This is a genomic window from Pseudomonas sp. IT-347P (assembly GCF_949768005.1).
Taxonomy (GTDB): Bacteria; Pseudomonadota; Gammaproteobacteria; order Pseudomonadales; family Pseudomonadaceae; genus Aquipseudomonas.
The window spans coordinates 345,616-403,286 of sequence record NZ_CATKPQ010000055.1 but is presented as its reverse complement, the minus strand read 5'-3'; the positions used below and the strand labels follow the sequence as shown (position 1 = coordinate 403,286).

Here is a 57,671-nt window from a genome sequence, read left to right as displayed (position 1 = left end):
CTCCAACTGACCGATGGCTTCACGCGGGTGGTGATGCAGGGCTGGCACACGCAGTTGCTCGCTCAAACCCAGCCGCTCCATCACCGCGACCAGCTGACTGGCTTTTTTCGAGGCCGGGGCGCTGTTGAAACCGTGGATATAGAGGATCGAACCGGACATTGGAGCTCCCTGGGTGTCGGTTTGGGTTTGCGGAGTTTACAGGGAGAGAAGAGCGGATTGGGGGTGGTTTCGAGAAATTGGTCATTCAGCAGGGGCGGCCCTCACCCTAGCCCTCTCCCAAAGGGAGAGGGGACTGATTGGGAGATATTAAAGAGATACACCGACCTGAAAGTGATTGGGCGAATCCATAATCGACTCGGTATTTCAGGTCGGCGTATGACGCCAGACACCTCGGTCAGCCCCCTCTCCCTCCGGGAGAGGGCTGGGGTGAGGGGCTTGTGATTGGCAATCAGTAACCGTCAGAGCCGTAATCAACGGTAAAAGCAAAATCGGTGACGCGCTCCACGTCGGTTTCCAACCGTCCATCCGGCAACAACCGCAACCAGCGATACCCCGGCGCCTGTTCGCCGACCTTGAAATCTTCACTGCCGGGCTCGAACTGAATGCAGGTCGACGGCGATGCCATCAGGCGCACGCCATTGCGTTCGCGATCAAACGCCTGATGCACATGCCCCCACAAGACTGCACGGGCCTGCGGGAAACGATCCAGCACCTCGAAAAACGCTTCGGGATTGCGCAAGCCGATCGGCTCCGCCCACGCACAACCGATCGGCACCGGATGATGATGGAAGCACACCAGATGATGGCGTTCTGGCGCTTCGCTCAGCGAGCGCGCCAGCAACTGCAATTGATCGTCCTGCAGATAACCGGGAACCGACCCCGGCACAGCCGAATCCAGCAGCGTCACCCGCCAGTTGCCGATATCGACCACGGGCTCCAGCAACGTGCTCTGCACCGCAGCCTGGGCCATGATCACAGGCTCGTCATGATTACCGGGAATCCAGCGCGCCGGCGCGTCGATCTGCGTGCTCATCTGCCGGAAGGCCTGATACGACTCCAGCGTGCCGTCCTGGGAAATATCACCAGTGGCCAGAATCAGGTCGATCTGCGGCTGCTGCCCCAGCACCAGCTCAATGACTTTTTGCAAGCTCTCGCGGGTGTTCATGCCCAGCAGCGTGCCACTCGCCTCGGCGAACAGGTGGCTGTCGGACAACTGCACAAGCAGCGCCGCATCGGCGGTGGTCAACGTGGATACGCTCGGCAAGGCGTTCTCCCAAGGCAAATGCACGGAATCGATCAAGTGCCGCAATTATGCTGGGGGATCAGTAAAAGAGGAAACCGGCGAAGCGGACGCAGTTCACAACTAGCGAACGACTTCGTACTCGTGGCCCAACGCCAGGCAATGACTCAGCCACTCCCCCAGGAACAGATTGAGCTGAGCCTTTTCATCCGGCTGGTGCATCGCCGCATTCGGATAAGGATAGATGCCGCGAAAGCGTCGTGCATGCTCGGCGCTGACCACTTCGGCCATGCGCGCGTCGTGATAGACCTGCACTTCCAGTTGCGGCACCGGCAGCCATGGCAGACTGTGTTCCTGACGCACCTGCAAGGTGGTGGTGTACGGGCAGGTCTGCAGCACTTCAAGGGCCAGCACGCCGAGCATCTGCTCGCCCTGGGTCACGGCAATGCGCCGCGCTTCGGGCTCGTTACGCATGTCCGGCAGCAGTCGCATCAGGCGCGCATAGTTGGCCTCGCAGGCGGCTTGCAGCCCTGCGAGGTCGACTCGATAGCGATCGCGCAACTTGTTTACGACCATAACCCCCTCACTTCGGCGCGGTTCAGCGCCAGCCACTGCAAAGCGATGATGCTCGCCGCGTTGGCAATGCGTCCGTCACGGACGGCCTGCAAGGCATCTTCAAAGGCCCAGACCGTGACGCGGATATCTTCTGCCTCTTCTTCCAGGCCATGCAGGCCGCCAACGCCCTCGGTGCTGCAACGCCCCAGATACAAATGCACGAATTCGTTGCTGCCGCCCGGCGACGGGAAATATTTGGTCATCGGCCACAACGCCTTGATGTCCAGCCCAGCTTCCTCCTGCGCCTCGCGGTGAGCAACTTCTTCCGGTTGTTCATCCTTGTCGATCAGACCGGCGACCAGTTCGACCAGCCACGGGTTATCGGTCTTGCCCATGGCGCCGATGCGAAACTGCTCAATCAGCACCACTTCGTCGCGCTGCGGATCGTACGGCAGCATGCACACGGCGTCGTGGCGGACAAAGATTTCACGGTTGATTTCACGGCTCATGCCACCGGCGAACAATTCATGGCGCAGATGCACACGGTCGAGCTTGTAAAAGCCCTCGTAGCATTTTTCGCGCCGCACGATATCGACGGCGGTCGGCGTGGCGTTGGCAAAATCAGTCATGAGCATCCTCTTTACTGCAGATCCATTACGAGCGGCCTTTGTGTGACTGGCAGGCTCGGCTTCGCGCCATCCTAACGCGCCCGCACCGTTTGATGCAGCCCCTTTACCGTCAGCGGGATGGACGGTGACGGCGAAACCCACTCTAATTAGCTTAGTGGCGAACTGACTGCTTCTGCGAGAGTCGAAGCGGATATCTTTTTGCCTTCCCCTGCTTTCGAAAGGACGCCCATGTCGCTTTTCAAAATTGCCTCCGTGGCCGCCATCGCCCTGACCCTCGGCGCGTGCGCAAGCCTGTTCCAGCCCAACTACCGCACGCCGCTGGAAACCACCCGCGATGCGTCGGAACAACTGAAACCGGGCTGTTCCAACCCTGATTGCCCGCTGGTGAACATCGATACCCTGCGCTTCCCGGCCGAGCCTGCACTGGACGGCATCATCGAAAAACGTCTGCTGCAAATGACCCGCACCGAGCCAAACGCACCGGTAGCGCCGACCCTGGCCGCCTACCGCGAGCAGTTCCTGGCCAGCGCCGGCCCGCGCAACAGCAGCTATCTGCAAGCGAAAGTACGCGAGCAGCATGACGGCTTGGTGATCATCGAGTTGTCGAGCTACCTCGACACCGGCGGCGCCCATGGCACACCGGGTCGCGGGTTCATCAACTATTCGCGCCAGCAGCACAAAGTGTTGAACCTGTCCGACATGCTGGTCCCGGGGCAGGAAGAGGCGTTCTGGAAAGCCGCACAAGTGGCGCACAACAGTTGGCTGATCAGCACCAAGCTCGATCAGGAAGCGGACTTCGTGAAGAGCTGGCCGTTCGTGAAAACCCCGAACGTGGCGCTGACCTATGGCGGCGTGATCCTCAAGTACGACGTGAGTACCCTTGCACCTTACGCGCTGGGCCACGTCGAATTGAAGATTCCTTACCCGCGCCTGAACGGCATTCTCAAGCCCGAGCTGTTTCCCGGCCGTAACTGAAGGCCCGGCCAAGCACCAGTTGCAACAGCCCTGCCAGCACCAGCGCCGGCAGGGTTGCGCCGACATCCGGATACAGATTCGCCAGCACGTGGTAAGTGCTCACGCCACCCAGCCACGCCAACAACGCCGGCCAGCGCAACGCGGCTGATGCGACCTGAGCGCTGCGCTTGCGCAGGATGAAGTGATCGACCAGCACCACGCCGAACAGCGGTGCAAACACCGAGCCGATCAGCAGCAGGAAATTCTGGTACTGCGCCAACGGCGCCAGCAGGGCAATCAGCGTACAGATCACGCCGATGGCCAACGCCAGATGCTCGACTTTCAGGCGCAACAGAATCCCGCTCGATACCGCTGCCGAATGAATATCGGCGAAGGCATTTTCCGACTCATCGAGCAGAATCAGCAGCAACGGAATACCCAATCCGGCACCGGCCAGCGCCAACAGCAGCGCATTGACTTCACCGCTCGGCGCGAACGCCAGGGTGTAGGCGACGCCAAGGCTCATCAGCCAGAAGTTGCCGATAAAGAAGCCGACGGCGGTGCCACCGAAAACGTTCCTGGCGCGCTTGCCGAAACGCGAATAATCGGCAATCAGCGGCAGCCACGACAGCGGCATGGCGATGGCAATGTCGAAGCCCACCGCGAACGGCATCGAACCGTCACCGGCGCGCGACCAGAGACCCGCCAGATCGGCTTTGGCGAACAGGTTCCAGGTCAGCCACAGGCACGCGGCCAATAACAGCCAGATCCCCCATTTGCGCAGGATCTGCCGCACAAACGTCAGCGGCCCGCTGACCGCGAGCAAGGTTGCCAGCGCGCCGAAAAACACTGTCCACAACAGCGGGTTCGACCACAGCGAACCGTCGCTGAACGCACGTGTGCCGAGCAGGCTCGCGGCGTCGCGCATGACGATGATTTCGAACGAGCCCCAACCGATCAGTTGCAAAAGATTGAGCAGCGCCGGCAGGCTCGCGCCTCTGCGACCGAGGCTCAGTTTCAGCGCAGCCATCGACGACAGGCCGGTGTCGCTGCCAATCACGCCGACGGCGGCCAGCAACAACACGCCGACCAGCGTGCCAAGGAAAATCGCCAGCAGCGAACCGGACAGGCCCAGACCCGGAGCAAGCAATGCACCGGTCTGCAAAACCATCAGGCCGATGCCGAGGGAAAACCACAGGGAAAACAGATCGCGACCGCCGAATACACGCTTGTCGGCGGGTACGGCGAGGTCGGGGGAATAAGTGCCGGGTTGAATGCTCAAGGGTGTTATCTCGGAGGAGTATTTTTTGTCATTGAGATCTCTGGTACCTGTGATGGTCCCTTCGCGAGCAAGCCCGCTCCCACATTTGAAATGCATTCCAATGTGGGAGCGGGCTTGCTCGCGAAGAGGCCGGTACAGGCACCGAACTTCAGGTCAGGTCAAACCTTCTTGTACAGCTGACTGCCTTCCTTTTTGAATCGCTCGGCCTGTTCCGCCAGGCCTTGGGCGACGTCCACGTCGACCGCGTCGATCCGTTGGTTGGCCGCGTATTCACGGACTTCCTGAGTGATCTTCATCGAGCAGAATTTCGGCCCGCACATCGAACAGAAGTGCGCGACCTTGGCCGAATCCTTCGGCAGGGTTTCATCGTGATAGGAACGCGCGGTGTCCGGATCCAGGCCGAGGTTGAACTGGTCTTCCCAGCGGAATTCGAAGCGCGCCTTGCTCAGTGCGTTGTCGCGAATCTGCGCGCCCGGATGCCCTTTGGCCAGGTCCGCTGCGTGCGCGGCGATCTTGTAGGTGATGATCCCGGTCTTCACGTCATCCTTGTTCGGCAGGCCCAAGTGTTCCTTAGGCGTCACGTAGCAGAGCATCGCGCAACCGAACCAGCCGATCATCGCCGCACCGATACCCGAAGTGATGTGGTCGTAGCCCGGCGCAATGTCAGTGGTCAGCGGACCGAGGGTGTAGAACGGCGCCTCGTCGCAGCACTCCAGCTGCTTGTCCATGTTTTCTTTGATCAACTGCATCGGCACATGGCCCGGGCCTTCGATCATGCATTGCACGTCGTGCTTCCAGGCGATCTTGGTCAGCTCGCCAAGGGTTTCCAGTTCGCCGAATTGTGCTTCATCGTTAGCGTCGGCAATCGAACCCGGACGCAGGCCATCGCCCAGCGAGAAGCTGACATCGTAGGCCTTCATGATTTCGCAGATTTCGTCGAAATGGGTGTAGAGGAAGTTCTCTTTGTGGTGCGCCAGGCACCACTTGGCCATGATCGAACCGCCACGGGACACGATGCCGGTCACGCGTTTGGCGGTCAGCGGCACATAGCGCAGCAGTACGCCGGCGTGGATGGTGAAGTAGTCGACGCCTTGCTCGGCCTGTTCGATCAGCGTGTCGCGGAACAGCTCCCAGGTCAGGTCTTCAGCGACGCCGTTGACCTTTTCCAGCGCCTGATAGATCGGCACGGTACCGATCGGCACCGGCGAGTTGCGGATGATCCACTCGCGGGTTTCGTGAATGTGTTTGCCGGTGGACAAGTCCATCACGGTGTCCGAACCCCAGCGAATGCCCCAGGTCAGTTTCGCCACTTCTTCTTCGATCGAAGAACCCAGGGCGCTGTTGCCGATGTTGCCGTTGATCTTCACCAGGAAGTTACGGCCGATGATCATCGGCTCCAGTTCAACGTGGTTGATGTTGGCCGGAATGATCGCGCGGCCACGGGCGATTTCTTCGCGGACGAACTCAGGGGTGATTTCTTTCGGAATGCTCGCGCCGAAGCTGTGGCCGGCGTGTTGTTGCTGCAACAGGCCGGCAGCGCGGGCCTCTTGCAGTTTCATGTTTTCGCGGATGGCGACGTATTCCATCTCGGCGGTGATGATGCCTTTGCGCGCGTAGTGCATCTGACTGACGTTAGCCCCGGCCTTGGCGCGGCGCGGGTTGTTGACGTGGGCGAAGCGCAGCTTGGTCAGCTCGGCATCGGCCAGACGCTGCTGACCGAAGTTCGAACTCAGACCCGACAGACGCTCGGTGTCGCCACGGTCGTCGATCCATGCCGAACGCACATCGCCGAGACCTTTGCGCACATCGATCACCACGTTCGGATCAGTGTACGGGCCCGAGGTGTCGTAGACGGTGACCGGCGCGTTGATTTCGCCGCCGAAGTCGGTCGGCGTCACATCAAGGGTAATTTCGCGCATCGGCACGCGGATGTCCGGGCGCGAGCCCTGAACGTAGACTTTTTGCGAACGGGTGAACGGCTTGACCGATTGCTCGTCGACCTTGGCCGAGTCACTCAGGTTGATCGCGTTTTTTGATTTTGTAGTCATCACGGGCTCTCCAGACAGCATCCAGGCAGTGGATTGTCGGAGCAGAACCTGAAAGGCACGGACGCACCAGAACCGGTGCTGTGCATCGTCGTCGAGCGTTCGATTGTCGAACAATTTCCCGGACGAAGCACAAGAGGACTCGCCGGGTGACGAGAAATCTTGTTCCCTACGCAGGCGCTAACCTGATCAGGTTCAACGGGATCCGAAATTATTCGATCTCAGCCTCATAGCAAGGCACCCCGACAAGAACCCGGCCAGTCTAGACACAACGGGCAAAGAACGCCAACACCGCAGCAAACACCATGATGAATGGCGCAAATACACAGGTTGGGCCGATTGTTGTGATCCGATTGCGCAACTACACTCGCTTTGCCCCGCCACGCCTTGACGCTGCTGGGCTTGCGCCTTACCTTTGGCGCCCGGATTACTTCCATAATATTAATGCTAGGGATCGCCTCATGCTGCGCAAACTCTCACTGGCTGTTGCCGTGTCTTGTGCGTCCAACGCAATGGCCTGGGCAGCAGAAGCGCCCTTGTCGACCAAAACCGACCTGGTCAGCGTCTATCAGGAAGCGGTCGACAACAACGCCGATCTGGCCGCCGCCCGTGCGCAGTACGGCGCACAGAAAGAAGTGGTGCCACAGGCCCGCGCCGGGTTGCTGCCAAACCTGTCGGGCGGTGCCGAAGTGGCCAATGTGCGCACCTCGATCGATCAGCCTTCGGCCATTGCCAATCGCAGCGCTCACTCTTATCAAGCCACTCTGGCGCAGCCGTTGTTCCGCGCCGATCGCTGGTTCCAGTACCAGGCCGCGAAAGACGTCAACGAGCAAGCCGCGCTGCAACTGTCAGCCACCGAACAGAACCTGATCCTGCAATCGGCCGAGAGCTATTTCAACGTGCTGCGCAGCCAGGACAACCTGGCCTCGACCAAGGCCGAAGAAGCCGCGTTCAAGCGCCAGCTCGACCAGTCCAACGAACGCTTCGATGTCGGCCTGTCGGACAAGACCGACGTGCTGCAATCGCAAGCCAGTTACGACACCGCGCGGGCCAACCGCATCGTCGCGCAGCGTCAGGTCGATGATGCGTTCGAAGCGCTGATCACCCTGACCAACCGTCAGTACAACTCGATTCAGGGCATCGTCCATACGCTGCCGATCCTGCCGCCGGCACCCAACGATGCGAAATCCTGGGTCGACACGGCGGCGCGGCAGAACCTCAATCTGCTCGCCAGCAACTACGCGGTCAGCTCCGCCGAGCAAACGCTCAAGCAACGCAAGGCCGGCCACTTGCCGACCCTCGACGCCGTGGCAAAATACGAGAAAGGCGACAACGACGCCCTCGGTTTCGCCAACCCGAACTCGTTTGGCGCACCCTACGGCGGCAACGTCGAGCAGAGCACGCTGGGCCTGCAACTGAACATCCCGATCTACAGCGGCGGGCTGACCAGTTCGCAAGTGCGTCAGTCTTATGAACAACTGAATCAGAGCGAGCAGCAGCGCGAATCCCTGCGTCGTCAGGTTGTGGAAAACACTCGCAACCTGCACCGCGCAGTGAACACCGATGTCGAACAGGTGCAGGCGCGCCGTCAGTCGATCATTTCCAACCAGAGTGCGGTAGAAGCCACGGAAATCGGTTATCAGGTCGGTACGCGCAACATCGTTGACGTACTCGATGCGCAGCGTCAGCTGTACACCTCGGTGCGCAACTACAACAACACCCGCTACGACTACATTCTCGACAACCTGCGCCTGAAGCAGGCAGCGGGGACATTGAACCCGGGTGATCTGGAAGACCTGCGGCGCTATCTGAAAGCCGACTACAACCCGGACAAGGATTTCCTCCCGCCGGATCTGGCCAAGGCTGCTGAAGCACAGCTCAAGGCGCGTCCCTGAAATAAAAAGATCGCAGCCTGCATTGGAATACGTTCCCTGTAGGCGCTGCCGCAGGCTGCGATCTTTTTACGTTACTTGATCAGTCTGCCCAAACCATCCAGCAAACGCTGCAACGCGCCCTGATTGCGGCGCATCACTGCCAGCCCGGCCTCAGCCATGCGCTGCGCATCACGCGGCAGCTCAAACAAGCGCTGCACTTCCACCGCCAGCCCTTCGGCATCATCCACTTCGGCCAACGCCCCGGCTTCGCGCAATTGCGCGGCGATGTCGAGGAAGTTGAACAGGTGCGGGCCGCTGATCACCGGTTTGGCCAAGGCTGCCGGTTCCAGCAGATTGTGCCCACCGTTGGTCACCAGGCTGCCGCCGACGAACGCGCTGTCCGCCAAGGCATAGAGAAACAGCAACTCGCCCATGGTGTCGCCGAGCAGCACGCTAGTCTGCGCATCAACATTGGCCGCGGTCGAACGCCGCACCGTGGCGAAGCCTTCGCGCTGGCACAGCTCGAACACTGAATTGAAGCGTTCCGGGTGACGCGGCACCAGAATCAGCAACGCATCCGGGTGATTGGCCAGCAAGCGACGATGAGCGTTCAACACCACTTCGTCCTCACCTTCGTGGGTGCTGGCGGCGATCCACACCGGACGCTCCTGCGCTTGCCACTGGCCGCGCAGTTCGGCGGCGCGTTGCAACAGTTGCGGGTCTATCGTCAGGTCGAATTTGATTGAACCGGTGACCTCGACGGTTTCCGGGCGCGCACCCAGATCGCGGAAACGCTGGGCTTCAGCTTCGGTCTGCACGGCGAACAGACTCATCTCGGCGAGCATCGGCGCGGTCAGTTTGCCGAAGCGGCCATAACCACGGGCCGAACGCTCGGACAAACGGCCATTGGCCAGCGTCACCGGAATCCCGCGCTTGGCGCACTGATGAATGTGGTTGGGCCACAGTTCGGTTTCCATGATCACCGCGAGTTTCGGCTGAACACGATCAAGAAAACGCGCCGCCGCACAGGGCAAGTCGTAGGGCAGATAGCAATGCTGGATGCGCGGCTCGTTGGCGAACAGCGCCTGAATCCGCTCCGAACCGGTCGGCGTCATGCAGGTGACGGTGATCGGCAGCTGTGGATAACGTTGCAGCAAGGCGCGAATCATCGGCGCCGCAGCAATGCTTTCGCCCACCGACACGGCGTGCACCCAGATGCCGCCGGGTTGCAGCGTCGGCATGCCATAGGAGAAACGTTCGCCAATCCGCTTGGCGTACGCCGGCGCCTTGCGTGCGCGCAGCCACAGCCGAATCGCCACCAATGGCAGCCCCAGGTAAAACAGCGCGGTGTAGAGAGTTCTATTCATGGCGGCGGAGTTTATCGACTTTTGTCGCCGATCGCCCGCAAGTGCACGGCAAAACGTTCGGCCAGCCAGCGCGCGGCCGGGCCGAGTGGCTCGTCGCGGCGCCAGACCAGTTCCACCACCAGCGCCGGTGGGGTCCATTCGCTGTCCAGTTCAACCATCAAACCTTGATACGCCGAGTACTGCACCACATGACGCGGCAACCAGGCCCAGCCGAGGTCGCGCACCAGCCATTCGGACATGACGTAAAAACTGTCGGCGCGCCACACCTGCGGGCTGGCCGGCTCGTTGCCGGGATAAACGCTGGTTTGCGTAGACATGAGCAATTGCCGGTGCTGCGCCAGTTGCTGACAGGTCACGTAAGACTGCTTCGCCAGCGGATGATTGATGCCGCACACCGTGACCATTTCCACGCTGCCGAGCACGCGGCGCTCCAGCGCTTCGGGGATTTCGTCGTGATAAAACAGCAAACCGAGGTCGGCGCGACGCTCCACCAGTTTGTGCGCGACTTCGCCTTGAGCGGCGCTGGTCAGTTGTACTTCCAGGCTGGGAAACTGCTCGGCCAGTTCACCGAAACTTTCCACCAGCGCCTGATACGGCATTGCCTCATCCTGAGCCACGCGCAATTGCGCTTCCTGGCCGCGCAGCATCGCCATGGCCCGACCGTTAAGGCGTTCGCATTGGCGCAACACTTCCCGCGCCTCTTCAAGCAACGCTTCGCCGGCTTCAGTGAGCGTCGGCTGACGACCGCTGCTGCGCTCAAACAGGCTGACACCCAAGTCATCCTCAAGCATGGCAATCGCGCTGCTGATCGCGGACTGCGCCTTGCGCTGCTGGCGGGCCACGGCGGAAAACGAGCGGTATTCGGCGACGTCGACAAACACCCGCAGTTGATCGAGATTCCATTGCATGCTGCTCGCTCACCCATCTTAAAAACAGATAGGTAATGACTTTACCCCATCTGGCGAGTCTCTAAAATGCCGCCTCAGTCAACAATGTTTCACCTTGAGGATTTCCAACCATGAACGCCTACGCCTACCTGGCCATTGCCATCTGCGCCGAAGTGATCGCCACCGTTTCGATGAAAGCGGTCAAAGGCTTCAGTACGCCGCTGCCGCTCGTGCTGGTCATCGTCGGCTACGCGATTGCATTCTGGATGCTGACGCTGGTGGTGCGCACGGTGCCGGTCGGTGTGGCCTATGCGGTCTGGGCGGGCATGGGCATTGTGATGGTCAGCGTGGCGGCGTTGTTTATCTATGGGCAGAAGCTGGATATCCCGGCGATGCTCGGGATGGCGTTGATCGTGCTCGGCGTGGTGGTGATTCAGCTGTTCTCGAAAACTGCCGGGCATTAATCAGAATTAACGCATTTACCCAAATGTGGGAGCGGGCTTGCTCGCGAAGGCGGTGCCTCAGTTAACAATAATGTTGCCTGACACAGCGCATTCGCGAGCAAGCCCGCTCCCACATTGGCCGATGCATTCCCTCTGTTGATCATCGACAAATCCCGCGCTTTCCCGAGTCTGTATACTGCGCCCTCGTCTTGAACACTGAGGTCGCTGCATGCCATCCGTTATTTCCACCGACGTTCTGATTGTCGGCGCTGGTGTCGCCGGCCTCTGGCTGAATGCGCGCCTGCGCCGCCAGGGGTTTTCGACCGTGCTGGTGGAAAGCGCCAGCCTCGGCGGCGGGCAGAGTGTGAAGTCCCAGGGCATCATCCACGGCGGCGCCAAATACGCGCTGCACGGTGCGCTGACTGGCGCCTCGGAAGCCATCGCCGACATGCCGCGCCGCTGGCGTGAGGCGCTGGCCGGCAATGGCGAGCTGGATCTGTCCGGCGTGCGCCTGCTGTCCGAAGCGCACTACCTGTGGTCGCCGGGCACTCTGGCCGGCAACCTCACCAGCTTCTTCGCCAGCAAAGCCGTGCGCGGCCGGGTCGATCAGGTCAAGGGTGAGCAACTGCCGCCGGCCCTGCAAGACAAGCGCTTCAAGGGTAAGGTTTACCGTCTCGCGGAACTGGTGGTCGACGTGCCAAGCCTGATTCAGCGTCTGGCCGACCTGGCTGGCGACGGCCTTCTCGCCGGGCAAACCATCGAGCCATTGCTGGAGGCGGGCGTGCTGGTCGGCTTGAGAGTCGACGGTCGCGAGATTCGCGCCCAACGCATTGTCCTCAGTGCCGGGGCCGGCACGGCTCAATTGCTCGAAGACCTTGGCCTGACTCAGCCGGCCATGCAACGCCGTCCGCTGCACATGATCATCGCCAAAGGCCCGGGCCTGAAACCGCTGTACGCCCACTGCCTGGGCGGCGGCACCAAACCGCGCATCACCGTGACCACCCATCCGGCCGCTGATGGCCAGTGGGTCTGGTACATGGGCGGCGACATCGCCGAAAGCGAAGGCGTAAACCGCGAGCCGGCCGAGCAGATCGCCACCGCGCAAAAGGAAATCGCCCAGTTGCTGCCGTGGATCGACCTCAGCACCACGCAATGGGCGACCCTGCGGGTTGACCGGGCCGAGCCGCTGCAGACCGGATTGACGCGTCCGGACAACGCCTTTCTCGCCGAACAGGGTCGCCTGCTGGTCGGTTGGCCAACCAAACTGGCGCTGGCGCCGGACTTTGCTGACCGGGTCATCGCCTCCCTTGAGCGCGACGGCGTTCAGCCACAAGCCACTGAAACTTTACCGACCCTGCCAAAACCACCGCTGGGTGTTCCAGCCTGGGAGCAACTGCTGCCATGACGATCGCCACCCTGCACGATCTGCATCGCCCTTTGGGCAGCATCGGCCTGACGGTTTCGCCGCTGGGCCTGGGCACGGTCAAACTCGGCCGTGACCAAGGGGTGAAATACCCCAACGGATTTCAGATTCCCGGCGACGATGAAGCGCGGATGCTGCTGCGTCAGGCACGCGAACTCGGCATCAATCTGATCGACACCGCCCCGGCCTATGGTCGCAGCGAAGAACGCCTTGGCCCGCTGCTACGCGGCCAGCGTCAGGATTGGGTGATCGTCAGCAAGGTTGGCGAGGAGTTTGCCGATGGCCTGTCGCGCCATGACTTCAGCGCGGCGCACACACGAATGTCGGTGGAACGCAGCCTGCAACGTCTTGAAACCGATTTTATCGACCTGGTGCTCGTGCATTCCGACGGCAACGACATGGCGATCCTTGAGCACGAAGAGGTTTACGCGACACTCGCTGTGCTCAAGGCCGAAGGCAAGATTCGCGGCTTCGGCTTCTCCGGCAAAACCGTCGAAGGCGGCTTGAAAGCACTGGAGCAAGGCGACTGCGCCATGGTCACCTACAATCTGAACGAACAAAACGAGAAGGCTGTCATTGACTATGCTGCTGCCCACGGCAAAGCCATTCTGGTGAAAAAAGCCCTGGCCAGCGGTCACGTATGCCTCAGCCCGGGCGTGGACCCGGTGCGCGCCAGCTTCGAATTGCTGTTCGCGCAACCTGGCGTGGCCAGTGCTATTGTCGGGACGATCAATCCGCTGCACCTCGCCCACAACGTTGCGACCGTTGCCCAGGTCCTACGTGGTCACTGACGCCGCCTCGCGGCCTTAAGCAGGAGCCGATATGCCGCGCACGCTCATCAGAAAGAACCCGAGCAACTTCAAGACCCTGCCGCTGTTCGTCGAAGCCACTCCCGAAGGCCTGACCTATCAGAGCGTCGGCATGCCGCTGAACTTCGCGCAGACTTTGCAGCGGCGCAAACCGGTGAGCGTGGCCGACACCGAGCGCTTCTCGCTGGAACTGGCCAACCTCGGGGTCTCGGTGCGCCTGACCCTGCATTGGCAGAATCGTGATTATTGGGTGCTGGTGCGCCAGCGCCGGCAGGATCGCGGCGACGTCGTGCTCAAATTGATTTCCGGTTACGTGCCGGCTCATGAGCTGAATATTCCGCTGCACACGGCCATTCAAGAAATTGCCGAAGAATGCTTGCTGGAGACGCCGGAAGGCTGGCTCGGCGGGCGTTTCAACGACACCTGGCTGCCGGCGCCCTACGCCGCCGCACTGCATTATCGCGAAGCGCTGCCGTTTCGCCTGACCCCGTTGTCCGGCTCGGCGCGGCCGATCCGTAGCGCCAATCTGCAATTGCTCGAACGGCCACGGGCCTATGTGCATCTGCCGACCGCATCGCTGCAATTGATCTACGACCTGCGCCTGGATGTGCCCAAGGAAGCCAAGTCCCTGAGCCTGTTCCATGTCGACGAGCGTCTGGAGGGCGATCAACTGGTGGCCCGGCTCGACCGCAAACGCCCGGATCTGTACTTGATGCCCCTCAAGGACGGCTCGCCACTGGCCGAGCTGTACACGCTCAAGCGCGACAAACTCACACCCGCCAGTACCCGAGGTCTTTATCTGGCCGAGAGCTTTGCCACACAAACCGGCTGGGTTGTGCGCGAGGAGCGGATTCGCTGGAAGGACTGGCTGGTGCAACAGGGCCTGCAGCCGGCGAAAGCCCCGCGTCAGGGGCTCAAGCAGTTGAGTATCAAGGCGCTACGCCTGGTCGGTCTGGGCAAGAAAACCGCCAAATAGCGGTTTAACGGCGGCGATCCCACCACGTGCGCAACGCGGCGAAGAAATGGAAGTAGCGGTTTTCGCGCTTGCCCATGCCGCGCTTGGGCGAGAACGACTCCTCGGCAAATGCGCCGGTAATGCGCACTCGTGATGCCTGAGTCGGCAGTGTGCAGATTTTCGCGTCCACCTGCTGCAGGGCATATTTGAGCAGGCGCTCGGAATGCAGTTTTCTGCCCGTCGCCTTGCAAAAATCGAAAATGCGCTCGATCCGCTTGCCGTACGCAATATAGGTATCGCGCCCGCACACCGCAAAACGGTCGTTCAAACCACCCCACCACTGCCAATCAGGAATGTAGGCGTTGTGTCGCCGCGCCTGCGGATGATTGAACACATAGCCGGGCAACGCCGTGTGGAAAAAGTTATCCGGCCGCACGAACACGACAAAATCCGGATCGAAGGATTCGATCATCGTGGTCACGGTATGCAGCGAGTTGAGCTGATAGACCAGATTGCGCAGCGATGCGTAGTCATCAGCCCAGGTGTCGCCCTGCGCCTTGACCTGCTCGAAATCCCAGCGCTCCAGCACACCCTCGGTTGAGGTCAGCGTGCCGGTCATGGATTCGAAGGGCTGGTAGTTATCCGCCGTCAGCGCGCCTTTTTCGCCCGAGCGCGTGTTTTGCACCTCATCGATCCTGTACAGATGGTAGAAGCACTTTACATCGCTGCCCGCAGGCAACTGCGCCAGCACGTTCTGTTCGATGGAAGGGAAACAGATCGGCGAATTTCTCGGGATCCCGAAGAAAGCCACGGCAATTTTCAACACTCAACAGCACCTTTTGAAAGTAGATCGGGCCTGCTGGCAACCGGATAGACGATATCGCTTACTTTGGCCGAAACAGTTTTTGCCACCAGCGACGAGGTTGCAGAGGCACCACAATGATGTCCGACTTCTGCAGCCAGGCGCGCTCATAGTCCCAGGCATGGCCGCCCCACAGTTTTCCGGCTTCATTGGAAAACCCTAGAGTCATGAGCTGATAGGTATAACCGGCATGAGTGCGCAGCCAGTCGAACAGCACCAGCGTGTTGAAGCCGGTGGAGGGCCCGACGTAGCGCTTGCCGCCCGGGCGATCGACCGGGTAGTTCCACAGCGGCGGTAAAGGAATGCGATCCCAGTACATGGCCACTCGTGGCAGCGGGCACATCGGTGCAGCGCAACCCACCAGCATGCTGAAACAACGCTCGCGCGCCTGCTCGAACATCCGCTGTACCGGCGGCCCGTAAGGCAGACCAAAAAAATACGCGTCAGGCGCGTTATAGCCATGCACGAAAACATTGACGCTGCGCTCGTTGAGCAGCGCTGCCTTGATGCAGGTATTGAAACTGACGACGACGTCATCGACGCCAATGGCCAGCGCCTGAAAGTCCGCCGTCGTGATGGCCGGGTTGTTGGCAATCAGTACAACCCGGGGCGCGCGGCTCAGACAGTCGAGAAGCTCGGCGGGCAAGGCCCCGAGAACGGATTGATCACCACCGGGCAGCGCATCCAGCGCCATGTGCTCGCCGGGTTGCGACGATTGATGATCCTTCATTCAGACTGGCACCTTCATCCCGTAACGCAGTTTCACCCAGAATTGCGTGAACGCCGAAGGCGGTTGCCATGGGCGCATTTCCCGCTGGATTTCCGTGGCCAGTGCCTGACCGACGCGGGCAAAGGAATAGCGGCTTTGCGCGAACTCCTGGCCATTGCGGGCAATGCGTTCTGCCAGTTCCGGGTCGCTCTGCAGCAGTTTGATCTTCTCCACCGCCTCTTCTTCGCTGCGGTAGAACACGGTGTTGTGCATGTCTTCAAAACCGAGCAAGCGGTCTTCTTCGCCCTGGCTCCAGGCCAGCAGCACGCAGCCGCACGCCATGGCTTCGAAGTTCTTGATCATGAACTCGTTCATGCCGATGTCGGCGCTGACGAAAATCCGTATGCGATTGAGCGTCTGCAGGTATTCCTCACCCGACTTGGTGCGAGTCACCAGCATCCCGGTACGCCTGGAGAGCGACTCGAGCATGGCTTTACGCTCGGCATACTCGGTGCTTTTCAGGCTGCCAAGAAAGCCGATGGGAATGTCCCGTTCAACGCCAGTGTTGTGCAACATCTGCTCGTCATAACCTTTGGAGACGAACACCGTGTCGATGCCTTCGGCGAGCATCTTGCGCGCGACCACGGCACCCGACACCAGCGCCCGACAACTCGGCAGGCGACGGTAGAGCCGCGAATACACGCCGCGATACTTACTCGCCGGCATGTAGTTCTGATAGGCGTCGTGCTCGAGGAAGACCAGCCCGGGTATGCATTTGAGCACCTGCAGTTGCGTGGCCAGACGTTTGACCCGGGAGAAAATCACCACGCGATCAAAGGTCTGGTAATCCACCGAGGCCAGAAACTTCCCCAGATTCAACTGCTGCTGTTTGCTCAAACGATAGATGAAACACTCATCACAGTTCTGCTGCACGATGTCGTAGAGCCGGTCGAGAATGACCCGCTGTTCGTCCATCACCAGGAGCATGACTTTCATAGGTTACTCAACCACGCGACGTAGGCAGGCAAGCGCATCGGATTCAAAGCTGCCTACATCAACGGAAACGGTAAGATCCCCAAGGCAAAATCCGTTCACACGCAGTACACAACGGTAAAAATTCATCTGATCAACGACTGCGAATCTTCTCGACAATCGCAGTTGTCGAGCTGTTTTCCACAAGTCCCAACACCTTCACGGTGCCGCCATAAGCGGTGACGATATCAGCGCCGACCACTTGATCGATACCGTAATCGCCGCCCTTGACCAGCACATCCGGCTTGACCTCGCGCAGCAGGTTTTCCGGGGTGCCTTCAGGAAAACTGATCACCCAGTCCACGGCGCCAAGTCCGGCGAGTACCGCCATGCGCCGGTCAACACTGTTGATCGGACGGCCCGGGCCTTTGAGACGGCTGACCGAGGCATCATCGTTGACCGCGACAATCAGGCGATCGCCCTGAGCCCGCGCCTGCTCCAGGTAGGTCACATGGCCGGCGTGCAGAATGTCGAAACAGCCGTTGGTGAAGACGATCTTCTCGTTGTGCGCGCGGGCATCGGCCACGGCGAGCAGCAACTGCTCCAGCCCCAGCACACCACGCTCGGAACCTTCTTCACGCTGAATGGCGCGACGCAGTTCCGGGGCACTGATGGCGGCCGTACCGAGTTTGCCAACCACGATGCCGGCGGCCAGGTTGGCCAGCGCGACGGCGTGGGGCAGGTCTTCACCGGCGGCAATCGCTGCGGCCAGGGTAGAAATCACTGTGTCGCCGGCACCGGTGACATCGAACACTTCGCGGGCACGGGCCGGCAGGTGCAGCGCCAGCTGATCCGGACGCAACAGGGTCATGCCATGCTCGCCACGCGTCACCAGCAACGCACCCAGCTCAAGGTCGTGCATCAACGCAGCGCCCTTGCTCACCAGTTCATGCTCATCGACGCAACCGCCAACGATGGCTTCGAACTCGCTGAGGTTAGGCGTGATCAGGCTGGCGCCGCGATAGATCGAGAAATCCTTGCCTTTGGGGTCGGCCAGCACTGGAATGTTCTTCGCGCGGGCAGCCTGGATCAGCGCCTGATGGTTTTTCAGGGCGCCTTTGCCGTAGTCGGAAAGGACCAGCACCTTGATCCCTTCGAGCAGATCGTCGACCTGCGAGCCGAGGGCCAAGGCGTCGGTGGCGAAGGGTTCTTCGAAGTCGATACGCAGCAGTTGCTGGTGCCGGCTCATGACCCGCAGCTTGACGATGGTTGGCTGGTGCGCAATGCGCTGGAACAGGGCACGTACGCCCGCGCCTTTGAGACTGTTGCTCAGGCTGTCGGCGGCTTCGTCGTCTCCGGTCACACCGACCAGCGACGCCGGCGCACCCAGCGCGGCAATGTTCAAGGCAACGTTCGCGGCACCGCCCGGACGATCTTCGATCTGCTCGACCTTCACGACCGGCACCGGCGCCTCAGGGGAAATCCGTGAGGTTCCGCCATGCCAGTAACGGTCGAGCATGACATCGCCGACTACCAAGACCGGGGCTTGATCGAAACGCGGCATGGACAACTTCATGGAGCAACCCACATACAAAATGAACAGGGGCGCGATATTAACACAGGGTCAAGCGCCGTCCGCCTCAATCTGAAAGGTCGCGCACCCAGAACAACTCGTGACGCCGGACGGCCTTGCGGAAAAACTCGTTACTGCCCGTTTCAGGCCAGCGGCGGCCGGCCAGTCCTTGCTGGATCCAGCGGCGCAACTGTCTTTTGAACCCCTGCCCGCCTTGCAGATCGTGCTCCATGGCCAGCGCCATGGCTTTGTCCAGTTGCACATCCGCTGACAACAACGGACTCCACAGGCGGTCGGCCGGCAACGCCTCGATCGCCGGTGGCAGCGCAATACCGGCACCGGCAGGGCCCATTGGCCAGCGATCGTTATCGTGCAGGTGATTGGCGTACATCAGCAGGGTTTTTGGCTTCCAGCTACTCAATGCGACAGCCTCAAGCAGCGCCTGGGTAGACGCCACATGATCACTGTGGGGATCGAGTTCAGGATGCGGTGTCACCACCACTTCCGGGCGATAGTGCTCAAGCAGTGCCGTCAAATCAGCGAGCAAGTTTTGCCAGGTCGGCTGCCCATCGGCGTCGGCGGGCAGGATCAGCGGGTTATGCCGGCGCACGCTGCGAATGTCGTTTTCCTGCGATTCCCGCGAACCGAATGCCTGATTGGGCTGCTCCGCCATCGACGGCAGTTGCAGGCAGTAATAGCCCAATTGCACACAGCGCTCGGCAGGCACGCCACCCCATAGAGGAATCACCAGGCTGTCCCAACTGCGCAAACGGCCCTTCAAGCGGGCCGCTGCGGCGCGATCAAGGCCCAGACGCTGGAACGCTTCAGCCTCGATTTCGCCCTGGGTCAGGGTCACGATGCTGACGTCTTCGCAGCGGCTGTACAGGCCGAACGCGGCGAGTTCAGCATCATCGGCATGGGGCGCGATGACCATCACCCGCTGACGGCTGTAGTCCGGATTGGCCATGACCCACAACACGCCGGTCGCAGCCGGCACACAATATCGGCCACGCAGCGCAAAGGCCCCTTGCGCCAGTGCATCGGCCTGTCCCGACAGATTGAGGAAACGCCGCCCTCTGACACCGCGCTCGAGATCCTGGCGATCATCGCCGACCTCAACCCAGGGGTCGAGCCAGCGCCCCAGCCAGGTAGATTTCACTTCCAGCTCGAGCACCAGCGTCTCACCCTGCGCCAGCGGTTCGCTCAGATGCACGAGACCGCCCGCAAGGCTCACCGCCTGCCGCGCGGCTTGTGGCGGGAAGGTGTATTGATAGTCGTCAGCAGGCCGGTAGAACAAATGGTCGGCAAACCAGGCCTCGTGAGCCACAAAGGCCAGCACCAGCAACAGCGGCACCAGCCACCACGCAATCAGCACGCCGATCAGCAGAAGCACCAGTACAAAGGCAATCAGGAACAGACGTTTGTTGCGCCGATGGGCCTTGAGAAGCTGTTGCTTGCGAGCGCTCATGAATTCAGACCTTGTAGACCGGCACCGTGTGGCACCAGCGATCCTTGTACTCACGGTCGGCACGACCGAATGAATAACGCAGAGGCTTGCCCAGCGCCTGCGCGTGCGCCCAGGCCTCCTGGGTGTTGACGAAGCTCAGCACGCTGCCGGGACTGAACTCGCGGCTCTGCGGGTCGACACCACCGTTGATGTACTCCAGCGAAACCCATTGCGGCGCCTCGACGCGGTACAGCACCTGAATGGCCACGGGCGCCGCATCGAGCATCGCCACCGAACCGGTCATGAACTCGCGCAACAAGGTAAAGACTTCAACCAGCCCGGCCTTGCCCGGCACTTCAAAGCCCCAGCGCCGCTGAAACAGATCGCCGTAAGCCGCAGCCTGTTCCTGCGGGGTAAAGTCGGACATCGGCACCAGTGATCCACCGGCCTCTTCCAGCAGGCGCTGTTCACGACGCTGGTTGTAGCGGAATTTCTTCGAATACTCTTCGGGCAACCGGGCCAGGGCCAAGCCCTCGGGCTGCGGCTTCAACGTGCTGATCTGTCCGGCATTGAGCTGGGACACATACGCCATGCGCTGACGCACCGGCACGATGACGTCTGGCGCGATCGGCAGAATGACTTCCGCATTGCCCATGTCCAGCAAGCCACGCTTGCCCTCGCGCTTGAGCACTTCCTTGGACAAGGCTACATGCCGCCCCCAGCAAGGGATGGCGGCCAGAACCTCACCGCCAACGATCCAGCCCAGGTAGCGCAATTCGATGCCAAGAAATGTCGACAAACGCTCGACAACCTCGGGATGCGTGGCAAAGCTGCCGCCGAAACGCTGCCAGGCCCCTGCGTAGCTGTCCCGATCGATTTCGCTCCAGCCACGCTCGCGAAAGCTGCGAAACATCGTCAGCATACGTCGGTCGCGTGTGCCGGCTGAGGCTCGTCACCCTCTTCAAACTCTTTGGCATGCAGGCGGGCGTAATAGCCGTTCTGCTCAAGCAGTTGTGCGTGAGAGCCGCGCTCGACGATGCGACCTTCGTCCATGACCAGAATCAGGTCGGCTTTTTCGATGGTGCTCAAACGGTGGGCGATCACCAGGGTCGTGCGGTTCTGCACCACATGATCCAGTGCAGCCTGGATATGCCGTTCCGATTCGGTATCGAGGGCTGAGGTGGCCTCATCAAGAATCAACAGCGGCGCATCCTTGAGCAGCGCCCGGGCAATGGCAATGCGCTGACGCTGGCCGCCGGACAGCAGCACGCCATTTTCGCCAACCATGGTTTCATAGCCCTGCGGCATCTTGATAATGAACTCATCGGCGTACGCCTCGGTGGCGGCGCGCTTGACCTCATCGAACGGTGCACCGGCCAGATCGCCGTAAGCGATGTTATTGGTCACCGTATCGTTGAACAGCGTGACCTGCTGGGTCACCAGCGCAATCTGCCGACGCAGGCTGCGCAGGGTGAAGTCCTGCACCTGCACGCCATCAAGCAGGATCTGGCCCTGCGCATCATCGTGCTGATAAAAGCGCGGAATCAGGCTGGCCAGGGTCGACTTGCCACTGCCCGAGCGGCCAACCAGAGCGACCATTTGCCCTGGCTCGACGACGAAACTGATGTCGTTGAGCACCGCTTTGTCAGTGTCCGGATAATGGAAGCTCAGATTGCGTACCTCCAGCCGGCCTTCGAGACGATCGTGCTCGACCGTGCCGCGATCCACTTCCGCCGGCTCGTCCAGTTGCTCGAAAATGCTCTCGGCACCGGCCACGCCTTTCTGAATGGTCGAACTGACTTCCGACAACTGCCGAATCGGCTTGGGCAGCAGGCCCGCCATGGTGATGTACGCCACCAGATCGCCCGGCGATGCGTCGCCGCGAAGGTACAGCACGAGGAACATGACCACGGCCATGGCGCTGTACGTCACCAGTTGCAGCATCGGCGTGTAGACCGCGCCGGTCTTGGTCATCGTCAACTGTTTGTCAGTGTTGCTCTGACTGGCGTCGCGGAAGCGATCCTTTTCGTATTGCTCGCCGCCGAAGCTGCGCACAACACGGTAGCCGTGGATGGTCTCGGACGCGACGTGCGTGACGTTACCCATCGAGACCTGGATTTTCTTGCTTTGCTTGCGGAATTTCTTGCTGGTGCTGTTCACCATCAAGCCGATCAACGGCAGGATGGCAACCATCACCAGGGTAAGTTTCCAGTTCATCCACAACAGCGTGCAGAACAGGAAAATCACGGTCATGCCTTCACGAATGACGACCTTGATCGCATCCGTGGCAGCACCGGTGACCATGGTCACGTTGAAGGTGATCCGGGAAATCAGGTGGCCGGAATTGTTCTTGTCGAAGAAACGATTGGGCAACTCCAGCAACTTGTTGAACAGCACGACCCGCAAGTCATGCACCAGACCCAGCGAAACACGCGCCAGAAAGAAGTTGCCCAGATACGAACCCACACCCTGCCACAGCGCGATGAACACAATCATCAGTGGCACGGTCTCGAGCAATTGCAGCTTGCCCAGATAAGGGTTGCCCGGGAACAGACTGGCCTCAGGATTGGCCAGACCGTCGACAAAGTATTTGAGGATGTAGGCGAGCATCGGCTGAGTCGATGCGAAGATCAGAAACCCGACGATGCTGAGAAGGAAAAGGCCGGCGTAAGGCCGCACGTAAGCCAAAAGGCGGAAATAGATCGCCAGCGTGGACTGGGCTTTCGGTTCAGGACTGCTCATGGTGATCCGCGCAATTCATTGAGGCGCCGATGATATCACACGCGTTTTTACCCCGATAAACATGACTTCAAGCCAGCCTTCGACCAAGTCGGTTAAGATACCCCGCTAATGATGGGGAGCCCGACATGCAATCGATTGATCAAAGCACTTACGAGGCACTGCGCAAAGGTGCACACGTACTGGAGGCCGACGGTTCCGGCGACAAGGTGCTCAGATTGGCCGATGGACGCATGCTCAAGCTGTTCCGCCGCAAGCGACTGCTCAGCTCGGCGCTTTTCTACCCCTATGCACAACGCTTTGCCGACAATACCCGGGCACTCGAACAACGCGGCATCCTTTGTCCGAAGGTCATCGCGGTCTATCGCATCCCGAGTATCGAACGTGACTGCGTGTATTACAGTCCGCTGGAAGGCAATACGGTGCGTCAGTTGCAGAGCACGGGTGACGAGGCTGACACGTTGAGATTCCAGCTGGGCGGGTACTTCGCCCTGCTGCACGAAAAAGGTGTGTACTTTCGATCGCTGCACTTCGGCAATGTGGTGCAGACCCCGGACAACCGCTTGGGCCTGATCGATATCGCCGACCTGCGCTGCCAGAAGCGCGCACTCAGTGACAGCAAACGGCTGCGCAATTTCGCTCACTTGCTGCGCTATAAGGAAGACCGCCAATGGCTGCTCGGCCAGGATGCCGGTGACACGTTTATCGAAGGCTACCGGCAGGCACTGCCGAGCAACCGCCAAGCGCCGCTGATCTCGCGCCTGCGCCCGCTGCTCGGCTGAACCTCAGGGGCCGATGACCACCACAGTGGCACCCTTGCGATTGGCGAAATGCTCGATGACTCGCCGCTTGTGTGCCACCAGCCACTCATTCAGCCACGGCTCGTCACCTTTGGCCTCGATGAGGAAGTACTGATAGTCACCAGCGTGCGCTGCCGACATCGCTTCCTCCGCGGTCAGTACCGGCATCACGTAGCCACGACCGGCGTAGTAGCTGATCCGCCCATCTTCGAAATAGGTTTTCGCCCCTGGCTCGACATGGGCCGCCAACCAGCGCCCAGCCTCGACATAATGGGTTTTGCCGGCCCCGGTGGAGATGACGTTCGACAGCATCACCAGCAAACACAGAGCCACCAGCCACTTGCCCCAACGCGGGAATTGGCGAAAAAACGCCGCCAGCCCCATCGCCAGCACGGGCACAAACAACAGATTCAGAAAACTCAGGTAGCGCGTATTCATGAACTGTTGCTTGATGAAAAACACCACCAGCACGACCAGATACAGCAACGCCGCCCAGGCGAAGGGTCGATAGTCGCGCCAGTAGACACCTAGCACCCCCCAGTTGCGCCGCAGAATGAACGGAACAGCAAATGGCCCCATCAACTTTACGAAACTGATGGTCATGGTTGCCAGAATGCCGAAGAAAACAATCCGGCCGGCCTCATCCTGGGAGTACTTGTTGATGAGCGAATTGGCAAACTGATCGCACAGCATCTGAAAAGAAGCAAAAACACTGTGCGGCGCAATCATGTCCAGATACAACATCACGCGCGCCGCCATGAGCACACCTGACACCGAAACGACCAGCAACCCCAAAACCGGTAGCAAGGAAAACTGAACGAACTGCATCCGTCGGCCGGATGACCACAGGCTGGGCAACTGCCAGAGCGCCAGTGCCGGCACCAGCAGCAACGCCTCCAGTCGAAACAGGGCTGCCGCGACGATTGCCAAATGAATGAATGCCGCGCGCAACCAGCCGCCACGGGTCTGCCAGCGCAGCGCGAGCCAAAGCGTCAGTGTGCAGAAAAACCAGAAACCGCATTCACGGATGATGTCATTGCGAAAGGCATTCACCGCCGGCATCGCCAAGACCACCAGGCATGCCCAACGGGTGAGATGTGCAGACCGCTGACGAACGCAGTCCACCATCAGCGCGCTGGTCCCGGCAAAAAAGAGTGCACACCAAAGATAGGCGCTCAGTTCGAGCGGCAGATGCAGAACGGTATGCGTAGCGGCCAGCAGAAAGGAAAACCAGGGCCAGTCAAAAGCAGCCCAGGCCACATTTGGCCCGTGCTCGGTAACCTGTTGCGCAATATCGATGTATAGCGCCGCATCGCGCCCCACTGTCGCGGTGCCCAGGACCGCAATCAGCGATAGCACTGTACTGCCCAGAAACGCCAGCCAAACCGGGTATTCGTCGATGACTCTGGAGATTTGCACTCTCACTTTGCTGCCCGTACCTTTCACCCCGCCACCTCATCGACACTCATGTCAAGGTACGCCATCACCACAACCTGCTACCGAAACAGCAACCGCAACGCCTTGCGTGTGTATGACCAGCGCGAAAAAGTCCGCCAGTCTGCACGCAAGGCCTGGAAATAGAACGACTTCGCCAGTTTGTACTCGCCATGGGAATAACAGTCGCGAAACAGCGACAAACAGCGCTGAGCCAGAAACGCCTGGCGCAGATCACGCATTTCTTCGGGCATTCGTCGACTGGAAAACACTTCGCTGACAACCTGCTCCGTACCGGCTGCAAGGCTTTGGCGCAAATCATGGCGCATGCTGTCGGCATGCTTGTAGATCAGCGCCAGAGGCTTGTCCAGCACGGTGCAGGGGTAACGCGCCAGCACCTGGGCAAACACTGGCAGATCCTCGACATTACGCAAATGTTCCGGGTAATTACCCAGAGCGAACACCTCGCGATGCATCGCGCAGGCGCCGTTGGAAATCGACACTGTCTTGTTCAGCAGGTAACTCTGCAGGCGTTGTCGCGGCGTTACAGGCAGCGGTTTGACCGACTGCAAGCTGCGCCGGCCGTCAGCAAACACCGACCAGTGGGCGCCGATCACCATCAGGCTTTGAGGATGACTGGCAATGTGCTGCGCAAGCGCAGCCAACGCGCCAGGGGCCATTTCATCATCGGAGTCGAGAAACACCAGATACCGCCCGGTTGTCTCTTCCAGACCACGATTGCGTACCGACGACAATCCGCCGTTGGTTTTGCGCAGCGCGCGAAAACGCCCACCATGCTTGAGCAGGAGTTTTTCGACTACCTCGGGCGTATCGTCCGTCGACCCGTCATCGATGACCAGCAGATCCGCCGTCGTCTCATCCAACTGCGCCAATACCGACTCCACTGCACGTGGCAGGGTTCGTGCGTAGTTGTAAACCGGAATGACGACGCTGATCAGTGTTTCAGTCAAGTTCGTATCCTTTTGCACTCTCTTTTACGACCAGAATATCTTCCATGATCAGGTATTCCAGATCGGAACCGAAGAACATGTTCAGCGCGTCGGTCGGCGAGCAGATCATCGGTTCGCCGCGACGGTTCAGCGAGGTGTTCAGCGATACACCGTTACCGGTCAGGTTTTCCAGTGCCTTCATCATGTCGTAATAGCGCGGGTTGTATTCACGCTTGAGCACCTGGGCACGAGAAGTGCCGTCTTCATGGACGACTTCCGGTACACGGGTTTTCCACTCTTCCGCCACTTCGAAAGTAAAGGTCATGAACGGCGCCGGGTGATCGATCTTGATCATCTGTGGCGCAACAGTGTCGAGCATCGACGGGCAGAACGGCCTCCAGCGCTCGCGGAACTTGATCTGGTGGTTGATGCGGTCAGCCACACCGGCCACGCTCGGGCAACCGATGATCGAACGACCGCCCAATGCACGCGGACCGAACTCCATGCGCCCCTGGAACCAGGCCACCGGATTACCATCGACCATGATTTTAGCGATCTGTTCCGGCATGTTGTCGAGCTTGCGCCAGGCCGGTTTGCTCTCGTGACGGGCGCACGCGGCGATCACGTCTTCGTTGCTGTACGACGGGCCGAGGTAGACGTGCTCCATCTTCTCGACCGGTACACCACGAGCGTGGGACACGTAGGCAGCGGCGCCGACCGCTGTGCCGGCATCGCCGGACGCCGGCTGCACGAACAGTTCCTTGATGTCGTCGCGGGCGATGATTTTCTGGTTCAGCTTGACGTTCAATGCACAGCCACCGGCGAAGGCCAGTTTGCCGGTTTCCTTGAGCACGTCGCCCAGGTAGTAGTCGATCATCTGCAACGCCAGTTTCTCGAACAGCGCTTGCATGCTCGCGGCGTAGTGGATGTACGGTTCGTCCGCGATGTCGCCCTCGCGTTTCGGACCCAGCCACTCGATCAGCTTCGGCGAGAAATAGAAGCCTTTGCCCTTTTCTTTATAACGACGCAGGCCGATGACGTTGGCGTAGTCGGTGTTGATCACCAGTTCGCCGTTTTCGAACGAAGCCAGCCGCGAGAAATCGTACTTGCTGGCGTCGCCATATGGCGCCATGCCCATGACCTTGAATTCACCATCGAGCATCTCGAAACCGAGGAATTCGGTGATCGCGCCATACAGACCGCCAAGGGAGTCCGGATCGAAGAATTCCTTGATCTTGTGGATCTTGCCGTTTTCACCGTAACCGAAAAAGGTCGTGGCGTACTCGCCCTTGCCGTCGATACCGAGGATCGCGGTTTTTTCTTTGAAACCGGAACAGTGGTAGGCGCTGGAAGCGTGAGCCAGATGGTGCTCGACCGGCTCGATCTTGATCTTCTTCGGATCGAAACCCAGTTGCTCCAGGCACCAGACAATCTTGTTGCGATAGCGCTTGTAGCGGCGGTTCCCCATCAGGATCGCGTCCAGCGCGCGATCCGGCGCGTACCAGTAACGCTTGGCGTAATGCCAGCGCGCCTTGCCGAACAGGCTGATCGGTGCGAACGGAATCGCAACTACGTCAACGTCCGACGGCTTGATGCCGGCCTGTTCGAGACAGAACTTCGCCGATTCGTAGGGCATGCGGTTCTTTGCATGTTTATCACGTACGAAGCGCTCTTCTTCAGCCGCCGCCACCAGCTTGCCGTCGATGTACAAGGCTGCTGAAGGGTCATGGCTAAGGGCGCCGGACAGGCCAAGAATCGTCAATGCCACAGGGGTCTAGCCTCTTTAGTCTGCGTGCAGGCGCGATGCGCCTTGAAAATTGATGTGCCCTCGCGCAGGGCGAGTGACAGCTAAAGGGCGGGATTATAGCGTAAACGCGTGGGGAATTACCCTGCGCGATTGCCCCAGGGTGAATGGTTGGGAGAAACCTTGCTCTGCGACTCAATAACCGCCCTTGCGCCAGTAAATACCAAGATTGCCATCAGTCACCTGACGATAAACCGTATAGGGCAACGCTACCGTATCGAATACCCCGGACAATGGCAGATCCAGCAGCACGAACGGCACCAGATATCCGCTGGGATCGGGGGGCGCATTCAACACGCAGAAATCGAACGCCAGACCGCTGTAGACCCGCGGAATGGACTGGCAATAGGTTTTTTGTTTGCGCATGTCCCGAGCGACATCTGCATCATCCTGCAAGACGCTCATGACGCTGCCGCAGCCGGCCAGCCCGGATGAAAATGCCCCTACTATCAAAGCCTGTTTAATGGTCAAGATTCGCCCTCCAAGGTCGTCGGGCAAATTAGCATCGAGGCTGAGCAGGACACAGTTCATGGCTTCTGGAGAAGCTGTAGGACAAGTCGCGGAATCTTGTCCTCTATTGCTTGAGTGGTTTATTCAGGCCGTGCTGGAAATTTCCCTGGGCAGACGCTGATCAATAACCTGATACAACGCGCTGCCTTCGGGCCAGTTACGCATGAATCGCGCACGGTCACGGGCATAGGCCGGCGCGAAACTGCTGACAGAACCATGCTGACACATCGAATCCAGGTCGATCAGCGCCCAGCGATCCTGCTGCCAGAACAGGTTGTGCCCCTTGAAGTCGCCATGGCTGATGCGCTCGTCAATCAGTCGCGCAAACAGCAGATCCAGCGCCTGCAGCTCCGCCTCCGGCGCTTCACCGCTTTCAACATAAGGCGCGAAGCGCTCGATGATGTCCGGCCCCGGCAGGAACTCGGTCACTAGATACGCACGGCCGCGCAGCCACAGAAAACGCTTTTCCAGCACCGCCAGCGGTTTGGGCGTGGCAATACCGAGGAACGCCAGACGATTGCCTTCGCGCCATGAATGCCAGGCCCGACTCGGCCGCCAGAACCGCTTGAGCCAATGCGCAAAACCCTTGATGTTGTAGCGTTTGATCACCAGCGTGCGCGCCCCCGCCTGCACCTTGCCGACACTCGCCGCTCCGCCGGTCTTGTACAGATGGCCCTGATCGAGCAGCGCATCGGCCTGATCCAGCACCGGCAGCATGGCTGATTCTTCTTCACGACGGATTGCGCGCAGCGCGAACGCTCCGCGCTGCACACTGAACAGCGTGCACTCGCGACCGACCTTGATCAGAAAGTCTTTCAAACGCCAACGGCGGACTTTGTCGATCTGCTTCTGCAAGGCTTCCAGCGGCAACGCGTGCTCGCTGTTGCTCAGCAGGTAATACACCAGCAGCTCTTCGGTGAATGGCTCCAGCGCTTTGGGCAACTGGGCGAAAAACACCCCGAGATTTTCCAGGACTTTTTGCCGTGACAACGGCTGGCCGGGGGTTTCAGCGCAAATGCCGGCACCGTCAATCAAGTACAACTGGCCGCCGTGACGTAGCAGATTGTCCAGATGCAGGTCTTCCTGCCAAAGCCCCTTGCCGTGCAACTGGCCAATGGCGCCCAACGCCTCGGCCAAGACCGCCGATTGCTCGTCGGCCAGTACCGGCAACGACTCGACTTTCGCCCAGGCATCGCCAAGGCTTTCGGCACCTTCCAGGAAATCGAACAGCAGCCAGCCGCCCTCGCCGCTCTTCAAACCATCAGCCAACAGCAGCGGTGTGGTCAGGCTTTGCGCAGCCAGCAAGCGCACGCCTTCCAGCTCGCGCTGAAAATGCCGGGCAGCCTTGCTGCCAACCAGCAACTTGGCCAACACCGGACGACCGCGCCAGACACCGGCGCCGACGTAACGCTGCCCCGGCAAGACCCGTAGCAGACTCAGCAATTGCAGATCCGCACGGCCGGCGGCATCGGCCAGGGTCACGGTCAGCGGCAGTTGCGGGGCTCGCCCGGCACCGGCCAGCTCGGACAATTGCATCAGCGGGTCTCCTTGTGACTGCGGCGCGCGGTCAGCCGCGCGAGCCAACTATCCAGCAGCGAGCTATCGGTGGGCTGATCGAGATAAGCCGCCAGCAATTCACGCAGTTGTGCCTCGTTCCATTCTGGCGCGCGGCGTTGCAGCGGCTCCAGATCCTTGATCCGGTCGCGCATGCCGAACAACAAAGGGCGGGTCTTTTCCAGGTCGATCAATTGCGCCTGATACCCGTCACCGGTGGCGCGCAGAAAAATATGCTTGGGGTAGAAGCAGCCGTGCACCTGGCGCACACCGTGCAGATGGCGCGCGAGCAAGCCGCAGGCCTTGAGGATGGCCGAATGCTGCGCGGCACTGAGCTGCGTCCAACGCTGCAACAGCGATTCCAGATCACTCCAGCCATCGAGTGCCCGGGTCAACAGGATGGCACGGACTTCGCCGCCGACCTTGCGCTCACCGAAGAACGCCGCCTGCAGCGCCGGAATACCGAGCTTGCGATAGCGGCTGATATTGCGAAACTCGCGGGCAAAACTTGGCTCACCAAAAGGTGCGTGCAAGGTACGCGTCAGATAGTTGCTCTGGCGCTTGAGGTAATAACCCTGCCCTTCCAGGTCCAGACGGAAGACGCTGCTCCAGCCGCCACGGGCGGTATTGGGTTCGTCCACAGCTTCAAGCTGCTTGGCCCACAGTGCGTCGAAAGTGCCGAGACCATGGCGTTCAAGCAGTGCACGGTCTTCAGCGGCGAGAAAATCAGTCATTCGCGTCCCTCGAAAAATCTCACCACGTGCCGAATCCGTTTCTTGTCGGCGCTATCAAGCCGATCGCACTGGCGATATTGCTTATAGAAACGCAGGCGCTGGGTATTGGAAAGGTGGTATTTGGCGAGCTTATCGAGACAGGCCAGATCCTTGGTGATCCGATACTTGAGCCAGAAGCCGCGCCAGAACTCCCCGTTAGGGCAATCGATCAGAAATATCCGCGCCTGCTCATCAATCAACAGATTGCGCCATTTCAGATCGTTATGGGTGAATCGGTGATCATGCATCGTCCGGGTATAACCGGCCAGTTGCCGGCTGACGCCGTCGACCCAGGCGCGATCCTTGAGTTTCGGATCCTTGCGCTCAGCGAGCGCCGAAAGGTCCTCGGTGTTGGGCAACTCGCGGGTGATCATGGCACCACGATCATAGGCCGCGCCCCTTCGCTCCAGGCCCCAGGCCACCACTTCCGCCGTCGGAATGCCCCACTTGGCGAACCGTTTGAGGTTCTGCCACTCCATCTTCACCCGCGGCTTGCCGAGGTAACGGCGTAAGCCTTTGCCAGCGCCGACGTAGCGTTTGACGTAATAGTTGACGCCGTTGCGCTGCACGCGAATCACTTCCGACAGCGGATCACGGGTCAGACGTTCGCCCTGCAACGCAAATACGGCTTCGAGGCTGCCGAAATCACCGGCGAGCTCACTGTATTGCGGCTCAAGCGTCCAACCCGCCATCAGAGCGCATCCCCGTAGCGCTGCTTACGCGCATAGAGTTTGTTGGCCTTGCCTTCCAGCCAGTTCAGCAGCGGCGCCTCTTCAGCCAGGATCTGGCGCAGCGGTTGCTGGAAATAGCCCTTGAGGAAACGCAGTTTGTCGCGGCGGGTGAGGCCGATATCCAGCGCGGAAAAGTACAGCGCCGCCAGATCCTTGTTGCGCCAGCGCTGGGTGATCTTCGCGCGGGTCTGGGCACGGTGCAGATCGATCACCGAGAGCTTGAAGTCGTCCGGGGTCACCGGTTTGTCTGTGTGCAGCAGGAAGTGGCAGATGTAGCAATCGCGGTGGTTGACGCCGGCGCGATGCATCATGCCGGTCATGCGTGCCACTTCGGCGATCAGCGCGCGCTTGAGTTTCGGCTCAGGCGGCTGCTTGACCCAGTCGATGCTGAAGTCTTCAAGGCTGACGGTCGGCGCCAGTTCTTCGGTGACGATGAACGAGTGCTGGTCCGCCGGGTTGCTGCCCTTCTCGCCGTACGCAACGGCGGTCATGGTCGGCACGCCGACTTCCTGCAGACGCTGAATGGCCTGCCACTCCTGGCCCGCACCGAGCACCGGCAGTTTGGCGGTCAGCAGGTTCTTGAAGATTTCGCTCCAACCGATGCCACGGTGGATCTTGACGAAGAATCCGTTGCCGTCGACTTCCGTGCGCAGTGTCCGGCGTGCTTCCAGCTCGCGGTATACCTCGCCCTGCAAGCCTTCGACTTCGGCGAACGGGTCGCGTCCGGCCCAAAGGCTTTTGAACGGTTCAGCCAGCATCAACTTCATTAAGCGTGCTCCGCCAGAATCACATCGGCCGCGTGCTGCGGCATGCTGTAGAGATCGGCCGTCTCGGCGAAGGCCAGACCCTTGCGGCTCCAGGCCGCGCGTGCAGCGTCGTCATTCAACATCTCGGTCAGGTATTGCGTCAGTTGCGCCTGATCGAACGGTTCGTCCAACACTCGTCCGGCGTCCGCCTCGGCAATGTAATGGGCGTAACCGCAGACCGCGCTCACCAGCACCGGCAGGCCGGCGACCAGCGCTTCCAGCAACACCGTGCCGGTGTTTTCGTTGTACGCCGGGTGGATCAACAGGTCAGCGCCGAGCAGGAAACGCGGGATATCGCTGCGCCCCTTGAGGAACGTCACGTTATCGCCCAACCCCAATGTCGCGCTCTGCATCTGGAACAATTTGGGGTCATCCTGGCCGATTACAAACAACCGGGTACGTTTCTTCAGTTCAGCGGGCAACGCCGCCAGCGCTTTCAGGCTGCGATCGACGCCTTTGGTCTTGAACCCGGAACCGATCTGCACCAGCAGCAGTTCGTCGTCCTTCAAATTGAATTCAGCGCGGAAACCGGCGCGGATTTCATCGGCGTTCGCCGGACGCCGACGATCCTGGGCGATACCCGGCGGCAGCAGATGGAAACGCTCAAGCGGCGTGTCGTAATGCTTGATGAACAGCGGCTGCTGCACCTCGGAAATCATCAGCACTTCGGTCTTCGCGTCTTTGCCGAACACCGCGCGCTCATATTCGGCGAAGTGGCGATAGCGGCCCCAGCGACGGTACAGCGAGTGACGAAGGTTCTGCGCCTTGTCTTCAAAACAGCCATCGGCGGCGTAATACACGTCCAGGCCCGGCATCTTGTTGAAGCCGATCAGGCGATCGACCGGACGCCTGGCCAGATCCGCTGCCATCCACGCACTGAGTTTTTCGTTGCGGCGGTGATTGAAGAACGCCTTGACCGGCGCCACCAGCACTTCGAAACCGGGCGGCACGTCGCCTTCCCAGATCAGCGTGTAGACGCGGATCTGATGCCCGCGCTTCTGGCATTCGAGGGCAATGCGCATGAAGTCGCGCTGCAAGCCGCCGAACGGAAAATATTTGTACAGGACGAATGCCAATTGCATCAGCGCAGCTCCTCAGCCATTAACAACGTGCTCAGTCGGCTGGCGACACGCTCCGGGTTCAAACGCGTGAAGCACAGCGGCTGTTCACGCTTCAAGTCAAACTGACGGGCATCCTGCGCGGTCGGTTGATAGGTGCATTTCTTTTGCAGGCACGGTGCGCACGGGAAGTCGCTGGCCAGGTGAATCTGCAATTTGCCGTAGGCGCCGGTCAGACCCGGATTGGTCGGGCCGAACAGCGAGATGGTCGGCACGTCCAGCGCGGCGGCCAAGTGGCCGAGCCCGGTGTCCACCGCCACGCAGGCTTGCGCGCCGGCAAGGACTTTGCCGACGCCGGCCAGATTGAGTTTCGGCAGCACTTCGGCGTGCTTGAAACCGGCGGCAATGCGTTCGGCGCGAGCCTTTTCCTGCGGATTGCCCCACGGCAGTTTCACACCGACGCCGAGGTAGCCGACGCGTTCGGTCAGCTCGCGCCAATAGGCTTCCGGCCAGTGTTTGGTGTCCCAGGTGGTGCCATGCAGGAACACCACAAAAGCGTTTTTGCGCGGCAACTCGACCAGACGTTCGACGTTGAGGCCGTAATCGCCCAGACCCTTAGGCAAGTCGTAGCCCAAGGCAATAGCGAACAACTGGCGCACGCGCTCGACGGCGTGCTGACCACGGGCCACGGCCAGTTTGCGGTCGTAGAAACGCGAAGCCATCGGCTCGCGGGCCGAACCTTTATCGAGGCCGGCCACCGGCGCTTTGACGTAACGGGTCAGCCAAGCGCTTTTCAGCAAGCCTTGGGCATCGATGACCAAATCGTATTTGTTGGCGCGTACGCTTTGCTTGAAGCGTTTCCATTCACCGCTGGTGATGGTTTTCCAGAGGTTCTTGCGCCAGCGGCGGATCGCCACCGGAATCACCTTGGCAACGGCCGGGTGCCAGGTCGGGATCTCGGCGAAGCCTTCTTCCACCACCCAGTCGAACTTGATTCCGGGGATCGCCCGAGCGGCGTCGGTCAGCGCCGGCAACGCATGAATCACGTCGCCCAGCGATGAAGTCTTGATCAGCAGTACCCGCAACTTAATGAACCTCGACCACAGAGCCTTGCAACTTCTGCAGGGCATCGTTGACCGCGTCCGGCATCAGCTGGCGCAGGCAGTTGTAATGGCCGAAACGGCAGGTACGGTCGAAACACGGGCTGCAATCGAGCCCCAGGCGGACCACTTCGACGTGCTCGGCCAGCGGCGGGGTGAAACCCGGCGAGGTCGAGCCGTAAACGGCGACTAACGGGCGGTTCAGCGCAGCGGCAACGTGCATCAGACCGGAGTCGTTGGAGACCACCGAGTCGGCGCAGGACATCAGGTCGATGGCCTCGGCCAGCGAGGTGCCACCGCTGAGGTTGACCGATTCTTCACGCAGGCCCGGGATCAAACGTGCACGAATGTCTTCGCCGACCGCGTGATCGTTCTTCGAACCGAATAGCCACACCTGCCAGCCTTCGCGAATACGTGCTTCGGCGACTTTCGCGTAATGTTCGGATGGCCAGCGCTTGGATTCGCCAAACTCGGCGCCGGGGCACAGGGCCAACACCGGGCGGTCGAGGGTCAGGCCGAACTTGGCCAGCGCGGCTTCGCGAGTGACCGGATCGATTTGCAGGCTCGGACGCGGATACGGCTTCGGCAATTCGGCATTCGCTTCATAGGCCAAGGCCATGAAGCGCTCGATCATCAGCGGATAACGCTCTTTATCCAGGGTGCGCACGTCGTTGAGCAGGCCGTAGCGGAACTCGCCGCGCCAGCCGGTGCGTTTCGGGATGCCGGCGAAAAATGGCACCAGCGCCGACTTCAGCGAGTTGGGCAGCAGGATCGCCTGATCGTACTGGCCGCGCAGGGATTTGCCGATGCGCCGACGCGTCGCCAATTCCAGCGCGCCGTGGCCGAGCGGGAAGCTCAAGGCGTTGCGCACTTCGGGCATGCGCTCAAGGATCGGCCGGCTCCACTCGGGGGCCAGCACGTCGATTTCGCATTGCGGGTGGCGCTGTTTGAGACACTGAAACAGTGTCTGCGCCATCACCATGTCACCGACCCAACTGGGCCCAACGATCAAAATATTCATGTGGTTTCCATAAACGAACCGGGGAGGCATTTACGCCTCCCCGCCTCGAGAATCACTGAGGGAGCGGCACGGCTTGCGATGGGTCATTACCTTCAACATGACTGTCGACTGTTACTCCGCTATCGCGAGCAGGCTCGCTCCCACATGGTTTTGCATCTGTTCACATATCTGCGACTCAGCGCAGATCTATTGTAGGAGTGAGCCTGCTCGCGATGGGGTCGTTACATTCAACATTGTTGTCGTCTGATACTCCGCTATCGCGAGCAGGCTCACTCCTACAGGGTTTTGCATTCATTCATACATCTGCGGCTCAGCTTAGCCCCATCTCTTTCCATATCCGCAAAACCTGCCGGCGTTCGTCGGCAAACTGGTCGCCCGGTATTACCCCGGCGTCCTTCTGCAAGGCCTGCCGGTGCGCGGCGGAGCGGTAGGCTTTGTAGGCCTCGCGCAACAGGCTGGCGTCTTCGGCAGGCATCAGCCCTTCGTGTTCCAGCTGTTCCAGAATGCGGATGTTATCGGTCCAGCGCAGTAGTGGCGGGTGGCTTTGCGACCACGCCAGAGCCGCGTATTGCACCATAAATTCAATATCGACGATACCTCCGGCGTCCTGCTTGAGGTCGAAGGGCGCTGCGGCGTCGAAAGCATTTGCCGCCATACCGGCCGCGGTGCTCCTGGTGCCGAGGTTATCGCGCATCTTCGCGCGCATCTCGCTGACTTCCTGTTGCAACGTGGCCAGATCGCGCGCCTTGCCCAAGACCTGCGCGCGGACTTTCTCGAACGCCTGGCCGACATCCTGACTGCCGACCAGCACCCGCGCCCGCACCAACGCTTGATGCTCCCATGTCCAGGCCTCATTTTCCTGGTAGCGGGCAAACGCACCGAGCGAACTGACCAACAGCCCCGAGGCGCCCGATGGCCGCAGACGCATGTCCACCTCGTAGAGTTGACCGGAGTTGGTCTGCGCCGTCAGCAAGTGAATGATCCGCTGCCCCAGTCGCGTGAAAAACTGCGCGCCATCGATCGACTTCGGCCCGTCGGTTTCCGCTTGCGGATCGCCGTCGTGGATAAACACCAGGTCCAGATCCGAACCATGCCCCAATTCGAGGCCGCCGACTTTGCCATAACCGACAATGATGAAACCGGGATCGCACAAGGTGCCGTCGGTGCGCAGCGGCGTACCGTATTTGGCTACGGTCTGGCGCCAGGCCAGGGCCAGCACTTGCTCGAGAATCGCCTCGGCCAGCCAGGTCAGGTAATCGCTGACTTTCATCAAGGGCAGGCTGCCGGCGATTTCCGACGCCGCCACGCGCAAGCGGTGCGCCAGTTTGAAATGGCGCAAGGCCTCCATTTGTTGCTCGAGGTCGTCTTCCGGAATCCGCGTCAGACGCTCACGCAATTCAGCCGCCAGCTCTGGTGCCAAGGGCGGCTTGAACAGACGCCCCTCATTAAGCAATTCATCGAGCAGCAATGGAAAACGCGTGATCTGTTCGGCAATCCACGGGCTCGCCGCACACAACGTCAGCAAGCGCCGCAATGCGCCGGGGTTTTCCGTCAGCAAGACCAGATACGCCGAACGTCGGGCCACCGCCTCCACCAGTGGCAACACCCGTTCAAGCACCAGATCCGGATTGGCGTGTTCCACAGCCTGTGCGAGCAGACGCGGAATAAAGGCATCCAGACGCTCGCGCCCCAACCGCTGCATCGCCCGCAGTTGCGGGCTGCTGCGCAATCCGGCCAGTGCTTTCAGGGCTTTGCTGGCATCGGCGAAACCACCCTCCTCCAACTGCCGGCACGCGGCCTCTTCGTCCTGCGCCTCTTCCCACAGTGGTAGCCATTCGCCGCCGACCACCACCTCACTTTCGGCGCCTTCATCCTCGTCGGGATCGGCAATCACCTGGGCGAAGTGCCAGGCCACGCGGCCGCGCCAGAACATCAGCTTCTCGTGGAAGGCGGCCCAATCGGAAAAACCGAGCATAAAGGCAATCCGCGCCTGATCTTGCGGGCCATCCGGCAGCATCTGGGTCTGGCGGTCGGCGATCGCCTGAATCGCATGCTCGGTGTACCGCAGAAATTCGTAGCCCTCGCGCAATTCGCTGATCACCGCCGGCGGCAGATAACCCTGCCCTTCCAGTGTGCTCAGCACCTTTAATAGAGGACGCTGTTGCAGGCTCAAGTCGCGACCACCGTGGATCAACTGAAAAGCCTGCGCGATGAACTCGACCTCACGGATGCCGCCAGAGCCGAGTTTGATGTTGTCGGCCATGCCCTTGCGCCGCACTTCCTGCTGGATCAACTGCTTCATGGTGCGCAGCGCTTCGATCGCCGAGAAGTCCAGATAGCGCCGGTAAACGAATGGCCGCAGCATGTCGAGCAACTGCGCACCCGCCACCTGATCGCCGGCCACCACGCGCGCCTTGATCATCGCGTAGCGTTCCCAGTCGCGGCCCTGATCCTGGTAATACTGCTCCAGCGCATTGAAGCTCAGCACCAGCGCGCCGGACGAACCGTAGGGGCGCAGGCGCATGTCGACGCGAAACACAAAGCCATCGACCGTCATCGGATCGAGCGCCTTGATCAGGCGCTGGCCGAGACGGATGAAGAATTCCTGATTATCCAGCGAGCGCTTTACGCCCACGGTCTCGCCGCCCTCCGGGTAGGCGAAGATCAGGTCGATGTCCGAAGACAGGTTCAACTCGACTGCGCCGAGCTTGCCCATGCCGAGGATGACCATCTGCTGCGGCAGACCGCTGCGGCGACCGGTCGGCGTACCGAACTGTTCGCAATGGCGGCTGTACAACCATTGATAGGCCTGGTCGATGGTGGCGTCGGCCATGTCGGAAAGATCCCGGCAGGTCTGCACCAGATCGGCCTGACGGGTGAGATCGCGCCAGATGATCCGCACTTGATGGCGGGCGCGCTGGCGACGCAAGGCGCGACCGAGTTCATCCTCGCTCTGCGCGGCGTTCACGGCGGTGGCAATCTGTGCACACAATTCACCCGGCGCAAAGGCCCGGTCGAGTTCGCCGGACTGCACCAGCGTGAGCAACATCAAAGGGTCACGAACGCTCTGTTCAATGACAAACTCACTGGCCGCCGTGACGCGGGCGAACTGCGCCCAGCGTTCTGGCGTCCAGCTCGCCAGGCCGTGATCGTCTTCCAGCACGGCGACGGCCGTACGGAACGACTGCTCGGATCGAGTGACCAACGGCAGGAGAGTGGCGGGCAGTTCGGCAAGCGCGGGCAGGGTCATGGTCTATCCTTGATCGGCGTATAAATGGCCGCGTGTAGTGATTGGTGAAAAGCCGCTACCCGGAGGAGTGTCGAACAAAAGTTAGAAATAGCTGAAATTTCTTTCTCTTTGGCAGTGAACATCAAAGTTTCACCTTTTTCGGATGGTAAAAGACCAACCTTAACGATTATTCTCACAACGCAGCCGGAGGCCACAAGCCATTCTTCTGTAGTTTTACTACTCGTCTATACATTCGAAAGGCTGAAATGCCAGAAGATTTGTAGTAAAACTACACGCCGCCGGAACAACCTATCGGCAATCCAAGAATTTTAAATCGTCTGCCCACAAGGCCAGTCGCAAACTCAGGCAACCGATTCTGGAAGCCTTTCCGCCCTGGAGCAAGCCATGCAAGACCTCGATCCCGTCGAAACCCAGGAATGGCTGGACGCCCTGGAATCGGTTCTCGACAAAGAAGGCGAAGACCGTGCTCACTATCTGATGACCCGTATGGGCGAACTCGCGACCCGCAGCGGCTCGCAGCTCCCTTACGCCATCACCACGCCGTACCGCAACACCATCCCGGTAACCCACGAAGCACGCATGCCTGGCGACCTGTTCATGGAACGCCGCATTCGCTCGTTGGTGCGCTGGAACGCGATGGCCATGGTAATGCGTACGAACCTGAAAGATTCTGACCTGGGTGGTCACATCTCCAGCTTCGCTTCCAGTGCGACCCTGTATGACATCGGCTTCAACTACTTCTTCCAGGCCCCGACCGACGAACACGGCGGCGACCTGATCTACTTCCAGGGCCACACCTCGCCAGGCGTTTACGCCCGCGCATTCATGGAAGGCCGCATCACCGAAGACCAGATGAACAACTTCCGCCAGGAAGTCGACGGTCAGGGCCTGTCGTCCTACCCGCACCCGTGGCTGATGCCTGACTTCTGGCAGTTCCCGACCGTTTCGATGGGTCTGGGTCCGATCCAGGCGATCTATCAGGCACGCTTCATGAAATACCTGGAGCACCGCGGTTTCATCCAGCCGGGCAAACAGAAAGTCTGGTGCTTCCTGGGCGACGGCGAGTGCGACGAGCCGGAATCCCTGGGCGCGATCTCCCTGGCCGGCCGCGAGAAGCTGGACAACCTGATCTTCGTCATCAACTGCAACCTGCAGCGCCTCGACGGCCCGGTTCGCGGCAACGGCAAGATCATCCAGGAACTCGAAGGCGTGTTCCGCGGTGCTCAGTGGAACGTGACCAAAGTCATCTGGGGCCGTTTCTGGGACCCACTGCTGGCCAAAGACGTCGACGGCATCCTGCAACGTCGCATGGACGAAGTCATCGACGGCGAGTACCAGAACTACAAAGCCAAAGACGGCGCGTTCGTGCGTGAGCACTTCTTCAACACGCCTGAACTGAAGGCGATGGTTGCCGATCTGTCCGACGACGAGATCTGGAAACTCAACCGTGGCGGTCACGACCCGTACAAGGTCTATGCGGCGTACCACGAAGCGGTCAACCACAAAGAACAACCAACCGTCATCCTCGCCAAGACCATCAAGGGTTATGGCACCGGTGCCGGCGAAGCGAAAAACACTGCGCACAACACCAAAAAGGTCGACGTCGAGAGCCTGAAGCTGTTCCGCGACCGTTTCGACATTCCGGTCAAGGACGAAGAGCTGGAGCACCTGCCGTTCTTCAAGCCAGAGCCAAACAGCGCCGAAGCCCGCTACCTCAGCGAGCGTCGCACTGCACTGGGCGGTTTCGTGCCGCAGCGTCGCGCACAAAGCTTCAGCGTGCCGACTCCGGATCTGGACACCCTCAAGGCCATCCTCGATGGTTCCGGTGACCGTGAAATTTCCACCACCATGGCGTTCGTGCGAATCCTCGCGCAACTGGTCAAGGACAAGGAAATCGGCCCGCGCATCGTTCCGATCATCCCGGACGAAGCCCGTACCTTCGGTATGGAAGGCATGTTCCGTCAGTTGGGCATCTACTCGTCCGTCGGCCAGCTCTACGAGCCAGTCGATAAAGACCAGGTGATGTTCTACAAGGAAGACCAGAAAGGTCAGATCCTTGAAGAAGGCATCAACGAAGCAGGCGCCATGAGCTCGTTCATCGCTGCCGGTACTTCGTACTCCAGCCACAACCAGCCGATGCTGCCGTTCTACATTTTCTACTCGATGTTCGGCTTCCAGCGTATCGGCGACCTGGCCTGGGCTGCCGGCGACAGCCGTACCCGTGGCTTCCTGATCGGCGGCACCGCCGGCCGTACCACCCTGAACGGTGAAGGCCTGCAACACGAGGACGGTCACAGCCACCTGCTGGCCGCGACCATCCCGAACTGCCGCACCTACGATCCAACCTACGGCTACGAGCTGGCGGTGATCATTCAGGACGGCATGAAGAAGATGACCGAAGAGCAACAGGACATCTTCTACTACATCACCGTGATGAACGAGTCGTACCAGCAGCCAGCCATGCCGGCCGGTGCCGAAGAAGGCATCAAGAAAGGCATGTACCTGCTCGAAGAAGATACCCGCGATGCGGCGCATCACGTACAGCTGATGGGCTCCGGCACCATCCTGCGTGAAGTCCGTGAAGCGGCGAAGATTCTGCGTGAAGAGTTCAACGTTGGCGCCGACGTGTGGAGCGTGACCAGCTTCAACGAACTGCGTCGCGACGGCCTGGCCGTAGAGCGCAGCAACCGTCTGAAGCCTGGCCAGAAGCCTAAGCTGAGCTACGTCGAAGAGTGCCTGAACGGCCGTAAAGGTCCGGTCATCGCCTCTACCGACTACATGAAACTGTTCGCCGAGCAGATCCGTCAGTGGGTACCGTCCAAGGAATTCAAAGTCCTCGGCACCGACGGTTTCGGCCGCAGCGACAGCCGCAAGAAACTGCGTCATTTCTTCGAAGTCGACCGTCATTTCGTGGTGTTGGCAGCCCTGGAAGCACTGGCTGACCGTGGTGATATCGAACCTAAGGTGGTGGCTGAGGCCATCGTCAAGTTCGGCATCGACCCGGAAAAACGCAACCCACTGGACTGCTGAGGAGACATTTTGTGAGCGAACTCATTCGCGTACCTGACATCGGCAGCGGTGAAGGTGAAGTAATTGAACTGTTTGTGAAGGTCGGCGACCGTATCGAAGCCGACCAGAGCATCCTGACCCTGGAATCGGACAAGGCCAGTATGGAAGTGCCGGCCCCGAAAGCCGGCGTCATCAAAAGCCTGAAAGTAAAGCTGGGCGACCGTCTGAAAGAAGGCGACGAACTGCTTGAGCTGGAAGTCGAGGGCGCCGCTGAAGCGGCCCCTGCTCCTGCTGCTGCGCCGGCTGCAAAAGCAGAAGCCAAACCGGCTGCTGCTCCTGCCGCTGCTGCGCCTGCCGCTGCCCCTGCTGCCGCTTCGGTTCAGCAAGTGCACGTGCCGGACATCGGCTCGTCGGGCAAGGCGCAGATCATCGAGATCCAGGTCAAGGTCGGCGATACCGTCGAGGCTGATCAATCGCTGATCACCCTCGAATCCGACAAGGCGAGCATGGAAATCCCGTCGCCTGCCGCTGGCGTGGTCAAGGCCATCAGCGTCAAGCTCAACGACGAAGTCGGCACTGGCGATCTGATTCTGGATCTGGAAGTGGCGGGTGCTGCGGCTCCTGCTGCGGCCGCTCCCGCCCAGGCCGCTGCTCCGGCCGCTGCCGCTGCGCCTGCTCCGGCAGCCGCACCAGCAGCACCGGTTGCCGACAGCGTTCAGGACATCCATGTTCCGGACATCGGCTCGGCCGGCAAAGCCAAGATCATCGAAGTGCTGGTCAAGGCGGGCGATACCGTCGAAGCCGACCAGTCGCTGATCACCCTGGAATCCGACAAGGCGAGCATGGAAATCCCGTCGCCTGCCGCCGGCGTGGTGGAAAGCGTTTCCATCAAGCTGGATGACGAAGTCGGTACCGGCGACCTGATCCTCAAGCTGAAAGTCAAAGGTGCAGCGCCTGCTGCTGCACCGGCTCCAGCGGCCGCTGCTCCGAGCGCTCCGGCACCTGCCGCAGCTGCTCCGGCTGCACCTGCACCTGCTGCCGCTCCAGCCGCCGCACCGGCCAAGCCGGGCGCGAAAGTTCACGCCGGCCCGGCCGTGCGTCAACTGGCCCGTGAGTTCGGCGTCGAGCTGAGCGCTGTCGGCGCCAGCGGTCCGCACGGTCGCATCTTGAAAGAAGATGTGCAGGTTTACGTCAAAGCGATGATGCAGAAGGCCAAGGAAGCACCGGCCGCTGCAGCGGGCGCAACCGGTGGCGCGGGCATCCCGCCGATTCCGGTCGTCGATTTCAGCCGTTTCGGCGAAATCGAAGAAGTGCCGATGACTCGCCTGATGCAGATCGGCGCGTCGAGCCTGCACCGCAGCTGGCTGAACATCCCGCACGTGACTCAGTTCGATTCGGCTGACATCACCGAGCTGGAAGCCTTCCGCGTTGCGCAGAAAGCCGTAGCAGAGAAGGCCGGCGTCAAGCTGACCATCCTGCCGCTGCTGCTCAAGTCGTGCGCGCACATGCTCAAGGAGCTGCCGGACTTCAACAGTTCGCTGGCACCAAGCGGCAAGGCAATCATCCGCAAGAAATACGTGAACATCGGCTTCGCCGTCGACACCCCGGATGGCCTGTTGGTACCGGTCATCAAGAACGTCGACCAGAAGAGCTTGTTGCAACTGGCAGCCGAAGCCGCTGCGCTGGCTGCCAAAGCCCGCGACAAGAAGCTGACCGCTGACGACATGCAAGGCGCCTGCTTCACCATTTCCAGCCTCGGCCACATTGGCGGCACCGGCTTCACGCCGATCGTCAACGCGCCGGAAGTGGCGATCCTCGGTGTTTCCAAGGCAACCATCCAGCCCGTCTGGGACGGCAAAGCCTTCCAGCCGAAACTGATGCTGCCGCTGTCGCTGTCCTACGATCACCGTGTGATCAACGGCGCCGCTGCTGCACGCTTCACCCAGCGTCTGGGCAGCCTGCTGGCGGACATCCGCACGATCCTGCTGTAATTCGATCGGCCCTCCGACAACGGAGGGCCGATTGCTGCACCCTTTCGAGCGCCACACGCTCGTACCTCAACCCCGTCAGTTTGGCGGGGCTTTTTTTTGCCTGAAAAAACCCCTACACCTTTTTCCCACATGTTGCGCTGATATCGGCCACAACCCCGGTCGACTTGGCACCGATCTTTTTTATTGAATACGCAACTAACCTAGGCGCAGCCAATTCAACTAAGAAAACTTAGTAAACCCCTGTCAATTCAAGTTAATTCGAATGGATTCGATATGTTAAAACCAACTATCGGGCCGATTGTCGGCCACGTTACAACTCATCATGCGCGCATCTTCATGCGTGGCGACCGCCAGAATAATTCACAGGTGTTTGCCGGATTACGTTATCGCACCTCCGGCACACAACAATGGTCCAAAGGTAACTTTACGCCTCTGAGCGAATTACGCGACATGTCCCATGTGTTCGCCCTCAACAACTTGAGTGCCGACACTGAATATGAGTTTCAGGCAGGCTGGTTCAGCCCGATGAATCCGGTGCACACCCCGGACAGCGTCGCCGAGCTGCCCTTGCAATGGCCAAGAGAGATCTTCCGACTGCGCACCCGCTCCAGCAAAGCCCTGCAACCCCGAGGGTATATCGTCGGTTCTTGCCGCTACCTGCGCATGACCGCTGGCATCGCCTCCCTGCCGCAACTGGGCGACCGGATCTTTGCGTCCATCAACCAGGTAATCGAAGGCATACAACCACCGATCAGCGCGGTAATGATGACCGGCGATCAAATTTATGTGGACGACTTGAACCTGATCGCACCGGATCGCGAATACAAGGACATCCTCAATAAATACCGCGCAGCATTTTCCCAGGCAAATATTCAACGCTTGATGTCTGGCACTTCGACTTACATGATTCTCGATGATCACGAAATCGAAGATAACTGGCCCGCCAACGCCAGCAAGTCCGACAACGACTTATACCGTAACGCCATGGCCGCTTATGAGTTGTATCAGGCCAGTCACAGCCCGATCCATCCGTTGACAACTAACGGTGAAATAGATCACTCGATACTTGAGCATTACTGGTATCAATTCAGCGACGGCGATATTGAATGGTTTGTCACCGACAGTCGCACCCGCCGTAACTTGTCTGCCGATGACCGGCGTATTCTCGACGAGGCGCAGGAACAGGCCCTGCTCAAATGGCTGAGCAACAGCACGGCGCGGGTCAAGTTCGTGGTCACCAGCGTGATGTTCTATCCCGACCGCAAATTTCACGGCGATGACGCCTGGAAAGCCTTTCCCGAGCAGCGCCTGCGCCTGCTGGAAACCATTCGAACCCGGCAGATCAAGAATGTCGTGTTCATCTCCGGAGACGTCCATGGCTCGCTGACCGCACGTTTGACGCACAGCGAAGACCCCGACTTCGAAGTTCACACCATCGTCTCCTCACCGCTGTGCAACAGCAAACTGCTGCCGTATGCGAAAGCGTCGACGTTCATGCTCGACCAGCCGCTGGTGCGTACGGCGGCGGGCGATTATCGGCATGAACTGACCAGCACGGTGGTGAGTGAAGACAATTTTGCCCACCTGGTAGTCGAGGCCGGGCAGATTCAGGTGAATTACCACGACCGCGATGGCAAACAGCTTCAGTCGATCGCCATAAAACTGCGCTAAGCCTTAAAGATCGCAGCCTTCGGCAGCTCCCACAGCGCGCGCATCCCCCTATAGAAACTGGTGAAGGCGGCGATCTTTGGTTCTTTTCAACCACAGGCTGGAGAAATGTTCAGCGCAGCCGACATATTCTTATAGCACTTGGCCTTCATCTCTCTTGTCAGTCGGTGCCGCAATGATGCAACCTTGCCGCAGGCAACAGTAAAGAGGGCGAGAGCCCGGCGCGTTCAGCATATTTCCAAGCGAGTTCCCTTCATGAAGAGCCAACCCGATGCCGCCAGCCGTATGGCGGCCGAGGTAGTGACGCAGTTGCCTGTGCCCTCGCGGCTCGGCATGCTGCGTTTCGAGCGCTTGAATGAAGCCAGTTGGGCCATGCTGTTTCTCGATCCCAACTGTGAGCGCCAGTTCGGCCAGCCGGCCGTCGAACTCTGCGCGCTGGTCGGCTCACCCTACGCCAGCCTGATGGAACCGGAAGCGCGCTATCAACTGCACGACGCGATCCAGCAACAGCTGACCGCCAGCCCGCATTACCTGGTGCGCTATACCCTGCACACGGCGGCCGGTGCACTGAGCATCCTGGAACTGGGCGAAGCCTACAAACAACACAACCGTCATCTGCTGCGCGGCTATCTGCTGGCGGTCGATCAGGTCTTCGACGAAGCGCCACCTGCCCCTTCAGTCGACCTCGAAACCCAGAACTCGCGCCTTCAAATCGCTCTTGAACTCAATCAACGCGCCCAGCAGGAACAACTGCAGCATCTGGAGCGAGTACGCGCCCAGCAGGACCTGATTCTGCTGCTCGCGCGCCAGCGCTACAGCACGCACAACTCGCTGCAGGAAGCCGCCGAACTGATTACCCGTTGCGCCTGCGATATCTATGAAATCGACTGCGCCAGCTTGTGGAACCTCGAAGGCCAGCTTCTGGTGCCGATCTCGGCGTACCACCGCGCGACCCAGGAATACATCCTCCCGGACGCGATCGACATCAGCAGCTTCCCCGACTACATGGACGCCCTGCATGGCAGCCGCGCCATCGACGCGCACAATGCGATGCGCGACCCGCGCACTCGCGAGATGGCCGAAGCCCTGCGCCCGCGCGACGTCAACGCGATGCTCGACGCCAGTATTCGCGTCGACGGCCAAGTGGTCGGCGTGCTCTGCCTGGAGCAGACTGGCGTTACCCGCGCCTGGCAGTCCGATGAAATCGCTTTTGCCGGCGAGTTGGCCGATCAGTTCGCGCAAGTCATCAACAACCACAACCGCCGCACCGCCACCAGTGCTCTGCACCTGTTCCAGCGTGCGGTCGAACAAAGCGCCAACGCGTTTTTGCTGGTCAATTGCGACGGCGTTGTCGAATACGTCAATCCGAGCTTCACCGCGATCACCCAGTACACCACCGAAGAAGTCCACGGCCAGCGGCTGTCCGAGCTGCCGGCCCTGGAAAATCTCAGCGAATTACTGTTCGACGCGCCTTCGGCGCTGGCCAAAAGCAACAGCTGGCAAGGCGAGTTCAAGAGCCGGCGCAAGAATCTCGAACCCTACTGGGGCCAGTTGTCGATCTCCAAAGTCTACGGCGACAACCGCGAGCTGACGCATTACATCGGCATCTACGAAGACATCACTCAGACCAAACTGGCGCAACAGCGCATCGAACGTCTGGCCTACACCGACAACCTGACCAATCTGGGCAACCGCCCGGCGTTTATCCGCAATCTGGACGAACGCTTCGCCCGCGACAGCGATACGCCCATCAGTCTGTTGCTGGTGGACATCGACAACTTCAAACGGATCAACGACAGCCTCGGTCACCAGACCGGCGACAAACTGCTGATCAGCCTGGCCCGACGCTTGCGCAACAGCCTGAGCCCGAGCGGCAGCCTCGCGCGGTTTGCCAGTAACGAGTTTGCTGTGCTGCTCGATGACACTGATCTTGCGACCGGTCAGCAGATCGCCAATCAGTTGTTGGCGACGCTGGATAAACCGATGTTCGTCGATAACCAGTTGATCAGTGTCACCGGCTCGGTCGGTCTGGCCTGCGCGCCGCTGCACGGTCGTGACCCGCAAACCCTGATGCGCAACGCCGGTCTGGCGCTGCACAAGGCCAAGGCCAACGGCAAACATCAGGTGCAAGTCTTCACCGAAGCGTTGAATGCCGAGGCCAGTTACAAACTGTTCGTCGAGAACAACCTGCGCCGCGCCTTGACCCAGAACGAGCTGGACGTGTTCTACCAGCCCAAGCTGTGCCTGCGCAGCGGTCGTCTGCTGGGCATGGAAGCGCTGCTGCGCTGGAATCACCCGGAACGCGGGATGATCCGCCCGGACCAGTTCATCAGCGTCGCTGAAGAAACCGGCCTGATCATTCCAATCGGCAAGTGGATTGCCCGTCAGGCCTGCCGCATGAGCAAGGCGCTGACCGCTGCCGGCATGGGCAATCTGCAAGTGGCGATCAACCTGTCGCCGAAACAGTTCTCCGACCCGGATCTGGTGGCCTCCATCGCCAACATCCTCAAGGAAGAAGCGCTGCCGGCCAATCTGCTCGAACTGGAACTGACCGAGGGGCTGCTGCTGGAAGCCACCGAAGACACGCACTTGCAGCTCGACCAGCTCAAACGTCTCGGGCTGACCCTGGCGATGGACGATTTCGGCACCGGTTACTCGTCGCTGAGCTATCTGAAGAAATTCCCGATCGACATCATCAAGATCGATCGCAGCTTCATCCACGAAATCCCCGACAACCAGGACGACATGGAAATCACCTCGGCGGTGATCGCCATGGCGCACAACTTGAAACTCAAAGTCGTGGCCGAAGGCATCGAGACCGCCGAACAACTGGCGTTCCTGCGTCGCCACCGTTGTGACGTCGGCCAGGGCTACCTGTTCGACCGGCCGATCCCCGGCGCAGAACTCATCCAAGCGCTGAAACGCTACCCTCGCGGCCCGCTCTGCCTGTAAAAACACCGCAAACTCCCCCTATGGATGAATTCCCACTGTGGGAGCGAGCTTGCTCGCGAAAGCGGTGGGTCAGTCACTGCAAATGTTGAATGCTACAGCGCTTTCGCGAGCAAGCTCGCTCCCACATTTGAATAGTGCGAAATCGGGCATCATTCGGCACACTGGCGGTCTGACTTTTTACATCCAACCTGACTGAGAGGAACGATCATGGTTCTGCGCTCGGAAATTCTGGTGAACAAAAACGTGCTCCCGACCAAAGAACAAGCTCTGCCCGGCCGCGAAACCGCGATGACCCTGCCTGAAAAGCACTTCGTCTTCGAAGAAACCCCGTTGCTTGGCCCGTTTTTCCAGGACGTCGACTTTGCGATTTTCGGTCTGGGTTGCTTCTGGGGCGCCGAGCGCCGCTTCTGGCAGCGCGAAGGCGTGGTCAGCACCGTGGTCGGTTACGCCGGCGGCTTCACGCCGAACCCGACCTACGAAGAAGTCTGCTCGGGCCTGACCGGCCACGCGGAAGTGGTGCTGGTGGTGTATGACAAGGCCAAGGTCAGCTACGAAGAACTGTTGGCAATGTTCTGGGAACTGCACAACCCGACACAAGGCATGCGCCAGGGCAACGACATCGGTACGCAGTACCGCTCGGTGATCTACGCGACCTCGCCTGAGCAACTGGACGCGGCGCTGAACAGCAAAGCGGTGTATCAGGCTGAACTGTCGAAGGCGGGTCTGGGTGAAATCAGCACCGAGATCGAACAGGCGCCGACCGTGTACTTCGCCGAGGCGTATCACCAGCAGTATCTGGCGAAGAATCCTGAAGGCTACTGCGGGATTGGCGGCACCGGCGTGTGCATGCCGCCGAGCCTGGCGGGTAATTAAAGCTTAAAAGCTTCGCGAGCAAGCCCGCTCCCACATTTGAAATGCGTTCCAAATGTGGGAGCGGGCTTGCTCGCGAAGGCGTCCGTTCAGACACCATCAAAGCAACTGATCAGCTCTCGGCAATCAACCAATCCATCTGCCACCCGCCCTGGGTCTGCCCAAGCTTCTTCGACAACCACGGCAGCAGCTCACGCAATTCTTCCTCCAGCCCCCACGGCGGATTGGCAATCGCCATGCCCGAACCGTTCAGGCTGTTCGGCGTATCCAGCGGATGCACCAGCAGTTCCACGCGCAGCAACTTCGGCGCACCGGTGCCAGCCAGATCCTGATAGAAGCGACGCAACGCACGCTGATCCTTCACCGGATACCAGATCGCCGCCACCGTTTGGCGCATGCGGCCAATCGCTTCTTTCAACGACGCCGCGCAACGCTGCATCTCGTCGAGTTGTTCGAACGGCGGATCAATCAGCATCACCGCGCGCTTCTCCTGCACCGGCAACATCGCCCGCGCCACATGCCAGCCCTCGCCAAGATGAACTTTCACTCGACGATCACCGGCCATGTTGTCCTTGAGCAAAACGCCGTCTTCCGGGTGCTTCTCGTTGAGCATCACCCGATCCTGCGGCCGGGTCAGACGCCGTGCCAGCTCCGGCGAACCCGGGTAGTAGCGCAACTGGCCGTCCGGGTTCATCTCGTGCAGCACCTTCATGTAGTCGGCGGTCAGCGCCGGCAGATCCGGCTGATCCCACAAGCGCGCGATGCCTTCCAGGTACTCGCCGGTACGATTGGCCTGATCGCCCTGCAAGTCATACAGACCGATGCCGGCGTGCGTGTCGAGATAGGCAAACGGCTGCTCCTTGCGCGACATCAGGGCGATGAGGCGGGTCAAGGTCAGGTGTTTGAACACATCGGCGTGATTGCCGGCATGGAAGGCGTGACGATAATTCATGGCTGCTCCTGCGAAGGGCGCAAAGTTTACCTTTTACCGGGCGGCAAGTCAGGGGTTGGCGGCTGAGCGGGCAAAAGCCTTTCCCTCACCCTAGCCCTCTCCCGGAGGGAGAGGGGACTGACCGAGTGATCTTGCGAGTTACATCGACCTGAAAGATCAGCGTGATCTCAGGTTTGGCCAAGCGAAGATCAGCGTGGAAGTCGCAAGTCGGCGTACATCACCCGGACAACTCGGTCAGTCCCCCGAAAGAACACCGCCACCCAGGCTTGGCCAAGCGAAGTTCACCGCTGAAGTCGCAAGTCGGCGTAGATCAGCCAGACAACTCGGTCAGTCCCCCCGAAAAAACACCAACATCCAGGCTTGGCCAAGCCAAGTTCACCACTGAAGTCGCAGGTCGGCGTACATCACCCAGACAACTCGGTCAGTTCCCCGAAACAACACCACCATCCAGGCTTGGCCAAGCCAAGTTCACCACTGAAGTCGCAAGTCGGCGTACATCACCCATACAACTCGGTCAGTCCCCTCTCCCTCTGGGAGAGGGTTAGGGTGAGGGGCTTTGCTTTTATGGCGTTAAACTGGCTAACCATGACGACAGGAAGTCAAAAACTCATGCGATATCTGATCATCTGCTTACTCAGTCTGCTTGGCCCATACCTCGCCCTTGCCGACGAAACCCACATTGAGCAGGCACGCCAGACACTGAAGAACTTCGGTCTGAGCCACTGTATCCTTAAGCCATTCAACGAACGCTCCGCACTGGAAAAAGACATTGCACTGTCCGCTAATGCCTATTCCTTCATGGGCAAAGGCATACATTCCATCCTGCAAAATGAAGACACGTTGCAGGTTCTGCACGATCCCTACAAAGAAACCCAAAACTACGTATTGGCGGCTTACGAGCAGACACCTTCAAACAGCAAATACTCGAATGAAAAAGTAGTGTTTTTCGGGTGCATGAAGATCTACAACTCCGAGGCCTTCAACAGCTTTATCAAAACTCAGGATGCGTACATTTCCGACTGACGCTCCGATCGCCATCAACATCAAAAGATCGCAGCCTTCGGCAGCTCCTACAGAGTGAACGTTATTCCGGTGTAGGAGCTGCCGCAGGCTGCGATCTTTTGATCTTTTTCAGGCGGGCATGCTGCGCAGGCGCTTGCCGATGACATCAAGCACATCGCAGCCATCACGCAAGGGAATCACGCAGAGCTGGGCGAAGTCGCTGAGGATGACGGAGTCGCATTCGACCGAGCCGCGCATGCACATGTTTTCCAGCACCTGGATCACGGCGCGCAGGCGGTGGTTGGCGGCGTCCATGAGGATGTCGAGGGGCACGTGGGTGTCGATGAACAGGGTCGGCATGTCGCTGCAGTTGCCGGTCAGGGCCATGAAGCGGTTGTCGGGATGGGGGATGATTTTTTCGTAGGGTGGAGCCGGTTTAAGCGTTGTCATATTTTGCACCTCAACTGATTAAATGAGGCTACCAATGACCTTCCTACAGGTTTGGGTGGCAGCCGTACGCGAGAGTAGGAAACTGAGGAACCAGCCAAAAACTCAGCTACGCCGAAGCGTTCCCGCGCACAGCCGCCGCGAAAGATGTTACGGACACAGGTTAGGTGCCGCAATCAGACAACAGGGCTGGTGCACGGTAAATTCCAAGGGTTCCTACACCCTGTCACCACTCTCGCAGTGACAACGAAAAGACTATCCCTGCAACCCACCGCCCACCAGTTCATGAAAACCGCCGCAACTCGAAGGAATCGTCCGAGACCTTCGCCCCGAAAATTCACTCTGACTCTGCCAGCAAAAACGCCAGCAACGCCGATTGCGACGATTCTTCCGACATTGAAACCTGAAAAAACCGCCTGACCTTGCAGCGCAAAACTGCCTCGGGAAAGGCCTCGAAAAGTGCCGGATACTCTTCGCTCAACCACTGCAACGCATTGGCCGCTCGAATGTCATTGCCCTGCTGCGCCTGCACCGATTCCGGCACCTGCCACCACGGAAAGGACCGCCCTGATACCTGCGACCTGCCACCCATTTCCAGTGCTTGACCATTGATCAAACAACGCCCGATCAGCGGAAACAGTTGTGCCGCATCCACCTCATCGGCCTGCAAAATCGGCAACAGAAAGCGCCCGTCCCAGAAACGGAAGAACACCGTTTTGCCGTCCGGCATCAGCACTTGGGTCAGGCTGCGAAAGTGCGCCACCACCTCTTCAAGACTCGCCGAAGAAACCGCCAACCATCCCCAATCCCGCGACTCGGTGGTGGCGACCCAATGCAGAAACTCACTGTCGGCGGCGACAATTCCCACGTAAGGCATCACCGTATCCCACTCGGCATAGATCGTCTCGGCCCAGATCGGACTCGCCGTGTCTCGCCAAGCGGCAGGCGGTTTTGCCTTACTGGCATTACTGAACACCGCGAACAATTGCTCGGATGCTCTCAACGGTTCACGCGCCAGCCAGTCGGCAGGCAAAAGGAAATCAGGCCGCACAGAGACCGTCCTTGCAACGCTCACACTCTTCGCAGAATGGCGCATCGCCCTTGAAGCTCATGATTTGTGCGGCGCTGAGCATGGCTGCCGGCGCGGCGGCGAGTTTCTGCGGCAATCCCGGTACAACCGGCGCGGCACTCATCGCCGCCATCGGCGCACCACCCACGACAATCGGCACGCTGCTGAAAATCCCCCCGGGGCCGATGTTGATCCACTGTCCGCCGGCCTGAATTGTCGCACTCGCACCGCCGTCGATGACGACTTGCTGGCCGGCGCTGACGTGGAACTGCTGGCTGGCGTTGGTCGCCTGATTGGCCACCTTGATATGTCGGCTGCCGGTGACGCTCAGATGGTCGTCCTGCTTCACCTCGGTCTGACGCTGGCCGTGGGTGATGCGTTGCTCGTCGGCCTTCAACTCATGGCGAGCGGTGCCGCTGACGACAATGCTGCGCTGGTTATCGACCTGTATCTGTTGATCGTGCAATACATGCTGCGTCCAGTTGCGCTGGGCGCGCAGGTAGATTTCCTCGGCGCCTTGGCGATCCTCGATGCGCAGTTCGTTGTAGCCACCGCCCCCAGGGCTGCTCTGACTGCGGAAAATGCTACGAGTCTTGTCCGCCGGCAGATCCAGCGGAATCGGCGTCGCGGCATTGGGCAGGCAGCCCACGACCAAGGGTTTGTCGGCGTCGGCATCGATGAAACCGACCAGCACTTCCATGCCCACGCGCGGAATCAATACGCTGCCGTAACGGTCGTGAGCCCAGTTAGTCGCAACGCGTAGCCAGCAACTGGAATGCTCGTTCAATTCACCGTCGCGATCCCAGGCCAGTTGCACCTTGACCCGACCGTATTCGTCACAGTGAATTTCCGTGTCTTTCGGCCCGGTCACAACGGCCGGCTGGTAACCGAGCATGCGTGGTTTTCCCGGCCCCAGCGCCGGACGGAAGAACACGTTCCACGGCGTGGCGAGAAAGGTATTACGGTAACCTTGGAATCCTTCCCCATCACTGGTCACCGATTCCTCCAGCACTTGCGGCTGACGGCCATGGTGTTCGACGGCGGTCAGCAGCCACAGGTCGTTCCAGTCGTGGCGCGGATGCTCGGTCAGTTGCAGGAAATGTCCGCAAACCAGTGTGGATTCGTCGCTGATGCCCTCAGCCTGACGGTAATCGGCGACATGTCGCTCAAGCGTCCGTTGGGCCAGGTGCTTGCCGGTTTCCCGATCATTGAATTGGCCAGGGAAGTGATAGTCCTCAAGCACCGGACGCTGTTCGCCGTCGACACGGCTTTGCAACTGCAGCCGCGGCTTTTCGAAGTTGTAATCACGCCGGGTGACCACGCTGGTACGGGTTTCCACACGAACATTGAAACGCTGAACCGCCGGCGCACCCGCCGACATACCACTGCCCGGCAGATAAACCGTCGGCTCGGCCAGACGCGGGAACACGGTCTGATCATCACCAAACACCAGCAAATGACCTTGCGGGCTGTGTTGAAAGTGGTAATGAATGCCGACCTCGGCACACAGGCGCTGGATAAAGGCCAGGTCGCTCTCGGCGTACTGCACGCAATATTCGCGCAGCGGGTAATCGCTGCCGAGGCGAAATTCGAAGGCATCCCGCAGGATCGAGTGATCCTTGAGCACGCGCGCGACAATCTGCGGCACCGTCAGATGCTGGAAGATCCGCTGATTGATCCGATGCCCGAGGTAGGTCAGACGCGGGACAAGGCTTAAGTGATAGCGCGTCAGACGGTTCCCGGAATCGCCCTGCCCGACCTGATAAATCTGACCGTGAATACCAGAAGCGTCCGCATCAAAACTCAGAAACGCCGGACAGTGCAGCAGGCTTTCGAGATCAAGATCCGGCCGTTCGCTGACCAGTTCCAGCTCGAAACGAAAGGGTTGGCTGATGGCTTCCTTGCCCGTGAACTCAAGGACTTTGAGGTCATGTTGGGCGCCTTCAAGGGTCAACGTGAAACGCGGTTGATTGGCAGGCGCGAACATCCGATGTCTCTCTGCAGTGTGAGGGCGGGCGATTCTGCATGAGGGGCAAGGGGTGATGAATGGGTGACGGGAAAATCAGATTTGCCCTACTTTCATTGACGAAAATCCCTGCAAAAAGCGGCGCCTTCAACTACAGACAAATCCCCTAAACCCACCACCGAATCCCTGTAGGAGTGAGCCTGCTCGCGATAGCGGTCTGACATTCAGCGTTGATGTCGACTGACACACAGCTATCGCGAGCAGGCTCACTCCTACAGGGGAGCGTGGTGAATCAGAGAAATCACAGGCACAAAAAAACGGCCCGTCTCCTGTAGGAAACGGGCCGTTTTCAGGTGAGCCTCAGCTCAGAACAGTTACTTGTTCAGGTGGAAATCTTTTTCCGCCGCTTCGAAGCGCTGCACCATACCTTTGGTCGGCTCGCCCATCTTGCTGACAATGTAGATGGCCAGGCTGGCAAAGATGAAGCCCGGGATGATTTCGTACAGACCCAGCAGTTCGAAATGCTTCCAGACCACCACGGTGATCGCGCCGACCAGAATACCGGCCAGTGCGCCGTCGCGGGTCATGCCCTTCCAGATCACCGAAATCAGTACAACCGGACCGAACGCAGCACCGAAACCGGCCCAGGCGTAAGACACCAGACCCAGAACGCGGTTTTCCGGGTTGGCGGCCATCGCGATCGCGATCAGGGCAACCAACAGCACCATGGCGCGGCCGACCCAGACCAGCTCAACCTGGGAAGCGGATTTACGCAGGAAGGTTTTGTAGAAGTCTTCGGTCAGGGCGCTCGAGCACACCAGCAACTGGCAGCTCAGGGTGCTCATCACCGCAGCCAGAATGGCCGACAGCAACACACCGGCAATCCATGGGTTGAAGAGGATCTTCGCCAGTTCGATGAACACACGCTCGTGGTTCTCGGTCACGGGTCCGGCGACTTCCGGGTGTGCCGAGAAGTAAGCGATGCCGAAGAAGCCCACGGCCACGGTGCCGCCCAGGCAGAGGATCATCCAGGTCATGGAGATGCGACGCGCCTTGGCGATCGACTTAACCGAATCCGCGGCCATGAAACGCGCGAGGATGTGCGGCTGACCGAAATAGCCCAGACCCCAGCCCATCAGCGAGATGATGCCGATGAAAGTGGTGCCTTTAAGCATGTCGAAGTTGCTTGGGTCCTGCGCTTCGATGGCCAGGAACGTGGTATCGACACCACCGGTCGCCAGCAGCACGATAATCGGCGTAAGGATCAGGGCGAAAATCATCAACGTGGCTTGCACGGTGTCGGTCCAGCTTACCGCGAGGAAACCGCCAACGAAGGTGTAGGCAATCGTCGCCGCAGCACCGGCCCACAACGCTGTCTCGTAAGACATGCCGAAGGTACTTTCGAACAGACGGGCGCCAGCCACGATGCCGGAAGCGCAGTAAATGGTGAAGAACACCAGAATCACGATTGCCGAAATAATGCGCAGCAAACCGCTTTTGTCTTCGAAACGGCTGGAGAAGTAGTCCGGCAGGGTCAGGGCATCGCCGTTGTGCTCGGTCTGCACACGCAGACGGCCGGCAACGAACAGCCAGTTCAGGTAGGCGCCGACGATCAGGCCGATGGCGATCCAGCTTTCGGACAGACCAGACATGTAGATGGCGCCCGGCAGGCCCATCAACAACCAGCCGCTCATGTCGGAAGCACCGGCAGACAGCGCGGTGACGACGCTGCCAAGGCTGCGACCACCGAGAATATAGTCAGAAAGGTTGTTGGTGGAGCGATAGGCCATGAAGCCGATCAGCACCATTGCTGCGATGTAGATCACGAACGTGATCAGTGTTGGATTGCTTACGCTCATTAAGTTACGCCCTGGCTTTGTTTTTATGTAGCAGCGGTGATGAACCGCGCGCAAACGACAACGTTTGGCAGACGATTCGGGATCCCGCGCATTTAGGACTGATGTTTCCCCAGGAAAGCCACCAGCCGATGCACCGGGTTATCCCGGTTGCACCTAGGGCGCGAATGCTATGCAACAAAGTAAAAAAGGTGCAACCAGTTTCGCGAGAATTAGTTGCACCCAGTCGGATATTCCGCGAATCAGGCGGTTTTTGCTCCCTTTTAGCGCAGTCAGAGAGCTTTGCTAGAAGCAAAAGCACCAAGCAAGTGCGGCACTTCCGTACCAGAAAATAATTCCTGACGAAGCGTTTATTTTTCCGACAAAAAAAGGGTTGCACCCGGTTGCACCTCATTCGGCGCACGGCTAATCTTGCCGCCAGCTGATGCCACGCAACTGTGGCAACCATGAGGATAAAAATATGGCTACCACCACCCTTGGGGTCAAACTCGATGACCCGACCCGCGAGCGCCTGAAGGCGGCCGCGACCTCGATTGATCGCACACCGCACTGGCTGATCAAGCAGGCAATTTTCAATTACCTGGAAAAACTCGAGGGTGGTGCAACCCTGACCGAGCTGAACGGTTTGACCGCCAAGGACGCCGACGACGCGGGCGAAGTCCACACCGATCACGCTCACCAATGCTTCCTCGAATTCGCCGAAAGCATTCTGCCGCAGTCGGTACTGCGTGCTTCGATCACCGCCGCTTACCGCCGCCCTGAGCCGGAAGTGGTGCCGATGCTGATCGAGCAGGCGCGTCTGCCGGCAGCGATGGCCGAAGCCACCAACAAGCTCGCTGCGACCATCGCGGAAAAACTGCGTAACCAGAAAAGTGCCGGCGGTCGTGCAGGCATTGTTCAGGGTCTGCTGCAGGAGTTTTCCCTGTCGTCCCAGGAAGGCGTAGCCCTGATGTGCCTGGCCGAAGCGCTGCTGCGTATCCCGGACAAAGGCACCCGCGATGCGCTGATCCGCGACAAGATCAGCACCGGCAACTGGCATCCGCACTTGGGCAACAGCCCGTCGCTGTTCGTCAACGCCGCGACCTGGGGCCTGCTGCTGACCGGCAAACTGGTGTCCACGCACAACGAAGCCGGCCTGACCTCGTCCTTGAGCCGCATCATCGGCAAGAGCGGCGAGCCGATGATCCGCAAGGGTGTCGACATGGCCATGCGCCTGATGGGCGAGCAGTTCGTCACCGGCGAAACCATCGCCGAAGCGCTGGCCAACGCGAGCAAGTTCGAAGCCAAAGGCTTCCGCTATTCCTACGACATGCTCGGTGAAGCGGCACTCACC

General features: G+C 59.9%; 47 protein-coding genes and 1 riboswitch (2 of these 48 only partly in view). Of the genes, 14 read left to right on the top strand and 33 right to left on the bottom strand.

From position 1 onward, the window contains the following. From ACM6IV_RS21425 to ACM6IV_RS21410, 4 genes are all read right to left on the bottom strand, one after another. A protein-coding gene (locus ACM6IV_RS21425) for a YqiA/YcfP family alpha/beta fold hydrolase (RefSeq protein ID WP_414871537.1) crosses the window boundary here: on the bottom strand, positions 1 to 159 show its 5' portion. The gene continues 450 nt to the left of window position 1, outside the view; the window shows 159 of its 609 coding nt (coding positions 1-159); its start codon is at positions 157 to 159; the stop codon falls past the left edge of the window. A 289-nt stretch (positions 160 to 448) separates the two neighbouring features. Then, positions 449 to 1,264 (bottom strand): 3',5'-cyclic-AMP phosphodiesterase, encoded by an 816-nt coding sequence (gene cpdA / locus ACM6IV_RS21420; RefSeq protein WP_414871536.1) that lies wholly within the window; start codon positions 1,262 to 1,264, stop codon positions 449 to 451. Between the two features lie 99 nt (positions 1,265 to 1,363). Next, the gene (locus tag ACM6IV_RS21415; protein ID WP_095113480.1) at positions 1,364 to 1,816 is read right to left on the bottom strand and encodes a DUF1249 domain-containing protein; all 453 of its coding nucleotides are present in this window, start codon (positions 1,814 to 1,816) and stop codon (positions 1,364 to 1,366) included. Continuing rightward, complete coding sequence (locus ACM6IV_RS21410; RefSeq protein WP_414871535.1) at positions 1,807 to 2,424, bottom strand: NUDIX domain-containing protein; 618 nt, start codon at positions 2,422 to 2,424, stop codon at positions 1,807 to 1,809. Before ACM6IV_RS21410 ends, ACM6IV_RS21415 begins: the two co-directional genes overlap by 10 nt. 228 nt (positions 2,425 to 2,652) lie before the next feature. Here ACM6IV_RS21410 and ACM6IV_RS21405 point away from each other — a divergent pair, with 228 nt between their 5' ends. Next, positions 2,653 to 3,399, top strand: coding sequence for an RsiV family protein (locus ACM6IV_RS21405; protein ID WP_414871534.1), 747 nt, complete (start codon positions 2,653 to 2,655; stop codon positions 3,397 to 3,399). Here the strand turns inward: ACM6IV_RS21405 and cytX are convergent. Both cytX and thiC read right to left on the bottom strand, forming a co-directional pair. Continuing rightward, positions 3,368 to 4,660 (bottom strand): putative hydroxymethylpyrimidine transporter CytX, encoded by a 1,293-nt coding sequence (gene cytX / locus ACM6IV_RS21400; RefSeq protein ID WP_414871533.1) that lies wholly within the window; start codon positions 4,658 to 4,660, stop codon positions 3,368 to 3,370. The two genes, ACM6IV_RS21405 and cytX, sit on opposite strands and share 32 nt — an antisense overlap. 158 nt (positions 4,661 to 4,818) lie before the next feature. Then, entirely contained in the window at positions 4,819 to 6,708 is a 1,890-nt protein-coding gene (gene thiC / locus ACM6IV_RS21395; protein ID WP_414871532.1) for a phosphomethylpyrimidine synthase ThiC, read from the bottom strand. Between the two features lie 146 nt (positions 6,709 to 6,854). Next, positions 6,855 to 6,960, bottom strand: a riboswitch (TPP riboswitch). 206 nt (positions 6,961 to 7,166) lie between these two features. On the opposite strand from thiC, the gene ACM6IV_RS21390 reads away from it, so the two are divergent. Beyond that, a complete protein-coding gene (locus tag ACM6IV_RS21390) occupies positions 7,167 to 8,600 on the top strand; it encodes a TolC family outer membrane protein (RefSeq protein WP_414871531.1) in 1,434 nt (477 codons plus the stop codon). A gap of 71 nt (positions 8,601 to 8,671) precedes the next feature. Here the strand turns inward: ACM6IV_RS21390 and waaA are convergent, their stop codons facing one another. Continuing rightward, positions 8,672 to 9,946, bottom strand: a complete 1,275-nt coding sequence (waaA, locus tag ACM6IV_RS21385; protein WP_414871530.1) for a lipid IV(A) 3-deoxy-D-manno-octulosonic acid transferase — start codon at positions 9,944 to 9,946, stop codon at positions 8,672 to 8,674. Between the two features lie 11 nt (positions 9,947 to 9,957). Further along, positions 9,958 to 10,854: a LysR family transcriptional regulator gene (locus tag ACM6IV_RS21380; RefSeq protein WP_414871529.1), complete on the bottom strand. Its 897-nt coding sequence runs from the start codon at positions 10,852 to 10,854 to the stop codon at positions 9,958 to 9,960. A gap of 110 nt (positions 10,855 to 10,964) precedes the next feature. Between ACM6IV_RS21380 and ACM6IV_RS21375 the strand changes: the two genes are divergently transcribed. The 4 genes from ACM6IV_RS21375 to ACM6IV_RS21360 all read left to right on the top strand — a co-directional run bounded on the left by ACM6IV_RS21375 (position 10,965) and on the right by ACM6IV_RS21360 (position 14,484). Beyond that, complete coding sequence (locus ACM6IV_RS21375; protein WP_016985677.1) at positions 10,965 to 11,297, top strand: DMT family transporter; 333 nt, start codon at positions 10,965 to 10,967, stop codon at positions 11,295 to 11,297. Between the two features lie 208 nt (positions 11,298 to 11,505). Next, positions 11,506 to 12,681, top strand: a complete 1,176-nt coding sequence (locus tag ACM6IV_RS21370; RefSeq protein ID WP_414871528.1) for an NAD(P)/FAD-dependent oxidoreductase — start codon at positions 11,506 to 11,508, stop codon at positions 12,679 to 12,681. Then, positions 12,678 to 13,490, top strand: coding sequence for an aldo/keto reductase (locus ACM6IV_RS21365; RefSeq protein WP_414871527.1), 813 nt, complete (start codon positions 12,678 to 12,680; stop codon positions 13,488 to 13,490). Before ACM6IV_RS21370 ends, ACM6IV_RS21365 begins: the two co-directional genes overlap by 4 nt. A 31-nt stretch (positions 13,491 to 13,521) precedes the next feature. Continuing rightward, positions 13,522 to 14,484: a metal ABC transporter ATPase gene (locus ACM6IV_RS21360; protein WP_414871526.1), complete on the top strand. Its 963-nt coding sequence runs from the start codon at positions 13,522 to 13,524 to the stop codon at positions 14,482 to 14,484. A gap of 4 nt (positions 14,485 to 14,488) precedes the next feature. Here ACM6IV_RS21360 and ACM6IV_RS21355 read toward each other — a convergent pair whose 3' ends face one another. The 7 genes from ACM6IV_RS21355 to msbA form a co-directional block, all read right to left on the bottom strand. Beyond that, a complete protein-coding gene (locus tag ACM6IV_RS21355) occupies positions 14,489 to 15,289 on the bottom strand; it encodes a hypothetical protein (RefSeq protein WP_414871525.1) in 801 nt (266 codons plus the stop codon). Positions 15,290 to 15,347: 58 nt separating this feature from the next. Next, on the bottom strand, positions 15,348 to 16,055 hold the full coding sequence (locus ACM6IV_RS21350; RefSeq protein ID WP_414871524.1) for a hypothetical protein: 708 nt from the start codon (positions 16,053 to 16,055) through the stop codon (positions 15,348 to 15,350). After that, complete coding sequence (locus ACM6IV_RS21345; RefSeq protein WP_414871523.1) at positions 16,056 to 17,030, bottom strand: glycosyltransferase; 975 nt, start codon at positions 17,028 to 17,030, stop codon at positions 16,056 to 16,058. A 130-nt stretch (positions 17,031 to 17,160) separates the two neighbouring features. Next, complete coding sequence (gene hldE, locus ACM6IV_RS21340) at positions 17,161 to 18,582, bottom strand: bifunctional D-glycero-beta-D-manno-heptose-7-phosphate kinase/D-glycero-beta-D-manno-heptose 1-phosphate adenylyltransferase HldE (protein WP_414871522.1); 1,422 nt, start codon at positions 18,580 to 18,582, stop codon at positions 17,161 to 17,163. Positions 18,583 to 18,646: 64 nt separating this feature from the next. Next, on the bottom strand, positions 18,647 to 20,047 hold the full coding sequence (locus tag ACM6IV_RS21335) for a PIG-L deacetylase family protein (RefSeq protein ID WP_414871521.1): 1,401 nt from the start codon (positions 20,045 to 20,047) through the stop codon (positions 18,647 to 18,649). Between the two features lie 4 nt (positions 20,048 to 20,051). Continuing rightward, positions 20,052 to 20,948: a GNAT family N-acetyltransferase gene (locus ACM6IV_RS21330; RefSeq protein WP_414871520.1), complete on the bottom strand. Its 897-nt coding sequence runs from the start codon at positions 20,946 to 20,948 to the stop codon at positions 20,052 to 20,054. After that, complete coding sequence (gene msbA / locus ACM6IV_RS21325) at positions 20,942 to 22,768, bottom strand: lipid A export permease/ATP-binding protein MsbA (protein WP_414871519.1); 1,827 nt, start codon at positions 22,766 to 22,768, stop codon at positions 20,942 to 20,944. The genes ACM6IV_RS21330 and msbA overlap by 7 nt, the downstream gene beginning before the upstream one ends. A gap of 125 nt (positions 22,769 to 22,893) precedes the next feature. Here msbA and ACM6IV_RS21320 point away from each other — a divergent pair, with 125 nt between their 5' ends. After that, positions 22,894 to 23,547: a toluene tolerance protein gene (locus ACM6IV_RS21320; protein ID WP_414871518.1), complete on the top strand. Its 654-nt coding sequence runs from the start codon at positions 22,894 to 22,896 to the stop codon at positions 23,545 to 23,547. A gap of 3 nt (positions 23,548 to 23,550) precedes the next feature. Here the strand turns inward: ACM6IV_RS21320 and ACM6IV_RS21315 are convergent, their stop codons facing one another. The 13 genes from ACM6IV_RS21315 to glnE all read right to left on the bottom strand — a co-directional run bounded on the left by ACM6IV_RS21315 (position 23,551) and on the right by glnE (position 38,556). After that, a complete protein-coding gene (locus tag ACM6IV_RS21315) occupies positions 23,551 to 25,011 on the bottom strand; it encodes a hypothetical protein (RefSeq protein ID WP_414871517.1) in 1,461 nt (486 codons plus the stop codon). 50 nt (positions 25,012 to 25,061) lie between these two features. Next, positions 25,062 to 25,970, bottom strand: coding sequence for a glycosyltransferase family 2 protein (locus ACM6IV_RS21310; RefSeq protein ID WP_414871516.1), 909 nt, complete (start codon positions 25,968 to 25,970; stop codon positions 25,062 to 25,064). Beyond that, the gene (locus ACM6IV_RS21305) at positions 25,963 to 27,717 is read right to left on the bottom strand and encodes a carbamoyltransferase (RefSeq protein ID WP_414871515.1); all 1,755 of its coding nucleotides are present in this window, start codon (positions 27,715 to 27,717) and stop codon (positions 25,963 to 25,965) included. The genes ACM6IV_RS21310 and ACM6IV_RS21305 overlap by 8 nt, the downstream gene beginning before the upstream one ends. 171 nt (positions 27,718 to 27,888) lie before the next feature. Beyond that, the gene (locus ACM6IV_RS21300; protein WP_414871514.1) at positions 27,889 to 28,224 is read right to left on the bottom strand and encodes a YceK/YidQ family lipoprotein; all 336 of its coding nucleotides are present in this window, start codon (positions 28,222 to 28,224) and stop codon (positions 27,889 to 27,891) included. Positions 28,225 to 28,347: 123 nt separating this feature from the next. Continuing rightward, positions 28,348 to 29,799 (bottom strand): lipopolysaccharide kinase InaA family protein, encoded by a 1,452-nt coding sequence (locus ACM6IV_RS21295; RefSeq protein WP_414871513.1) that lies wholly within the window; start codon positions 29,797 to 29,799, stop codon positions 28,348 to 28,350. Beyond that, positions 29,799 to 30,551 carry a lipopolysaccharide kinase InaA family protein gene (locus tag ACM6IV_RS21290; RefSeq protein ID WP_414871512.1) on the bottom strand — a complete coding sequence of 251 codons (753 nt, stop codon included), beginning with the start codon at positions 30,549 to 30,551 and terminating at the stop codon, positions 29,799 to 29,801. Before ACM6IV_RS21290 ends, ACM6IV_RS21295 begins: the two co-directional genes overlap by 1 nt. Further along, positions 30,548 to 31,282 carry a lipopolysaccharide kinase InaA family protein gene (locus ACM6IV_RS21285; protein ID WP_414871511.1) on the bottom strand — a complete coding sequence of 245 codons (735 nt, stop codon included), beginning with the start codon at positions 31,280 to 31,282 and terminating at the stop codon, positions 30,548 to 30,550. The genes ACM6IV_RS21290 and ACM6IV_RS21285 overlap by 4 nt, the downstream gene beginning before the upstream one ends. Then, positions 31,282 to 32,088: a lipopolysaccharide core heptose(I) kinase RfaP gene (gene rfaP, locus ACM6IV_RS21280; protein WP_414871510.1), complete on the bottom strand. Its 807-nt coding sequence runs from the start codon at positions 32,086 to 32,088 to the stop codon at positions 31,282 to 31,284. The genes ACM6IV_RS21285 and rfaP overlap by 1 nt, the downstream gene beginning before the upstream one ends. Beyond that, positions 32,088 to 32,786 (bottom strand): glycosyltransferase family 4 protein, encoded by a 699-nt coding sequence (locus tag ACM6IV_RS21275; RefSeq protein ID WP_414871695.1) that lies wholly within the window; start codon positions 32,784 to 32,786, stop codon positions 32,088 to 32,090. The genes rfaP and ACM6IV_RS21275 overlap by 1 nt, the downstream gene beginning before the upstream one ends. Further along, entirely contained in the window at positions 32,786 to 32,911 is a 126-nt protein-coding gene (locus tag ACM6IV_RS21270; protein ID WP_414871509.1) for a twin-arginine translocation signal domain-containing protein, read from the bottom strand. The genes ACM6IV_RS21275 and ACM6IV_RS21270 overlap by 1 nt, the downstream gene beginning before the upstream one ends. 297 nt (positions 32,912 to 33,208) lie before the next feature. Beyond that, positions 33,209 to 34,270 (bottom strand): lipopolysaccharide heptosyltransferase I, encoded by a 1,062-nt coding sequence (waaC, locus tag ACM6IV_RS21265; RefSeq protein WP_414871508.1) that lies wholly within the window; start codon positions 34,268 to 34,270, stop codon positions 33,209 to 33,211. 1 nt (position 34,271) lies between these two features. Further along, positions 34,272 to 35,306, bottom strand: a complete 1,035-nt coding sequence (gene waaF, locus ACM6IV_RS21260; protein ID WP_414871507.1) for a lipopolysaccharide heptosyltransferase II — start codon at positions 35,304 to 35,306, stop codon at positions 34,272 to 34,274. Between the two features lie 310 nt (positions 35,307 to 35,616). Continuing rightward, positions 35,617 to 38,556: a bifunctional [glutamate--ammonia ligase]-adenylyl-L-tyrosine phosphorylase/[glutamate--ammonia-ligase] adenylyltransferase gene (gene glnE / locus ACM6IV_RS21255; protein ID WP_414871506.1), complete on the bottom strand. Its 2,940-nt coding sequence runs from the start codon at positions 38,554 to 38,556 to the stop codon at positions 35,617 to 35,619. 384 nt (positions 38,557 to 38,940) lie between these two features. Here glnE and aceE point away from each other — a divergent pair, with 384 nt between their 5' ends. The 5 genes from aceE to msrA all read left to right on the top strand — a co-directional run bounded on the left by aceE (position 38,941) and on the right by msrA (position 49,049). Continuing rightward, positions 38,941 to 41,586 (top strand): pyruvate dehydrogenase (acetyl-transferring), homodimeric type, encoded by a 2,646-nt coding sequence (gene aceE / locus ACM6IV_RS21250; protein WP_414871505.1) that lies wholly within the window; start codon positions 38,941 to 38,943, stop codon positions 41,584 to 41,586. An 11-nt stretch (positions 41,587 to 41,597) separates the two neighbouring features. Continuing rightward, positions 41,598 to 43,556 carry a dihydrolipoyllysine-residue acetyltransferase gene (gene aceF / locus ACM6IV_RS21245; RefSeq protein ID WP_414871504.1) on the top strand — a complete coding sequence of 653 codons (1,959 nt, stop codon included), beginning with the start codon at positions 41,598 to 41,600 and terminating at the stop codon, positions 43,554 to 43,556. A gap of 273 nt (positions 43,557 to 43,829) precedes the next feature. Further along, on the top strand, positions 43,830 to 45,227 hold the full coding sequence (locus tag ACM6IV_RS21240) for an alkaline phosphatase D family protein (RefSeq protein WP_414871503.1): 1,398 nt from the start codon (positions 43,830 to 43,832) through the stop codon (positions 45,225 to 45,227). Between the two features lie 252 nt (positions 45,228 to 45,479). Then, the gene (locus ACM6IV_RS21235; protein WP_414871502.1) at positions 45,480 to 48,176 is read left to right on the top strand and encodes a putative bifunctional diguanylate cyclase/phosphodiesterase; all 2,697 of its coding nucleotides are present in this window, start codon (positions 45,480 to 45,482) and stop codon (positions 48,174 to 48,176) included. A gap of 207 nt (positions 48,177 to 48,383) precedes the next feature. After that, positions 48,384 to 49,049 carry a peptide-methionine (S)-S-oxide reductase MsrA gene (gene msrA / locus ACM6IV_RS21230; RefSeq protein WP_414871501.1) on the top strand — a complete coding sequence of 222 codons (666 nt, stop codon included), beginning with the start codon at positions 48,384 to 48,386 and terminating at the stop codon, positions 49,047 to 49,049. Between the two features lie 109 nt (positions 49,050 to 49,158). On the opposite strand, the gene ACM6IV_RS21225 is transcribed toward msrA, so the two are convergent. Then, positions 49,159 to 49,998 carry a 23S rRNA (adenine(2030)-N(6))-methyltransferase RlmJ gene (locus ACM6IV_RS21225; RefSeq protein ID WP_007915674.1) on the bottom strand — a complete coding sequence of 280 codons (840 nt, stop codon included), beginning with the start codon at positions 49,996 to 49,998 and terminating at the stop codon, positions 49,159 to 49,161. Between the two features lie 360 nt (positions 49,999 to 50,358). Between ACM6IV_RS21225 and ACM6IV_RS21220 the strand changes: the two genes are divergently transcribed. After that, a complete protein-coding gene (locus ACM6IV_RS21220; protein ID WP_414871500.1) occupies positions 50,359 to 51,021 on the top strand; it encodes a hypothetical protein in 663 nt (220 codons plus the stop codon). Positions 51,022 to 51,129: 108 nt separating this feature from the next. Here the strand turns inward: ACM6IV_RS21220 and ACM6IV_RS21215 are convergent, their stop codons facing one another. The 4 genes from ACM6IV_RS21215 to putP form a co-directional block, all read right to left on the bottom strand. Next, complete coding sequence (locus ACM6IV_RS21215; protein ID WP_414871499.1) at positions 51,130 to 51,450, bottom strand: hypothetical protein; 321 nt, start codon at positions 51,448 to 51,450, stop codon at positions 51,130 to 51,132. Between the two features lie 334 nt (positions 51,451 to 51,784). After that, positions 51,785 to 52,498: a DUF4123 domain-containing protein gene (locus tag ACM6IV_RS21210; protein WP_414871498.1), complete on the bottom strand. Its 714-nt coding sequence runs from the start codon at positions 52,496 to 52,498 to the stop codon at positions 51,785 to 51,787. Further along, the gene (locus ACM6IV_RS21205; protein ID WP_414871497.1) at positions 52,488 to 54,503 is read right to left on the bottom strand and encodes a type VI secretion system tip protein VgrG; all 2,016 of its coding nucleotides are present in this window, start codon (positions 54,501 to 54,503) and stop codon (positions 52,488 to 52,490) included. The genes ACM6IV_RS21210 and ACM6IV_RS21205 overlap by 11 nt, the downstream gene beginning before the upstream one ends. 353 nt (positions 54,504 to 54,856) lie before the next feature. Then, positions 54,857 to 56,341 carry a sodium/proline symporter PutP gene (putP, locus tag ACM6IV_RS21200; RefSeq protein WP_414871496.1) on the bottom strand — a complete coding sequence of 495 codons (1,485 nt, stop codon included), beginning with the start codon at positions 56,339 to 56,341 and terminating at the stop codon, positions 54,857 to 54,859. Between the two features lie 457 nt (positions 56,342 to 56,798). Here putP and putA point away from each other — a divergent pair, with 457 nt between their 5' ends. Continuing rightward, positions 56,799 to 57,671, top strand: the 5' end (the start) of a protein-coding gene (putA, locus tag ACM6IV_RS21195; RefSeq protein ID WP_414871495.1) for a trifunctional transcriptional regulator/proline dehydrogenase/L-glutamate gamma-semialdehyde dehydrogenase. It continues 3,081 nt past the right edge of the window; the window shows 873 of its 3,954 coding nt (coding positions 1-873); the start codon lies at positions 56,799 to 56,801; its stop codon lies beyond the right edge, outside the window.

Bases quoted from the DNA above. Each gene is read 5' to 3' on its own strand.
- ACM6IV_RS21415 (WP_095113480.1), bottom strand. From the start codon at position 1,816: ATGGTCGTAAACAAGTTGCGCGATCGCTATCGAGTCGACCTCGCAGGG.
- ACM6IV_RS21410 (WP_414871535.1), bottom strand. From the start codon at position 2,424: ATGACTGATTTTGCCAACGCCACGCCGACCGCCGTCGATATCGTGCGG.
- ACM6IV_RS21405 (WP_414871534.1), top strand. From the start codon at position 2,653: ATGTCGCTTTTCAAAATTGCCTCCGTGGCCGCCATCGCCCTGACCCTC.
- thiC (WP_414871532.1), bottom strand. From the start codon at position 6,708: ATGACTACAAAATCAAAAAACGCGATCAACCTGAGTGACTCGGCCAAG.
- ACM6IV_RS21390 (WP_414871531.1), top strand. From the start codon at position 7,167: ATGCTGCGCAAACTCTCACTGGCTGTTGCCGTGTCTTGTGCGTCCAAC.
- waaA (WP_414871530.1), bottom strand. From the start codon at position 9,946: ATGAATAGAACTCTCTACACCGCGCTGTTTTACCTGGGGCTGCCATTG.
- ACM6IV_RS21380 (WP_414871529.1), bottom strand. From the start codon at position 10,854: ATGCAATGGAATCTCGATCAACTGCGGGTGTTTGTCGACGTCGCCGAA.
- ACM6IV_RS21375 (WP_016985677.1), top strand. From the start codon at position 10,965: ATGAACGCCTACGCCTACCTGGCCATTGCCATCTGCGCCGAAGTGATC.
- ACM6IV_RS21370 (WP_414871528.1), top strand. From the start codon at position 11,506: ATGCCATCCGTTATTTCCACCGACGTTCTGATTGTCGGCGCTGGTGTC.
- ACM6IV_RS21365 (WP_414871527.1), top strand. From the start codon at position 12,678: ATGACGATCGCCACCCTGCACGATCTGCATCGCCCTTTGGGCAGCATC.
- ACM6IV_RS21360 (WP_414871526.1), top strand. From the start codon at position 13,522: ATGCCGCGCACGCTCATCAGAAAGAACCCGAGCAACTTCAAGACCCTG.
- ACM6IV_RS21350 (WP_414871524.1), bottom strand. From the start codon at position 16,055: ATGAAGGATCATCAATCGTCGCAACCCGGCGAGCACATGGCGCTGGAT.
- ACM6IV_RS21345 (WP_414871523.1), bottom strand. From the start codon at position 17,030: ATGAAAGTCATGCTCCTGGTGATGGACGAACAGCGGGTCATTCTCGAC.
- hldE (WP_414871522.1), bottom strand. From the start codon at position 18,582: ATGAAGTTGTCCATGCCGCGTTTCGATCAAGCCCCGGTCTTGGTAGTC.
- ACM6IV_RS21335 (WP_414871521.1), bottom strand. From the start codon at position 20,047: ATGAGCGCTCGCAAGCAACAGCTTCTCAAGGCCCATCGGCGCAACAAA.
- ACM6IV_RS21330 (WP_414871520.1), bottom strand. From the start codon at position 20,948: ATGCTGACGATGTTTCGCAGCTTTCGCGAGCGTGGCTGGAGCGAAATC.
- msbA (WP_414871519.1), bottom strand. From the start codon at position 22,768: ATGAGCAGTCCTGAACCGAAAGCCCAGTCCACGCTGGCGATCTATTTC.
- ACM6IV_RS21320 (WP_414871518.1), top strand. From the start codon at position 22,894: ATGCAATCGATTGATCAAAGCACTTACGAGGCACTGCGCAAAGGTGCA.
- ACM6IV_RS21295 (WP_414871513.1), bottom strand. From the start codon at position 29,799: ATGCAATTGTCCGAGCTGGCCGGTGCCGGGCGAGCCCCGCAACTGCCG.
- ACM6IV_RS21290 (WP_414871512.1), bottom strand. From the start codon at position 30,551: ATGACTGATTTTCTCGCCGCTGAAGACCGTGCACTGCTTGAACGCCAT.
- ACM6IV_RS21285 (WP_414871511.1), bottom strand. From the start codon at position 31,282: ATGGCGGGTTGGACGCTTGAGCCGCAATACAGTGAGCTCGCCGGTGAT.
- rfaP (WP_414871510.1), bottom strand. From the start codon at position 32,088: ATGAAGTTGATGCTGGCTGAACCGTTCAAAAGCCTTTGGGCCGGACGC.
- ACM6IV_RS21275 (WP_414871695.1), bottom strand. From the start codon at position 32,786: ATGATTTCCGAGGTGCAGCAGCCGCTGTTCATCAAGCATTACGACACG.
- ACM6IV_RS21270 (WP_414871509.1), bottom strand. From the start codon at position 32,911: ATGGCTGTTTTGAAGACAAGGCGCAGAACCTTCGTCACTCGCTGTACC.
- waaF (WP_414871507.1), bottom strand. From the start codon at position 35,306: ATGAATATTTTGATCGTTGGGCCCAGTTGGGTCGGTGACATGGTGATG.
- glnE (WP_414871506.1), bottom strand. From the start codon at position 38,556: ATGACCCTGCCCGCGCTTGCCGAACTGCCCGCCACTCTCCTGCCGTTG.
- aceE (WP_414871505.1), top strand. From the start codon at position 38,941: ATGCAAGACCTCGATCCCGTCGAAACCCAGGAATGGCTGGACGCCCTG.
- ACM6IV_RS21240 (WP_414871503.1), top strand. From the start codon at position 43,830: ATGTTAAAACCAACTATCGGGCCGATTGTCGGCCACGTTACAACTCAT.
- ACM6IV_RS21235 (WP_414871502.1), top strand. From the start codon at position 45,480: ATGAAGAGCCAACCCGATGCCGCCAGCCGTATGGCGGCCGAGGTAGTG.
- msrA (WP_414871501.1), top strand. From the start codon at position 48,384: ATGGTTCTGCGCTCGGAAATTCTGGTGAACAAAAACGTGCTCCCGACC.
- ACM6IV_RS21225 (WP_007915674.1), bottom strand. From the start codon at position 49,998: ATGAATTATCGTCACGCCTTCCATGCCGGCAATCACGCCGATGTGTTC.
- ACM6IV_RS21215 (WP_414871499.1), bottom strand. From the start codon at position 51,450: ATGACAACGCTTAAACCGGCTCCACCCTACGAAAAAATCATCCCCCAT.
- ACM6IV_RS21205 (WP_414871497.1), bottom strand. From the start codon at position 54,503: ATGTTCGCGCCTGCCAATCAACCGCGTTTCACGTTGACCCTTGAAGGC.
- putP (WP_414871496.1), bottom strand. From the start codon at position 56,341: ATGAGCGTAAGCAATCCAACACTGATCACGTTCGTGATCTACATCGCA.